The organism is Williamsoniiplasma somnilux (assembly GCF_002804005.1).
In the GTDB taxonomy this organism is placed as follows: Bacteria; Bacillota_I; Bacilli_A; order Mycoplasmatales; family Mycoplasmataceae; genus Williamsoniiplasma; species Williamsoniiplasma somnilux.
In genome coordinates this window covers 807,400-865,070 of the sequence record NZ_CP024965.1, presented here as the reverse complement: position 1 = coordinate 865,070, position 57,671 = coordinate 807,400, and the positions used below count along the sequence as shown (strand labels likewise).

At 28.1% G+C, this 57,671-nt stretch carries 43 protein-coding genes and 1 other annotated feature (2 of these 44 only partly in view); of the genes, 36 read left to right on the top strand and 7 right to left on the bottom strand.

The window, feature by feature from the left end; translation table 4 throughout:
* The 10 genes from ESOMN_RS03770 to ESOMN_RS03725 form a co-directional block, all read left to right on the top strand.
* Positions 1 to 96 carry the 3' end of a nucleoside deaminase gene (locus ESOMN_RS03770; protein WP_024863620.1) on the top strand. Its footprint begins 342 nt before the window's first position, so only the last 96 of its 438 coding nucleotides appear in the window; the start codon falls outside the window, past its left edge; its stop codon occupies positions 94 to 96.
* Between the two features lie 83 nt (positions 97 to 179).
* Positions 180 to 2,138, top strand: a complete 1,959-nt coding sequence (gene dnaX / locus ESOMN_RS03765) for a DNA polymerase III subunit gamma/tau (RefSeq protein ID WP_024863619.1) — start codon at positions 180 to 182, stop codon at positions 2,136 to 2,138.
* Complete coding sequence (recR, locus tag ESOMN_RS03760) at positions 2,131 to 2,733, top strand: recombination mediator RecR (RefSeq protein ID WP_024863618.1); 603 nt, start codon at positions 2,131 to 2,133, stop codon at positions 2,731 to 2,733. The genes dnaX and recR overlap by 8 nt, the downstream gene beginning before the upstream one ends.
* Positions 2,733 to 3,362 (top strand): dTMP kinase, encoded by a 630-nt coding sequence (gene tmk / locus ESOMN_RS03755; RefSeq protein WP_024863617.1) that lies wholly within the window; start codon positions 2,733 to 2,735, stop codon positions 3,360 to 3,362. The genes recR and tmk overlap by 1 nt, the downstream gene beginning before the upstream one ends.
* Positions 3,349 to 4,092 (top strand): hypothetical protein, encoded by a 744-nt coding sequence (locus ESOMN_RS03750; RefSeq protein ID WP_024863616.1) that lies wholly within the window; start codon positions 3,349 to 3,351, stop codon positions 4,090 to 4,092. Before tmk ends, ESOMN_RS03750 begins: the two co-directional genes overlap by 14 nt.
* Positions 4,092 to 4,814, top strand: a complete 723-nt coding sequence (locus tag ESOMN_RS03745) for a tRNA1(Val) (adenine(37)-N6)-methyltransferase (protein WP_024863615.1) — start codon at positions 4,092 to 4,094, stop codon at positions 4,812 to 4,814. Before ESOMN_RS03750 ends, ESOMN_RS03745 begins: the two co-directional genes overlap by 1 nt.
* Before the next feature lie 9 nt (positions 4,815 to 4,823).
* Positions 4,824 to 6,017 (top strand): tRNA lysidine(34) synthetase TilS, encoded by a 1,194-nt coding sequence (tilS, locus tag ESOMN_RS03740; protein WP_024863614.1) that lies wholly within the window; start codon positions 4,824 to 4,826, stop codon positions 6,015 to 6,017.
* A 92-nt stretch (positions 6,018 to 6,109) separates the two neighbouring features.
* The gene (gene ftsH / locus ESOMN_RS03735) at positions 6,110 to 8,323 is read left to right on the top strand and encodes an ATP-dependent zinc metalloprotease FtsH (RefSeq protein ID WP_198511463.1); all 2,214 of its coding nucleotides are present in this window, start codon (positions 6,110 to 6,112) and stop codon (positions 8,321 to 8,323) included.
* Positions 8,324 to 8,386: 63 nt separating this feature from the next.
* Complete coding sequence (locus ESOMN_RS03730; RefSeq protein WP_024863612.1) at positions 8,387 to 9,247, top strand: Hsp33 family molecular chaperone HslO; 861 nt, start codon at positions 8,387 to 8,389, stop codon at positions 9,245 to 9,247.
* Positions 9,248 to 9,304: 57 nt separating this feature from the next.
* Positions 9,305 to 10,429, top strand: coding sequence for an ABC transporter ATP-binding protein (locus ESOMN_RS03725; RefSeq protein WP_084027481.1), 1,125 nt, complete (start codon positions 9,305 to 9,307; stop codon positions 10,427 to 10,429).
* A 31-nt stretch (positions 10,430 to 10,460) separates the two neighbouring features.
* Here the strand turns inward: ESOMN_RS03725 and ESOMN_RS03720 are convergent, their stop codons facing one another.
* Positions 10,461 to 11,423, bottom strand: coding sequence for a GMP reductase (locus ESOMN_RS03720; protein WP_024863610.1), 963 nt, complete (start codon positions 11,421 to 11,423; stop codon positions 10,461 to 10,463).
* 340 nt (positions 11,424 to 11,763) lie between these two features.
* Between ESOMN_RS03720 and ESOMN_RS03715 the strand changes: the two genes are divergently transcribed.
* The 4 genes from ESOMN_RS03715 (at position 11,764) to lysS (ending at position 16,324) form a co-directional block, all read left to right on the top strand.
* Entirely contained in the window at positions 11,764 to 12,606 is an 843-nt protein-coding gene (locus ESOMN_RS03715; RefSeq protein ID WP_100608764.1) for a lipoprotein, read from the top strand.
* A gap of 915 nt (positions 12,607 to 13,521) precedes the next feature.
* On the top strand, positions 13,522 to 13,836 hold the full coding sequence (locus ESOMN_RS03710; protein ID WP_024863608.1) for a DUF1904 family protein: 315 nt from the start codon (positions 13,522 to 13,524) through the stop codon (positions 13,834 to 13,836).
* 5 nt (positions 13,837 to 13,841) lie between these two features.
* Complete coding sequence (dusB, locus tag ESOMN_RS03705) at positions 13,842 to 14,822, top strand: tRNA dihydrouridine synthase DusB (protein WP_024863607.1); 981 nt, start codon at positions 13,842 to 13,844, stop codon at positions 14,820 to 14,822.
* The gene (lysS, locus tag ESOMN_RS03700; RefSeq protein WP_024863606.1) at positions 14,822 to 16,324 is read left to right on the top strand and encodes a lysine--tRNA ligase; all 1,503 of its coding nucleotides are present in this window, start codon (positions 14,822 to 14,824) and stop codon (positions 16,322 to 16,324) included. The genes dusB and lysS overlap by 1 nt, the downstream gene beginning before the upstream one ends.
* Before the next feature lie 61 nt (positions 16,325 to 16,385).
* Here the strand turns inward: lysS and ESOMN_RS03695 are convergent, their stop codons facing one another.
* From ESOMN_RS03695 to ESOMN_RS03680, 3 genes are all read right to left on the bottom strand, one after another.
* Positions 16,386 to 17,276 (bottom strand): GIY-YIG nuclease family protein, encoded by an 891-nt coding sequence (locus tag ESOMN_RS03695; RefSeq protein ID WP_024863605.1) that lies wholly within the window; start codon positions 17,274 to 17,276, stop codon positions 16,386 to 16,388.
* Between the two features lie 667 nt (positions 17,277 to 17,943).
* Positions 17,944 to 19,359 carry a hypothetical protein gene (locus ESOMN_RS03685; RefSeq protein WP_024863603.1) on the bottom strand — a complete coding sequence of 472 codons (1,416 nt, stop codon included), beginning with the start codon at positions 19,357 to 19,359 and terminating at the stop codon, positions 17,944 to 17,946.
* A 21-nt stretch (positions 19,360 to 19,380) separates the two neighbouring features.
* Complete coding sequence (locus ESOMN_RS03680) at positions 19,381 to 21,984, bottom strand: MOLPALP family lipoprotein (RefSeq protein ID WP_024863602.1); 2,604 nt, start codon at positions 21,982 to 21,984, stop codon at positions 19,381 to 19,383.
* Between the two features lie 206 nt (positions 21,985 to 22,190).
* Between ESOMN_RS03680 and ESOMN_RS03675 the strand changes: the two genes are divergently transcribed.
* Entirely contained in the window at positions 22,191 to 27,626 is a 5,436-nt protein-coding gene (locus ESOMN_RS03675; RefSeq protein ID WP_024863601.1) for an ABC transporter permease, read from the top strand.
* Positions 27,627 to 27,806: 180 nt separating this feature from the next.
* Here the strand turns inward: ESOMN_RS03675 and ESOMN_RS03670 are convergent, their stop codons facing one another.
* Positions 27,807 to 30,377, bottom strand: coding sequence for an MOLPALP family lipoprotein (locus tag ESOMN_RS03670; protein ID WP_024863600.1), 2,571 nt, complete (start codon positions 30,375 to 30,377; stop codon positions 27,807 to 27,809).
* 134 nt (positions 30,378 to 30,511) lie between these two features.
* Here ESOMN_RS03670 and ESOMN_RS03665 point away from each other — a divergent pair, with 134 nt between their 5' ends.
* The 7 genes from ESOMN_RS03665 (at position 30,512) to ESOMN_RS03635 (ending at position 41,029) form a co-directional block, all read left to right on the top strand.
* Positions 30,512 to 35,941: an ABC transporter permease gene (locus ESOMN_RS03665; protein WP_024863599.1), complete on the top strand. Its 5,430-nt coding sequence runs from the start codon at positions 30,512 to 30,514 to the stop codon at positions 35,939 to 35,941.
* Between the two features lie 149 nt (positions 35,942 to 36,090).
* Positions 36,091 to 36,984 (top strand): 30S ribosomal protein S6, encoded by an 894-nt coding sequence (rpsF, locus tag ESOMN_RS03660; protein WP_084027480.1) that lies wholly within the window; start codon positions 36,091 to 36,093, stop codon positions 36,982 to 36,984.
* Positions 36,985 to 37,014: 30 nt separating this feature from the next.
* The gene (locus ESOMN_RS03655; RefSeq protein ID WP_024863597.1) at positions 37,015 to 37,479 is read left to right on the top strand and encodes a single-stranded DNA-binding protein; all 465 of its coding nucleotides are present in this window, start codon (positions 37,015 to 37,017) and stop codon (positions 37,477 to 37,479) included.
* A gap of 17 nt (positions 37,480 to 37,496) precedes the next feature.
* On the top strand, positions 37,497 to 37,724 hold the full coding sequence (gene rpsR / locus ESOMN_RS03650; RefSeq protein ID WP_024863596.1) for a 30S ribosomal protein S18: 228 nt from the start codon (positions 37,497 to 37,499) through the stop codon (positions 37,722 to 37,724).
* A gap of 69 nt (positions 37,725 to 37,793) precedes the next feature.
* On the top strand, positions 37,794 to 38,237 hold the full coding sequence (rplI, locus tag ESOMN_RS03645) for a 50S ribosomal protein L9 (protein WP_024863595.1): 444 nt from the start codon (positions 37,794 to 37,796) through the stop codon (positions 38,235 to 38,237).
* Between the two features lie 109 nt (positions 38,238 to 38,346).
* Entirely contained in the window at positions 38,347 to 39,699 is a 1,353-nt protein-coding gene (dnaB, locus tag ESOMN_RS03640; RefSeq protein WP_024863594.1) for a replicative DNA helicase, read from the top strand.
* 64 nt (positions 39,700 to 39,763) lie between these two features.
* Positions 39,764 to 41,029: a hypothetical protein gene (locus ESOMN_RS03635; protein ID WP_024863593.1), complete on the top strand. Its 1,266-nt coding sequence runs from the start codon at positions 39,764 to 39,766 to the stop codon at positions 41,027 to 41,029.
* 29 nt (positions 41,030 to 41,058) lie between these two features.
* On the opposite strand, the gene ESOMN_RS03630 is transcribed toward ESOMN_RS03635, so the two are convergent.
* The gene (locus ESOMN_RS03630) at positions 41,059 to 42,291 is read right to left on the bottom strand and encodes an MATE family efflux transporter (RefSeq protein WP_232673598.1); all 1,233 of its coding nucleotides are present in this window, start codon (positions 42,289 to 42,291) and stop codon (positions 41,059 to 41,061) included.
* A gap of 330 nt (positions 42,292 to 42,621) precedes the next feature.
* On the opposite strand from ESOMN_RS03630, the gene ESOMN_RS03625 reads away from it, so the two are divergent.
* The 14 genes from ESOMN_RS03625 to rplL all read left to right on the top strand — a co-directional run bounded on the left by ESOMN_RS03625 (position 42,622) and on the right by rplL (position 54,558).
* Positions 42,622 to 43,533 (top strand): ECF transporter S component, encoded by a 912-nt coding sequence (locus ESOMN_RS03625; RefSeq protein WP_024863591.1) that lies wholly within the window; start codon positions 42,622 to 42,624, stop codon positions 43,531 to 43,533.
* A 16-nt stretch (positions 43,534 to 43,549) separates the two neighbouring features.
* The gene (locus ESOMN_RS03620) at positions 43,550 to 44,218 is read left to right on the top strand and encodes a uracil-DNA glycosylase (protein ID WP_034942397.1); all 669 of its coding nucleotides are present in this window, start codon (positions 43,550 to 43,552) and stop codon (positions 44,216 to 44,218) included.
* Positions 44,219 to 44,229: 11 nt separating this feature from the next.
* Positions 44,230 to 45,540 carry a cysteine--tRNA ligase gene (cysS, locus tag ESOMN_RS03615; RefSeq protein ID WP_024863589.1) on the top strand — a complete coding sequence of 437 codons (1,311 nt, stop codon included), beginning with the start codon at positions 44,230 to 44,232 and terminating at the stop codon, positions 45,538 to 45,540.
* On the top strand, positions 45,540 to 46,277 hold the full coding sequence (gene rlmB, locus ESOMN_RS03610; RefSeq protein ID WP_024863588.1) for a 23S rRNA (guanosine(2251)-2'-O)-methyltransferase RlmB: 738 nt from the start codon (positions 45,540 to 45,542) through the stop codon (positions 46,275 to 46,277). The genes cysS and rlmB overlap by 1 nt, the downstream gene beginning before the upstream one ends.
* A gap of 133 nt (positions 46,278 to 46,410) precedes the next feature.
* Positions 46,411 to 46,998 (top strand): hypothetical protein, encoded by a 588-nt coding sequence (locus ESOMN_RS03605; protein ID WP_024863587.1) that lies wholly within the window; start codon positions 46,411 to 46,413, stop codon positions 46,996 to 46,998.
* Between the two features lie 48 nt (positions 46,999 to 47,046).
* Positions 47,047 to 47,205 carry a 50S ribosomal protein L33 gene (rpmG, locus tag ESOMN_RS03600; RefSeq protein ID WP_024863586.1) on the top strand — a complete coding sequence of 53 codons (159 nt, stop codon included), beginning with the start codon at positions 47,047 to 47,049 and terminating at the stop codon, positions 47,203 to 47,205.
* Between the two features lie 5 nt (positions 47,206 to 47,210).
* The gene (secE, locus tag ESOMN_RS03595) at positions 47,211 to 47,663 is read left to right on the top strand and encodes a preprotein translocase subunit SecE (RefSeq protein ID WP_051445522.1); all 453 of its coding nucleotides are present in this window, start codon (positions 47,211 to 47,213) and stop codon (positions 47,661 to 47,663) included.
* A 30-nt stretch (positions 47,664 to 47,693) separates the two neighbouring features.
* A complete protein-coding gene (gene nusG, locus ESOMN_RS03590) occupies positions 47,694 to 48,323 on the top strand; it encodes a transcription termination/antitermination protein NusG (RefSeq protein ID WP_024863584.1) in 630 nt (209 codons plus the stop codon).
* 184 nt (positions 48,324 to 48,507) lie between these two features.
* Complete coding sequence (gene rplK, locus ESOMN_RS03585; protein ID WP_024863583.1) at positions 48,508 to 48,936, top strand: 50S ribosomal protein L11; 429 nt, start codon at positions 48,508 to 48,510, stop codon at positions 48,934 to 48,936.
* Positions 48,936 to 49,616 carry a 50S ribosomal protein L1 gene (gene rplA, locus ESOMN_RS03580; RefSeq protein ID WP_024863582.1) on the top strand — a complete coding sequence of 227 codons (681 nt, stop codon included), beginning with the start codon at positions 48,936 to 48,938 and terminating at the stop codon, positions 49,614 to 49,616. Before rplK ends, rplA begins: the two co-directional genes overlap by 1 nt.
* Positions 49,617 to 49,838: 222 nt before the next feature.
* Complete coding sequence (locus tag ESOMN_RS03575; RefSeq protein ID WP_024863581.1) at positions 49,839 to 52,136, top strand: hypothetical protein; 2,298 nt, start codon at positions 49,839 to 49,841, stop codon at positions 52,134 to 52,136.
* A 76-nt stretch (positions 52,137 to 52,212) separates the two neighbouring features.
* Positions 52,213 to 53,424 carry a DNA methyltransferase gene (locus ESOMN_RS03570; protein ID WP_024863580.1) on the top strand — a complete coding sequence of 404 codons (1,212 nt, stop codon included), beginning with the start codon at positions 52,213 to 52,215 and terminating at the stop codon, positions 53,422 to 53,424.
* Between the two features lie 65 nt (positions 53,425 to 53,489).
* Positions 53,490 to 53,626, top strand: a sequence feature (ribosomal protein L10 leader region).
* A gap of 29 nt (positions 53,627 to 53,655) precedes the next feature.
* On the top strand, positions 53,656 to 54,150 hold the full coding sequence (gene rplJ, locus ESOMN_RS03565) for a 50S ribosomal protein L10 (protein WP_024863579.1): 495 nt from the start codon (positions 53,656 to 53,658) through the stop codon (positions 54,148 to 54,150).
* Positions 54,151 to 54,192: 42 nt separating this feature from the next.
* Positions 54,193 to 54,558, top strand: a complete 366-nt coding sequence (gene rplL, locus ESOMN_RS03560; RefSeq protein WP_024863578.1) for a 50S ribosomal protein L7/L12 — start codon at positions 54,193 to 54,195, stop codon at positions 54,556 to 54,558.
* Between the two features lie 46 nt (positions 54,559 to 54,604).
* Here the strand turns inward: rplL and ESOMN_RS03555 are convergent, their stop codons facing one another.
* A protein-coding gene (locus ESOMN_RS03555) for a hypothetical protein (RefSeq protein WP_024863577.1) crosses the window boundary here: on the bottom strand, positions 54,605 to 57,671 show its 3' portion. Its footprint extends 707 nt past the window's final position; the window shows 3,067 of its 3,774 coding nt (coding positions 708-3,774); its start codon lies off the right edge, out of view; the stop codon is at positions 54,605 to 54,607.

Genomic DNA, 57,671 nt, shown 5'->3' with positions numbered 1-57,671 from the left:
AATGATATTTTATTAAGTTTTAAGCAATGCTCAACAAAAATTCAACAAAAAATTTATCAACAAATACTGGATAATTTTTTTCAAAAATTAAGATAAGAGGAACCTTCCTCTTTTCTTTTTTATTGATTATAAAAATGTTGATAAATGGTAAAATTTAAATAATTAAAAAAGGAGTTATTATGTTTAAAAATAAGAGTTCACTATACCGAATTTATCGTCCATCGACTTTTGCTGAAATTGCTGGTCACACTAATATTGTTAATATTTTAAAAACAGAATTAAAAAATAATTCCTTTACACATGCCTTTTTATTTACAGGTCAAAGGGGAACTGGGAAAACCTCAATTGCAAGAATTTTTGCTAAAGCTGTAAATTGTAAAAATCTTAATAATGCAGACCCTTGTGATAATTGCGAAAGTTGTATAACAGCAAACGAAGGAAAATCACCAGACATTTTTGAAATCGATGCAGCTTCAAATAACGGAGTTGATGAAATGAGAAATGTTAAATCAAATGTTTCAACAATGCCAATTTTAGGTAAATACAAAGTTTATATAATTGATGAAGTGCATATGTTAAGCAAAGGCGCTTTTAATGCATTGTTAAAAACTTTGGAAGAACCACCAGCTCACGCTATTTTTATTTTGGCCACAACGGAATATATTAAAATTCCTGCAACAATAATTTCTAGATGCCAAACATTTAATTTTAAAAAAATTGATAAATTAGCTTTAGAAAACAAATTAAATATGATTGCCAAAAAAGAAGGTTTTAGCATAGATAAAGAAACAACAGAAGAAATTTATTTTTTAAGTGATGGTTCTTTAAGGGATGCACTTAACATTTTGGAACAATTAATGATTGTTAATAACGAAGTAATAACTATCGAAAGTTTAAAAAGTATTTTTTATGTTGCAACCAAAAAAGAAAAATTTTCAATTATAAAAAACATTATCAATAATGAAACAGAAAAATTAATTAATTATTTTGAAATAGCCGAAAATCAAGGTATGGATTTTGATGTTTTTGCCTTATCTTTGATTGAAATGATCAAAGAAATTATTGAATACAAACTAACAAAACAAGATAAATATTTAAAATTAGTAACTGTAGACGAAATTAATGAATTAAAATGTAGTGTTGCAGAGATGTTTAATATAGCTGATAATTTAAGTGATGCATATTCAAAATCTCGTGGAACAAATGTTAATTTTCATTATATTTTAATTAGTTTATTAAAATCACTTAAAAGTAATTTTGATGATTCTTATGAAAAAGTTGAAAATCAAAATAATTTAGAAGCAAAATTCAATATTGAAAAAGCTAATAGCGAAAATAAAACAAAAATAATTGACCAAGAAAATATTTCTTCAATAACAGAAGAAGAAATACCTAAAGAGTGTATGGAATGCGAAATAATACCAAGCGAAGTTACTGAAATTGGTATTGTTAATCGTCCCGATTTTTCATCAACAGAAGAAGTAAAAAAAGTGGATCAAGTTGATGAAATTATATTTAAGTCTGAATCCATTAATGAAGAACAAAATTCTCAAATAAATACATGAGGAGAATTATTGGAATTGAGTAATAAAGAAATTTTTAGCGAAGCAAACAACACAACTAAAGCGAAAATAGAAGTTGATGCCGTTGTAACAATGTTGCAAGGTGCAAATCGCGAAGCTCGAGATCATATTGAATCAATAATTTATCAGTGATTTAAATATGATGAAAATGAAAATTTGTTAGATAAAGAATCAGCAAAATCTTTCATTGCATTTAAAGATACAAAAGTTTCTGCAGTTTCTAAAAACGAAATTCTTCTTGTTTGTGAATCAAGTATTGTTGCAAACGCAATTTTAAATAGTTTAATGAAATCTGAATTTAGAAATAAATTATTTAATTATTTAAAACAAGATTATGTGATATATCCGATTGATAAAAGCAAATGAGAGCATGTCAAAAAAGAATTTTCATTTAAAAAATCTAATAACTTATTAACTGGTTATAATCCTGTTGATTCAAATATTTTTTACAAAGAAATTAGTGAAAGCACTGTAAATTTAAACCCTAAAGCAAAAGAACTTTTAGAAAAAGCAACTTCGCTATTTGGGGATATTGAGGTGAAAATAAATGATTAACGATGAGTTTGAAAATTTAATTAATGAAATTAAAAAAATAAAAGGTCTAAATAAAAAAACAGCAGAACGCATGTTAATTGACTTTATCGAAAACAAAGATAAACTAAATTCATTTATCTTTAAATTAGAAGAAATTCAAAAAACTTATGGAGTTTGTGAAATTTGCTTTTATTACACATTTAATGGTCAATGTTTTATTTGTTCTGATCCTATCAGAAATCAAGAAATCATATGTGTTGTTGCAACAATCAACGATGCTATAAATATTGAAAATAATAAAAAATATAAAGGTTTGTATGCAATACTTGGGGGCGAAATTAATTTAGTAAGATCGGTTTCACCAGATAGATTACATATTAACGAAATTTTTAAAAGACTAGACAATAAACCAAACACGGAATTAATTTTAGCTTTAAATTCTACTTTTGAAGGAGAAGTTACAGCAAATTACATTGGAAACATTGCCAAAAAGCAAAACATTAAAGTTTCAAGAATAGCCAAAGGTATTCCCACAGGCGGAATGATAGACTATATGGATGAAAGTACTTTAGAAAGTGCCTTTAATAATAGAAAGAAATACGGAGGGAAACAATAATGTTTATAACTTTAGAAGGTATGGATGGTAGTGGTAAAACAACTGCTATTGCTAAAATTAAAGAAGCATTAGAAACAAGAGGTTTTGAAGTTTTATTTACTCGCGAACCTGGTGGAGAACCTGTGGCTGAGCAAATCCGTAATCTAATTCTGGCTAATAACAGCCAAGGTATTGATGGATGAACTGAGGCTCTGTTGTTTTTGGCTGCTAGAAATGAACATTTAGACAAAGTTATTGTCCCTGCCCTTAATAAAGGAATTGTTGTAATTTCTGATCGTTTTATGGATTCTACAAGTGCTTACCAAGGTAATGCTCGTGAAATTGGTATTGAAAATGTTGATGAGGTACAACGTATTGTTATTGGGAAATATATCCCTGATTTAACAATTTATTTTAGATTAGATCGCGATGAGGCTGAACGTAGAATGAATGTGCGCGAAGAGGAAAAAAATAGACTTGATAAAGAGACCATGGACTTTAAAAATAAGGTGTCTGAAGGCTATGAAATTTTAATTAAAAATAATCCTCACCGTTTCCGCGTTGTCAATGCAAATTTATCAATTGATGAAGTGCAAATGCAAACAGAAAAAATTATTCTTGAGGCATTGAATAATTATGTTAAAAAATAATTTAAGCTTAAATTTAAAAAATTTATTTAAAAGTAACCAACTTTTTACTTCGTTAATTATTGATTCAAAAAATTTACAAGAAGCTCATGATGTGGTTAATGAACTAATTAGATATATCTATTGTGAAAATAAAAATTTTGATGAGGACAATTGCTACAATTGTCAACGAAGTAAAAAGAATAGTATTCTAGATGTAGTTCAAATTGGAAATGGGTCTGAAGCAATCACTAAGGAAATGATTCAACAAATGATTGAAAAAATGACATTGTCTTCTATCGAGAAATCTTTAACCAAAGTTTATATAATTTCGTGTGCAGAAAATTTAAAATCAAGTGCAGCTAATTCTTTGTTAAAATTTTTAGAAGAACCACCTAAAAATACATTTGCTATTTTGCTTTCTAAAAATCGTAGTTCAATTTTACAAACAATTAAATCTCGTTGCAAAATTTTTGTTTTAAATAATGAAGATCAAAATTATGAATTAAATTTATTTGAAAAAATTTTAACCACTAACAATAAGTACAGTTATTTATTGGCTGGAGAAAAAATTAAAAGACTTGATAAAACTGAATTAATTAAAATTCTTGAACAATCTTATTTCAGAACCATAGTTAAAAAATATTCTGCATTTGCTGAACAAACATTAATTTTGATTGATGATCTTAAATTTGGCAATAATGACAAATTGGCAATAGAAAATTATTTTATAAAAATTTCAGAAAGGTTATAATGAAAATTTTAAATGAATTACTAGGTTATAAAAATTTAAATTTATATCAAGACACAAATATGTTTTCCTTTACGTTAGACAGTGTTTTAGTGTCTCGTTTTATAAATTTAAATTCCAAAATTAAAACTATTGTTGATTTTGGAACTAATAACGCAGTAATTCCTTTGATAATGAGTAAATATACCAACGCAAATATTATTGGTGTTGAAATCCAAGATAAAGCAATTGAATTAGCTAATAAAAATATCATGATTAATAATTTAGACAATCAGATTCAAATTATTCATCAAGATATAAAAGATTTTGCTTCAAAAGCAAACCATCAATACGATGCGGTAATTTGTAATCCTCCCTTTTTTAAAACTGAAGGAAACCCTAAATTAAATGAAACATCATTAGAAATTGTTAATGCTAGACATGAAACTTTAATAAATTTAGAAGAAATTATTAAGTCTGGAGCAATGACTATTAAAAACGGTGGTTCTTTTACGATTGTTCATCGAGCGGAACGTAGTGGAGAAATAATTTCTTTATTCACTAAATATAATATTGTTCCTAAAAGGCTACAATTTGTGCATTCTAAAGTTAATAAAAACGGAAAAACGGTCTTGATTGATGGTATTTTAAATGGTAACGAAGGCATGGTTATATTACCCCCTTTAATTTCTCATCACGATGATGAAACATATACAGATGAGATGTTAAAAATGTTTAGAGACTAGGTGAAAAAAATGATTAATATTAATTCTAATAATAATTATTTGATTGGTGTATCAGGTGGTGCTGATAGTATTTTTCTTTTACGAGAAGTCATTAAAAACAAACCAAAAAATTTAGTTGTTTGTCACGTTAATTATAATTTTCGTTCAGACTCAAACATTGATCAATCAATTGTTGAGAAATTTTGCCAAGAAAATAATTTAATACTAGAAATAAAAATAGTTGACACTAATTTTTACCAAAACATGAAAGAAAATTTTGAGGATTGAAGTCGAAATTTACGTTATGAATTTTTTGTTGAAATGTCGAAAAAATATAAAATTAATAATCTTCTAATTGCTCACAATAAAAATGATTTAGTTGAAACATTTTTAATTCAAGAAAAACGCAAAGCATTAGTGAGCTATTTTGGTCTTAAAAAAATTTCAAACTATAAAAATTTAACCGTAATTCGACCTTTGTTAAATTTAACAAAATCTAAAATTTTAGAAACTCTTGATCGAGAAAACGTTGCCTATGCAATAGATTCAACTAACAGTGATTTAAAATATTTACGCAATAAAATTCGCAGCGAATTAAAAGATAATGAACTAGATGGTTATTTACAAATAATTAAAGAAAAAAATATTCTTTTAGCTGAAGAATTACAAAAAGCCTATTTTTATGCAAACAACAATTTAACAGCGGACGAATTAACTTTAAATCAGCAAATTAATGAATATGACATCAAAATGATACAAAGAATTATTTTTGAATATCTTAAGTTAATTAATAAAGAAACGATTTTGCAAAAGAGAGCAAATAATACATCTTTAGAAATCGCCAAGCGTATCAAAAATTCTCATAAAAATTTTTGGTCTGTTAATTTAGGTGATCAAACTTTAATAAAGGATTATCAAAAAATTTATTTGCTTTCTGTAAATAATTTAAGAAAAGAAAGTTTGATAATCAACAGTAAAGATGAACTTCACAACCTTGAAGAATTTATTAATTGATTAGATTTGTTTAATGCAATTAAAAAGGATCAAGAAAATTATCCTTATGTAGTTTCAAACGATTATCAAATTTATCAGAAAAATACTTTTTATAATAATAAGAAAACAAAAGACTATTTTTCTGAAAAAAAGATTCCTTTTAAGAACCGAATTTTAAAAGCCGTTGTTTATCAAAAAAATCATAAAAAAATACTTAATAAAATAGGATAAAACCTTATTAAATTATATAAAAGGTGAATATCTAATACTTTTTATTATGTTAAAATTAAATAAATATATCCAATCGTTTTTAGGAGGATTTAATGAAAAAGAAAAGAAAATCGAGTGTTTGATTATGGATAATTCTCTTACTTGTTTTAATAATCATGGGAGTTGTAATTTCTGTAACTTTAAAAGGTTCAACACAAACAATTAGTTGAGATAGATTTATTCAACTTACTTCGGATCCTGCCGACCTTAATAACTTAGTAGTTCATAATGGTTATAATGGAACTGCAACAATTTCAGGAATTTATTTCAACGGAAGTCATTGAGTTCAATTTGTTGTAAAAACTTCTCAAGATGTTATTTATAATCACCTAGGCGATGTTCCTTTACTAGAAAATGCAACCGTTGTTGCTGACACAGGAAGTCAATGAGGATCAATAATTTCTTCAATTTTACCATTGCTAATTTTAATAGTTATTTATGGTGTGATGTTTTACATGATGTCTAAAGGTGGTGGAGCTGGCGTTGGAGGTGCAAACATCTTCGGTATGGGTAAAAACCGTGCTAAACAAACTAAATCAGATGTTAGATTCGCAAACGTTGCTGGAATAGAAGAAGAAAAATCTGAATTAGTAGAATTAGTAGATTATTTAAAAAATCCTCAAAAATATGCAGCCGCAGGTGCTAGAGCACCAAAAGGGGTTCTTATGGAAGGTCCACCAGGAACTGGTAAAACTTTGTTAGCAAAAGCTGTTGCCGGAGAAGCTGCGGTTTCATTCTTCTCAATTTCAGGATCTGAATTTGAAGAAATGTTTGTTGGAGTTGGAGCTTCACGTGTTCGCGAAATGTTTACCGATGCTAAAAAGAATGCCCCATGTATTATTTTTATTGATGAAATTGATGCAGTAGGACGTAAACGTTCTGGAAATATTGGTGGTTCAACAAATGAACAAACTTTAAACCAATTATTGGTGGAAATGGATGGATTCGGAACTAACTCGGGAGTTATTGTTATGGCAGCAACAAACCGTGCTGATGTACTTGACCCAGCGCTATTAAGACCCGGACGTTTTGACAGAGTAATTCAAGTATCATTACCAGACATTAGAGAACGTGAAGCAATTTTAAAACTACATGCTAAAAATAAAAATATTGATAAATCAGTTGATTGACATCGTGTCGCTGAACGTACTCCAGGATTCTCTGGTGCTCAACTTGAAAACGTTTTAAATGAAGCTGCAATTTTAATGGTTCGTGAAAATAAAACTTCAATTGGGATTGTAGAAATTGATGAAGCTATCGATAGAGTAGTTGGTGGACCAGCCAAAAAATCTCGCGCAATGACATTACAAGATAAGAAAATTGTTTCTTACCATGAATCAGGACATGCATTAGTTGGTTTAAAATTAGAAGCTGCTTCAAAAGTTCAAAAAGTAACAATCATTCCACGTGGTAATGCTGGGGGATATACAATTATGACTCCTAAAGATGAAACTGTCTTTTCTTCTAAAAAAGATCTTTATGCAATGATCGCGGGATATCTTGGAGGTCGTGCTGCTGAAGAAATTATTTTTGGAGTTGAAAATGTTACAACAGGTGCCCATGATGATTTAGATAAAGCAACTAACATTGCTCGAAGAATGGTTGTACAATTTGGGATGTCTGAGTTAGGAATGACTAAATACTTAACAATGGCCGAAGAATCATATGGAAAAATTGAAGGAACTTATTCTGAAGAAACTGCAGCAAAAATTGATAAAGCAATTCAAAGAATTTTAGATGAAGCTTATAAAGAAGCGGTTACAATTATTAAAGCCAATCGTGAAGAATTGGATTTATTGGCTGAATCATTAAAAGTTTTAGAAACAATTACAGCTGAGCAAATTGATTACATTGACAAAGAAGGCAAATTACCTGCTCAAGTTTTAGAAGAAAAAGCGAAGTATGAAAATGAGCAACGCAAAAAAGAAAGCGGAGACATTATTGATATCGATGTTGACGATCTGGACATAGATACTAATAAGACTATTAAAATTACTTTTGAACAAGCTAAAACTTATTTAAATACTTTATTAGATAAATATAGTAAAGAATTAGCAATTCCAAATGCTGATTCAGCATTGTTGTTAACCGAACGTTCAAAAGTTGATGGTTCATTAGTGATTTCTGAATCAAAAACTGAATTACAAAAACATTTAGAAATAATTGTTGAGAATAAAAAAACTCTTGAACCAAATTTCAAAGAGCAAAATTCAAAAAACATGACTAAAAAAGAAATTATTCAATACATGGATTCATTAATTAAATAATCAATTTTATAAGAGTTAAACAACGAAACTTTGTTTCGTTGTTTTTCAATCAAAGGAGAAATTATGGATATCAAAATTAGAGCAACTAGCCAAAAACACAATGTTAAAATTGCGATTGTAGACTTATCAGAATCAATGCTGGAGATCACAAATTTACAAGAAACAAACCCTATAGCAAGTATTGTGTTAGCAAAAACAACTGCGGCCAATGCGTTGTTAGGAGTTGAATTAAAAAACGGTGAAACAATGAGTTCTAACATTGTTACAAGTGACGGATTAGTAAAAAAAATAATTACTGAATATCAAAACAATAAGGTTAGATCGTACATTCAAAATCCTAATTTTGATGCAAATTTATTAGTTGGAGTTTCAAATCCTTTGGTTGCTGCTTTGGGACAAATCGGAACATTAGTTACTTGTGTAAATTTAAACTTAAAAGAACCTTATATTTCTAAAGTTGATTTGATTGATGGAACAATTGATGGCGACTATATGAATTATTTAAGAGTTTCCAATCAAATAAATTCTTTTATTACTACTAAAGTAAAATTAGATTCAAAAATGAAAATTGAAAAAGTTGTCGGAATCTTGGTGCAATTATTTCCTAATCATACAAACGAAGATATAAATTATTTAGAAACGAAAATTGGTAATTCACAATATATTGCTGATATTTTATTAAACTCAACCAACTATGAATCCGTGATTAAAGAAATTGTGGAAGATGCAATTATTTTAGAAAATAAGGAATTAAAATTTGAATGTACTTGTTCAAAAGAAAAAACATTTAATTCCATAAAAATTTTAGGTAATGAAGAATTAAAAAAAATAATTGCAGAACAAAAAAATTTAGAAGTAGTTTGCGAATTTTGTAATAAAAAATATCAAATATTATTTACAGAAATTGAACAATTACTCCACTAAAAAGTGTAAAATAATTTTGACATTGTTTTAAACTAGAGAGATATATGAGGTCCATCTATGGATAAAAAAAGTGATAAACCCAAATCTACTAAAGTGCAAACAAACAAATCAAGAACTTTAGAAAAAACAGAAAAACCTAAAGTTGCTGTAAAGAAAAATTCGTCATCTATTGTGAAAAAAGAAATCGAAACTAAGGTTGATGCAAAAATTGAATTAACAACTGAATCAGTTTCAAATAACAAAACAATTAATAAAGAAAAACTTGATAGTCACATTAATGATAACAACACAGAGACAAATAAAAGAGAATTTATTCAAATTGATCTTGCTCCTTTAGAAAAAAAAGAATCAAGAGTTAAACAATTAAAACAAATTGATAAAAGACAAAAACAATTGACTTCTAAATATTCAAAAGAAATATTGGAAGGAACAATTGTTACAACAACCAACTATAAACCAAAAGTTGATAAACATGTGATTGAGTTAAATGGGGTACGTAAATCATATATTACTGGAGATTTAGAAACACCAGTTTTAAAAGGAATTGATATAATCTTAGATAAAGGTGATTTTATAGTTATTCTTGGACCATCGGGATCGGGGAAAACAACATTTTTAAACATTATTTCTGGATTAGATAAAGCTAGTGAAGGTGATGTTTTCGTTTTAGGATCAAATCTTTCGTTATTAAAAGATTCACACTTAACTAAATTCCGCCGTAACAACGTTGGATTCATTTTTCAACAATACAACTTGTTAACTAACTTAACAGCTAAAGAAAATGCTGAAGTTGGAGAAAACCTTTCAAGAGATAAAACCAAAGGTCTTTCAATTACTGATATCTTTGAAACTATCGGAATGACAGAACAAATGAATAAATACCCTCACCAAATGTCCGGGGGACAACAACAACGTGTTTCTATTGCTCGTGCATTAGCAAAAAATCCTGATATTCTGTTTGCTGATGAACCAACTGGGGCATTGGACGAAGAAATGGGAAGAAAAGTATTAGAAATCTTAGTTAAAGTAAATAAAAAATATAAAACAACTGTTATCGTTGTTACCCACAACCCTAACATTGCTAAAATAGCTAACACAATCATTCATATTAAAAACGGATTAATTGATGAAGTTATCAAAAATACAAAACCAGCTGATCCAAAAACAATTGATTGATCATAATAAAAAAGCAGCCTCGACTGCTTTTTATTATTTAAAAATTAGAATCTTTAAGAATAATATAATCAACTTTTCTGATGTCTAATAATTTGTTTCCTCCAGAGTATGAAATCGAAGATTGTAAATCTTGTTCCATTTCTGTTAATGTCTCAAAAATTGAACCACGAATTTTGATGATATCTTTTTTACCTTCAACATAACGTTTTTCACCTTTATTAAATTCACTAGCACTACCAAAGAATTCTTTATATAATTCTCCATCAATTTCTACTGTTTTTCCTGGTGATTCAGCATGAGCTGCAAATAACGAACCAATCATAACAATTGATGCTCCAAATCTAATTGATTTAGCAACGTCTCCATTAACTCTGATTCCCCCATCAGCAATAATTGGTTTAGTAGCAGCTTTGCTACATCATTTAACAGCCGATAACTGTCAACCACCGGTTCCAAAACCGGTTTTTAATTTGGTGATGCAAACTTTACCAGGACCAATTCCTACTTTAGTAGCATCAGCACCTCAATATTCTAAGTCACGAACGGCTGAAGGTGTTCCCACATTTCCAGCAATAATAAATGTTTTAGTTCCCATGTGTTTACGGATATGTTTAATCATATCTTTAACAGCTAGTGAATGACCATGAGCAATATCAATTGTAATGTAGTCTGGAATTAAGTCATTTTCTTTTAATTGTTTAACAATTTCATAATCAACAACTTGGACACCCAAAGAAATTGATGAAATTAAATTTTTAGCTTTCATTTTTTGCACAAATTTAATAGCATCAACATTAAAACGGTGCATTACATAGAAAAAGCCTTTAATGGCTAATTGTTCGCACAATTCTTCATTAACAACAGTTACCATATTTGATGGTACTACAGGCATTTTAAATGTGTGTTTTCCTAATTTAACTGAAGTGTCACATTCACTTCTTGATTTAACAATACACATTTCTGGTATTAACTGAATATCTTCGTAATCAAATGCTTTCATTTTCTTATCCTCCGTATTTTACTAGACAAATACTATTTAATTATAAATGATTATTGATGTTAACAAATGTTTAATCTTTGAAACTAATTTCAACTTAAATAATAATCAACATTAAAATATTCTAGTTAATATTTATCAAAAATTTTAAAAGGATAAAATTTTATTATTCAGTACTAAAATATAACCTAATTTAAAATAATAAAATCTAAAATTTAAGTATTAAAAATTTTGCTAAAAAATATTAAAAAGTTGCTTTTGGTCTTTTTTAACTTAAAATATAAATTAAGCATAAATATAATTTATGTGATATTTAAAATTTAAAATAATAAGGGGATTTATTATGAAGAAATTATTAAGTGTATTGGCAACATTAGGATTAACAGCAACAGCCGGAGCAACTGTTATTGCTTGTGGAGATAAAAATCCAGAAGCTATCAAAGATTTAAGTGTTGATTTAACAGTTAAAGACTTGGGTGAAATTACAGCCGCTGCTGCAACACCAACTTCAGAAGAAGTTTTAATAGGAATAGTTGTAAAAAATGCAAATGTTCAAAAAGCAGAACTTGTTGTTGGAGATATAACTGCAACTGGTGCTTCTATTACTGTAAAAGAAGGTTCAACTGTTTATAACAAATTAGCAAATCCAATTGCAGTGACTTTCACAGTTAAAATAGGTACAGTTCTTAAAGATTTAAGTACTGATTTAACAGTTACAAACTTAGGTGAAATTACAGCCGCTGCTGCAACACCAACTTCACAAGAAGTTTTAACAGGAATAGTTGCAAAAAATGCAAATGTTCAAACAGCAGAACTTGTTGTTGGAGATATAACTGCAACTGGTGCTTCTATTACTGTAAACGAAGGTTCAACTGTTTATAACAAATTAGCAAATCCAATTGCAGTGACTTTCACAGTTAAAATAGCTACAGTTCTTAAAGATTTAAGTACTGATTTAACAGTTACAAACTTAGGTGAAATTACAGCCGCTGCTGCAACACCAACTTCACAAGAAGTTTTAGATGCAATAGTTGCAAAAAATGCAAATGTTCAAACAGCAGAACTTGCTGTTGGAGATATAACTGCAACAGGTGCTTCTATTACTGTAAACGAAGGTTCAACTGTTTATAACAAATTAGCAAATCCAATTGCAGTGACTTTCACAGTTAAAGCAAGCAACACTTAAATGTTCAAATTGATCAAACAGAAATAAAATATATTGAAGAGAATCGTTTGATAAAGTAATTTTAATAGCATAAATAACTTTTTAAAATCAATTCATTACTCAAATTTCTGTTACATTAACAATAAATTTTTATAGAATAATAACATTTTAATTTATATACTTTTTAAAAGAGGCTTGCCTCTTTTTATTTTATTATTTTTTAAACAAACCTACAAAAAGAAAAAAACATAATTTACACACATTTTAAAATATTACTCAAGAAAACAAATTAAAAAAATATTAAATTAACTGCTATTAGATATTTGTCCATTAAAACCACAATTTCTACAAGCGTTTATTGTAGAGTTAAAATATATAAAACAACTTCAAATTTAAATTTGTTTTATGTTAAAGGATAAAAGTTATTTTGTTCAATTTTATCGACTTTTAAAAATAAAATTCAAAAAAATTAAAACTTATATTGATTTTTAATAACTATGTTAATATTAATCTATTACAAAAAACAAATACTTTAAATGAAAAAATTATTTGAAATGCAATAAGACTTTGTATTATAGGTTATTGCTCGAATTTTTAATATCGAAAAAAAATAAAACCAAAAAAGCAAATTAAGATGAACTATTTTTTAATTATAATAAAAAATGACACTGTTAATTAGACTAGAATTTTTGTGGTATTAATAACATTTGTATATTTTTGATTAAATTTAGTGAGTTAGTAATTACTTTTACAACTAAAGAATACTAAAAAGTATTTAGGGTTAAATATAAATTGTAATCTTGAAAAATTAACAAAAACTAAAAATGATTACATTTTTTTCGCCAAAAAGATATGCTTATTTTTAATTTGTTGAAGTTTTATTTCTTATTTTAAAAAGGTAAAATTAGTTTAGTTAAATTCTGAAAAGGGGTTCATATGCCAATAATAAAATTTAGTGGAGTAACACAACAAAGGGTTGAAGAATATGCCAAAAAAATAGATGAAATTGCTGAACTAATTGTGGCAAAATCAGAAAATATTATGTTTATTTATGAGGGTTCAAAAATTTATCCAATAAAAGATGGTCAAAGTTCAATTTACATATCTGTTGAATGAATGAGCAGAGTTGATAAAGAACAATTATTGACTAATCACTTAGTTAATTTTTTCAAAAACGATAGTGATAAAGTTGGGGTATTTTTTACTGACATGAACAACAAATGATATATGAATGGAAATAAAATAGGTTAATAAAAATGAAAATAGGAAATATAGAGATAAAGGGAAAGGTTGTTCAAGGACCAATGGCGGGAGTTTCTAATGAACCTTTTAGATTAATATCTAAAGAACACGGAGCTGCTTTAGTTTATGCAGAAATGGTTTCGATTGAAGGTATTTTACATGAAAATCAAAAAACACATAAAATGCTAAAAGTTAATGATCAAGAGCACCCAATGGCGATGCAAATTTTCGGAAATGATGTTGAATCTTTCGTTAAGGCAACACAATTTATGGAACAATATTCAAATTGTGACATTATTGATTTAAATTTAGGTTGCCCAGCTCCAAAGATTGCAATTAGATCTGCATCGGGATCGAGTTTATTAAAAACTCCTGGTTTAATTTTTGAAATTGTTAAAGCAGTTGTTGCTAATACAACTAAACCAGTAACGGCTAAAATTCGTTTGGGTTGGGATAAAGAATCAGTTAATGCTGTAGAAGTTGCAAAATTAATTGAGCAAGCTGGTGCTAGTGCGATTGCGGTTCATGGAAGAACAAGAAGTGAATTCTATACCGGCCATGCTGATTGAGACAAAATTAGAGAAGTTAAAGAAGCTGTAAAAATTCCAGTTATTGGTAATGGTGATGTTATTGATGCAAAAACAGCAAAACAAATGTTAGATCAAACTGGGTGTGATGCAGTTATGATTTCTAGAGCTTGCCAAGGTAATCCTTGAATTTTTGAACAAATAAATCATTTTTTAGCAACTGGTGAAAAAAAAGCAAAACCATCTTTTAAAGAATGAAAAGATGTTGTTGTTAAACACGCTAAATTGTTAGCTGACCTAAAAACCGAAGAATGAGGAATGCGTGAATTTCGTAAGCATTTAGCATGATATTTTGATGTTTTACCAACAAAACCATTCGTAAAATCACTAAAAGAACGAGCAAATAATATTGAAACATTAGAAGATGTTTATAATTTAATTAAAGAATATGAAAATGGAGAAGCATAATGAGTGATAATAGAAGACTAAGTGAACAAGAAATTATTAGAAGAGAAAAATACGCTAAATTAGTAGCAGAAGGACAAGACCCTTATAAAATTACTAAGTTTATAAGAAACAGTAATATCAAGGCTTTAGTAACTAAATTTGGTCCTTTTTCAAAAGAAGAATTAGCAGCAATGCCTGTCGAAGCATTTCAAATTGCAGGAAGAATTAAATTATTTAGAGAAGCTGGTAAAAAGGCTGCTTTTGTCAACATTCAAGACCAAGATGCTTCAATTCAACTTTATGTAAGGATGGATGAAATTGGTGAAGAAAACTTTACTAGATTTAGAGACTTAGATCTTGGAGATATCATTGGTGTTAACGGAACAATGATGAAAACTGATCATGGGGAATTATCACTAAGAGTTAAAGAATATACATTATTATCTAAAGCTTTAAGACCATTACCAGACAAACATGCAGGAATTCAAGATATTGAAGAAAAATACCGAAGAAGATATGTTGATTTAATCATGAATCAAGATGTTAAAAAAGTTTTCCAAAGTCGTTCAAAAATTATTCGTACAATCCAAAAACTTTTAGATAATATGGGTTATATGGAAGTCGAAACTCCAATGCTACATGTTTCTAAAGGTGGGGCAGCTGCAAAACCATTTATCTCTCACTATAACGCTTTAGATCGTGATTTCTACTTAAGAATTGCAACTGAATTACATTTAAAACGTTTAATTGTTGGTGGTTTTGAAGGGGTTTATGAAATTGGACGTATCTTCAGAAATGAAGGAATGGACACACGACATAACCCAGAGTTTACTTCGATTGAGTTATATATTGCTTACCAAGATTTTTATTTCATGATGGATTTAACTGAAAGAATCATTAGAGAATGTAACCAAGCAGTTAATCCTTCAAACCAAATTGTTTATGGTGATGTTCACTTGGATTTAGATAAACCATTTAAAAGATTACACATGGTTGACGGAATTAAAGAACAAATAGGAATTGATTTTTGAAAATCAATGAGTTTTGAAGATGCTAAAAAATTAGCGCTTGAAAAACATATTAAAGTTGAAAAACATCACAATAGTGTGGGACATATTATTAACTTATTTTTTGAAGAATTTGTTGAATCTAAAATTGTTGAACCAACTTTCGTTTATGGTCATCCAGTTGAAATTTCACCATTATCTAAACTTAATGGAGATGATCCAAGATTTACTGATCGTTTCGAGTTATTTATTATTGGAAGAGAGTATGCTAATGCCTTTACTGAATTGAATAACCCAATGCAACAATTTGAAAGATTTGAAGCACAAATCAAAGAAGCTGAAGCCGGAAACGATGAAGCTAACGATATGGATATAGATTTTATCGAAGCTTTAGAAACAGGTTTACCACCAACTGTTGGAATCGGAATCGGAATTGATCGCTTAGTAATGTTATTAACTAATTCTGAATCAATTAAAGATGTTTTATTATTCCCACAAATGAAACCTAGAGATTAATATAAAACAAAATCCTCATTTTTAAAGTGAGGGTTTTGTTTGTGTTGATTTTTACTAAAGACTAATCGGTTTTATTCTTTAAATTTTTGGGGTGTGAACCATTACCTTTAGTATTCAATGTATTAAAACCTATCTCCAAAGTTTTTAGTTGACTTATTCAATATTGCTCTCTAGATAATTTAAAGTCTGAATATTCTTTAGAATCTTTTTCGAGTAAAACAACTCATTCTTCTAATAAAATAAATCTTAATGAATAAGGTAATCCTAGTTTTTTAGAAGTTTTTCGATATTCTCTTGATTTAATGTATCGAATATTATTTTTGTGCTTCTCTTCTTCGACTCCGGCAATATGTTCTTTAAATCTTCTGTTTAAATTATTTGATGACCCTACGTATATAGGCTTAACTCTTAATCAATTTTCTTTAATTTTTTGAGGATTTGTGAAATAAGGACCTATTAAATATGCGTAGACTCCTGCTTTTGGTTTTCGTTTTGTATCAAACTCGTTTTCCATTTTAATAAAAATTTCTTTTTTAATATTTTCATAAGGAAATCAATGTTTATACGAAATTGATTTTTCATTTTCAAAATTTCTTTTGTAGTTTATTAAATTTTCTGCCAAATTTTTTTCAGATGTTTCTTGGTTTAAATCTTCAAATTTCTTTTGACTTATTAGAGGTTTAAAATTATCTTTTTGTTCTTGAAGTGATTTTTTATTTTGGTAATGTTTAAATAATAAAAAAAATATCAGGACAAAGAACGAAGTCACCAGTGCAAAAATTGCAACTAAAATAATTAAGTCTAAATTACTTTTGAACATTGCGTAGGTAAAAAACGCAACTTGAAGAATAATTGCCACTACAATAATTTTTCAGAATCTAATTGCAATCAAAATAATAATAACTCACATTGCAATTGTTGTTAAAGTAGCAATTGGCACAAATACTCACATTACAAACCTCTATTTTATAATTGATAAAATTATTTAATTTTTATGAATTATATTTCTCTATATATTATAAGATAAATAAATTTATATTTTTTTCATTGCTATCGTTTAAAAATGTTTTTTTATTAAGTTTTTATAGACAAACATTTATTTCTATAAAAAAATTAAGAAGGGGCTTTAGTTTTATAAATGAAAAATTCTTTAAAAAATATTTTTGGTTTTACCCTAAATATAATATTTTTATCAATTTTAATTTGATCACTAACATGAACTTTGAAAGCAAAAATAGAGTTAAAAGAACATCTTACAATTATGTATTTTCAAAATTTTTATAAATATATAATGAATTTTGATTATAGCTTTTTGATTTTCAATTTATTAAGTTTTTGATTTTCTTCATTAATACTATTAAAACAAATAAGAATTAAAAACAAAAACACTTTTGTAACAATATTTTTAATATTGTTAGGAATTTTATTGATTGGCTTGTGTGTTTTTGAACTAAAAAATTTTCTCAACAATTTTGAAAATATTGTTGGAAACGAATTAAATAATATTAAAGAATTTTATTCTTATCTAGTTAGTTATTTATCTTTAATTTCTGTATTGATTTTGTGAGAGGTTTTGGTAATGTTTATTTTTAAAAAAAACAGAGTTTAAAACTCTGTTTTTAATTTTCTGTAGATTCAGGAAAATCGTTATATATTGTTAATGATTCAGTACCCATTAATGTGCCTGCTTTGCCTTTAAAAATAATGTATTTAGAATCTTTATTCTCGACAATTTCAAATCCTTGTAATTTATCCGTTACTATTTTTTTAACATCTTCTATAGTTTTGAAATCAGGACCAAAACTTTTGGCTGAAACACCGTTATTATTAACAACACTAATGTTTGGTATATCTTTTTTTAAAATTAAAATAGGATTTAATTCCTCTGACCTTGCAGTTAAATCAAAATTTCCAATTAAATTAGTATTGGCATTAATAGTTATTTTAATTTCTTTTTTACGAGACCCTGTCCCGTTATTGTCATTAATTTCTTTTATATTTGAAAAGCTAGGATTATCTAAATTTATATTTCAGAAAGTTTTAAAAGTATCGTCCTTCTTTTTTAATTCTTCAATTATTCTATTTTGCAATTGCTCTGCTGTTGTTCCTACATTGTCGAAAAATGTAGTCCCTAATTCTGGTCGATTCGAAAATAAGTCAACTCCAAGTTTGCCTGTAAATGTTATCGCAAACTTACCACTATAATGTTCATCCTTGCTTGTAACCTCTATTGTTTTTGGGTTAATGTCGTTAAATTTTGTTGAAAATGTAACGTAATTTGCATTAACTTTTTGGTTGACATAACTTGTTATAAGATTTTTCAATTCAGTTTCGTTTTGAATATCGTCTTTAATTTCATTTGTGTCTCCAAAAATATTTTCTAAATTACCCTTTACTCAATACGTTGCCAAACCATCATAAGTGCCGCTTTTATATTTTGGACTATCAACACCTTTGTTGGCAACATGAATTTTAAAAGTTATTTTGTTTGTTCCATTATATTCAAAATCGTCTATAGAAGATATGTATTTATTAGTTAAATCATCAGTATATTTAGTTTTAATAATTTCAATTATATTATTGTCCACATTTCCTTCGGGCGTTGAATTAAAAATTTTAATTTCTCCTAAATCTGTTTTCGGAGTTGCTAATTCATATGGTAAAAAATTATATTCAAGGTCAACTGATCCAACAAATATTGGGTTAAGGTTAGTTGTTGATATTTTTGCAGTTTTTTCTATAGTGTTTATTGTTAATTCAAAGTATTCTGGTTTATTTACAATTTGAGGATTTTGATTTGTTAATTTGCTTCATAATTGACTTTTCACATTACTTTCATTATTAGCTTCTTCTTCGGTTTGTTTAAAGCTTAAATTAAAAGTAAAATTACGATTTTTAATAATTTGATTTATATTCGGTTTTTCACCAATGTGAAAAGAATTATCAAAATCATTGTTGTCTCCGCAAGAAACAACAGCAATACCGCTTGTTAAAGTTAGTCCAGTTAGTAATAAACTTAATAACGTTTTTTTCATTATGTGTTATTTCCTTTCGCTTTATTTTAATGGTTTATCAAAATCATATATTGATTCAAATTCTCAAGGGTTAGTATCGAAGATACTGTTCGTTGCTTTTCTTAATAAGGTTATTGTGTATTTCTTTTTCACACCTTCATAATCTCAAAATAAATTGTATTGAATTCTAATCTCTTTGTTAGCTGGAGCATTGATATCATCTGTATAAACCAATTCATAACTTCAGTTATTAGGGTTTGTATAGACTAAAACATTATCTTCAACTCATTTATCGTTTGAAAGTGAAAATTTATCAGTAACTATAATAAGTAAATTAATAATCTTATTTAACAATATAGCATTATCGGCAACGCTATCTTTTCATTCAGAACCTGCTCAATCTGTTTTAGGTCCAAATAATGCTGATAGACCACTCAATAAACTATTTTCAATCAATATAGCTTTACCGTTATCATCTTTAATTCCTAAAATTAAAGAAACTCCAGTTTGTTTACTGTTTACTGTTTCTGTTTTTCCTACTGTGTCATCTTTGTTTTTAAAGAAAGTAACTGTTCTTACCATTGATTTATAATTGGGATCGTTAATAATTTTTCTTAAAACATCAAAAATGTTTTCTTTTTCAGCGCCATTAATTGAAACACGGTTTTTTAAGGTTTGAATTAAATAAGCAACATTACCTAAATGCAATTGATATTGTATTTCGTCATTATTAAAGAAATTACTTAAATAAATAACAATGTTTGATAAAGAATAGTGTTTTAATGTATAAAACATTCTTCCTAAATCACCTTCAAGAAGACCGTTTAAACCTAATAAGTCTAAAAAGTTACTAATAGGCATATGGGTTAAGTTATATCAATTATCGATTTTATCAAACAATGGTTTAACTTTGTTAATCAAGCCATTTACTGTTTGAGTAATGTTAAAATCATTACTCAATAAAGAACTAATGGTTGCATTTAAGGAGTTCACCATAGATGCATCAATGCCTTGTGACATCACATCAAAAGATTTAACAATTTTGTTTAAAATATTGTTTTGTTTTTGTCCATTTTGTAATATTCCAATAAAGTTATTGTAGTATTGTAAAAATTCTGTTTTTTTAATATTTTCAGAAAATTTCTTTAATAGATTCTTAACGGCTTCCCTGTGTTCTGGGGGAATTTCATTTTCAATGAAACTTCAAGCTAAAGTTGTAACTGCTATTATAAAATTACTTGTTTTCATTCAAAAACTATCAAAATTAGTATTGTTAGAAATTGATTTAGGTATTTGATTAAAAATGGGATTAATATAGCTCATAATTAAATTGGCTGCAATTCCGCCTAAAAATCCTCCGATAGCGTTTTTTATATATTGCTCAGCAAAACCACTTACTCCATCTAGAATTTCATAAATTAAAGAAGTGCTGGGTCCAGTATTCTTGTCTTTGCTTCCAGCCATGCCTTCGTTTTCTTTAGAATCTCCGAACAAAATATATATAATTTTTTGTAGCGCTATTCCATTAGTATCGTCTTGGGTTGGTGAAAGTATTTTTGCCAGCATTTGGAGCAAACTACTAAAGTTAACTACATTTTTTTTAACCAATTCATTTTTTCAAATAAATTTACTTGAAACACTTGCTTTGTATTCGATATTAGTTTTATTAGCAGAAAAAATATGTGTTACATCTTGTGTTTTATAATCAATAGCCCCTCGTTTTACAAAAATATCCATGTAAGCAATTTGCAATTTAACTCAAGTTAAAATTGGCCCTAAAACTTCTTTTCAATCACCAAAATTGATTCCGCCAGTAATTAAATTAGTGATTAATCATTTAATAGTGTCTGAAATTGAAGCATTTTCTTTTTTTTCTCAATTAGGATTTTTTTCATTATTTTTATTTGTCAAAATTTGATTCAAGCTATGAGCTAAATATTTTTGAGAAATTTCAAAAGCTTGATCAAAAGTTGTGTTTTCGTCTTTAAATCTAGCATCATATTCATTAATTCCATCTCAGCTAAAAGAATTTGCAATTTCGTTTAAATTATTTTCATTACCTTTTATAAAGGTAGCAATTTGATCTAAAACTCCTCCATCTTTAGCAAAATCTTTAATGTTAGTTATAAGACCTCCATTTTGATTTAATAAGTTAGCTAAAATTCCACCCATATTAGTTCCTAAACCGCTAGAAAATAATAATGCCGCAATACCCTCAATACTTTTCAGTGTAGTCAAAAATTCATTTGAGGGATTTATTGATTTTTGATTTAATGAAGACAAGTTATTCGCTACAGAAACAGATTCATTTCCACCTTTATTATTTATAGAATAGTCAAAACTGCCAAAAACAGAATTAAATAAAGATTGAATTTGTACATTTTTACCCCCTAAAGAATTAACTTCATCAGGTTTCAATACATCGTTTACTTTTTGCTTTTTTCAATCATCTAATAAAAAATTAGCACTAATACCTTTTTCGGAATTTATAATTGCTGCTTTAGATTGAAAAGAACTTGTGTACATTATTCTTTCTATCATCTCTGCAGCCATGAATTTAGCGTTATCACCAATTGCGCAACCGGCGGTTGCAAGAGCAGAAGTCGACAATGATATAGAAGCTAAGACGGCAAGAATTTTTTTCATTTTGGACCCTTTCGTAATATACTTAAAGAAGATTTATAACAATTGCTTTTATTTTACATCATTTTGTGGATAAAAAACAAAAATAACACTTTTAAGTGTTTAATATTTTTTTGTTTTGTATTAAAATTATGATTAGATTTAGTTGTTTTTAGCACTTTAACATTCTGTATAGTCGAACCAACATCCAATTTCAAGGGGGACGTCAAATGAAATCAAACCAATTATTAATGCTAAAACAAGGTGTTAAGGGCGTATTCAAATTTCGAATTCAATTTTCAATTATTTTGCTTTTGACTTTTATTGCCTCTTTAATTTTGACAGTTTCAATATCCACTAATAGAAGACTTCAACATGAATATAACGATATTGTTAAATCAACACAAAAATTTGACAACACATGAGCCTTAAACACAGGAAAAAATGTAATGGCTTCAGAAGAACGTAGTTTTATACCAATTCTTGATACAATCTCTTCTGTCAATTCCTATGTTGGTGCTAATGATAAATCTGATTACAATGTAGTTTTAAATCAAAATCCTATAAATGGATCTGTTAATAATTACATAACTAGAACAACTAATTCACCTGAATTTATATCTGCTTTTGATAATATGTTTAAAACATTTTTAGATTATCCTTCTCATTTAGATACTCAATCTTACAATAGTGCTTTGTATCAAGAAAAAATTTTATTAACTGAGATTTTAGCAACTCAATTTTTTAGAGATTTAAAAATTTTGCAAGACACACCAAAAAATACGCAACCAAACAAAGATATCGAATATTTGCTAGACACTCCTTTTGGTAATTACACTTTAAGAAATAATGGTTGATTTACAAAATATTCAATTTTTAAAGATTTAAGTGAACAAAAATTATCTTATTCAGCAATTTTAGAAGATATGAAAAATAATCACTCATCAGAAGAAGAAGCGCAATTATTAATGTATGCTTTTTTTGCTATTCAATCTTTATCAGAAAGAATAGGTTATGTAATGTCTGATGGATGGTTTAATAATCAAAATTGAACTAAAGATGACATAGAAAAAGTTTATAAATATGTATTTGGTATTGACTATAAAGATCCATTAAATTTAGAAAAAACTCAAGGTTATTATTTAAATATTCCTACAAATATATCTATTCAAAACATTAATAAAGATAAAGATAATTATGTTCTATTTGGATCTGATGAAATTAAAAATTTAAAAGACCAATTAAAAATTAGTGGTTGAAGAGGAAATACAAATTTAGTTATTACAAATGCAAATTATGACAAAAATGGTAATGTTTATGAAATTTCTTGAAACAATTCAAATTTATTTTCTGGTCTTTATAATGAATTAAAAACTTTTGCATCAACATCTTTTAAATTTTCTAATGATTTTGGGCAAAATATGGAAAAGTACTTTTCAATTTTTCAAAGTAGAAGTGAATGAATGGATTCTGTTAATCCTAACGGTGGGTTTTTTGATGCTAATATCCAAGATAAAAACGGCTTAAAATATTCTCAAAAAAGAGCTTCTGCTTTTTTAACTCATGAAAGATTGGTTGCCAAAGCCGTTGGTTATGATTCTTATGTTAGAAGGGAAATTTTATATAATGATGCATCTACACAAAAAAAATATCGTGCTATTGCGTTACAAGATGATCAATTAACTAAATTCAAAATTTTAAAAGGTGTTATGCCTTCAAGCAATGGAGAAATTGCTATTTCTTCACAATTTGCCAAAAAAAATAATGTTAAAATTGGTGACTATTTAAAAATTGGTAATGCTTTGTTTTATATTACCGCTTTTGCTGTAGATACATATTCGTTTTATCCTTCAGCAGATCCATTAATTCCATTGCCAAAAGGTGAAACTGACGGTTTAATTTATGCTTCTCCAGAAACATTACAATTACTAACTCAAAATTCTAACGAAGAAAGTTCTATTTACGGAGATATCACTCAAACATTTAACTTTATAAATATTTCTAAAATTAATCCAAGTGATCAAAGTTCTTTAAATGTACAAAGAAATAAATATATTATTTTTAGTAACGCTTCTAAAAATAATGCCCAAAGAAATGCATTATTGTTGAAAGATCCGGTCGAATTACAAAAAGATGTTCAAGCTAAAGGATTTTTTAATTTGCAAGATTTTAACCAATCGACTTATCATTTTAGCTGAACGTTATATCCCTTAGTGTTTAAAGTTTATTCTTCAATTACTTATTTTGCGGCAGCTTTAATTGGAATTATTGAACTTGCCTCTTTAATAGTTTGTGTTAGAAAAACCATTCAAGCCAACTCCAAACAAATTGGAATTTTGAAAGCGTTAGGTGTTGAATCCAAACAAATTTCTTTATCGTATATTTCTTATTCGTTCTTTATTGGTTTCATAGCTGTACCTTTAGGATGATTAGTGGGAACAGCTTTGCAAATACCGATGGTAAATATTTTCTTAAATTATTTTTCTTTCACTCAAAATGAAATTTTCTTTGATTGAATGGCACCGTTAATTGCTTTTGTTTGTTTTGGTCTTTTTTCAGCATTGGTCGGCTTCTTGACTGCATATTGACAAACAAATAAACCTGTTTTGGCAATAACTTTAAGTAAAACTCGTTGAGCTAAATCTGCAACAATTGAATTTGTTAAAAGAACTGTGTTTAAAAAATCTAATTTTCAAACGAGATTGACACTTCAATTAGCTTCTTCGGGTAAACAGGTGATTATGCTTCTTGTTATTTGTGTGTTTATTTCATCACTATTAATTTCAGCAGGCTTAGCTCTTCCGGCTGTTGCAATTAATGCTAAACAAACGTATTTTAACAACACTAATTTCAGAAACTCTGTAACATATAAAAGCCCCATTGGTAATTCACCATTTTCAAAAGATGGAGTTGCATTTTGACAAGGTCAAAATATTTTAGACAAAGATTATGTTGATAATGATCCAATACCTTTAGATATTTCTGGTAAAGTCGGTTATTACAATAATCCTAACAATTACACTTCATCTGTTAACAATGCCAGTATTTTTCCTTCGTTGCAATATACAAAAATGGAAAATAACCAATCAGAAATTAATACAATTTTTGAAAATGTTGCTAAATCACGAACAGGCATTACCAACGCATTTTTATCCGCTGCAGGAAATGCTTTAGCGCTTGCTCAGGGAGTTGGTTTTTCGATTGGTGCGATTGAACAATTTTATGCATATGCATTGAATGTTGATAAATTGATCGACCAAAATGGAGAAGTAATATTAGATTCAAGTTCAACAGATGCTGATAGAATTTCCGCTGCTGCAAGATTTAGCTCCGGAATCACAACTGCTTTGCCTCAAGTTTTAGAAACCTTAATTTCTAATTGAGAAAATAATGTTGGTGTAGATGGAACATGAAAAGATCAATTGATTGGCATGTTGGTGTCTTATGCACCTTCGTTTATTAAATCTTATTTAAATAGTCAGTCAAGAAATGAGCAGTTTGCTTTAGGGTTCGCAACTTCGACATATGTTCCAAAAGAAGAAACTTTTGCAACAGTCATTAATGCTAAATCAGACAATCATAACAATATTAAGATAACTGGTTTAGATGCTTCGCAAAATGCTATCAAAATGAGTGATTCTTTAAAATCTAAAGTGTTCCTAAATTCTCAAGAAGGTAGAAATGTTAAAGTGCAAGTTGAACAAATTTTAAACAATAATTATACAAAAAATGAAGACATAATTTTTAATGGATTAAAAATTTGAGACAACACAACAAAAACATTGACATTGCCATCAGCAAACAATGAGCAGGCAAATGCATACTATAGCATGAAAGAAGGAGATTATCAAAAAAATGTCGAAGCATTTGGAGCGCAAGCTTTTGAATTATTTTCTCCTGTACAAGGAGGGAATATTAAATTACCAAATAATGCTTGAGCTTATAATGATACTGATTACATTGAATCAGCGAAGGACTGAAGTGGATTATCAGAAGATATGCACCAAGGTGATAGGACATTATTAAATCAATATGGTTATGAAAAAACTAACAATGGCAATTTTTATTTAGACCCTCAAACCATTCAAACAAGTAAAATTACTTATAATTTGCAATACCAAATTGCTGACAATTCACCAGCTCCTATTACCGGTACTGATTATGCTGAAGATTCGTCAGGAAAATTTAATTCAGATAAATGAAGCGGAATTAATAATAAAGCATATATGTTTGGTGATTTTAAATATGACAAAGACGGAGTTATTGTTAGTTCATTTATTCGTCCATACTATCAATATAAAAATGTTGAATTATTCATTCCAATAAGTTTTGCTTTATCTCAAGAAGAAGCTGCAAAAACTAAATTAGGTCCTGTTGACGATACAAGAATAGATGGTTCGATAAATAACAAGACTAAAAATTACAAAGAACCAATTGCTAAATATTTGACAGATACCTTAGGAAATAAAAGCGAAAATGTTCAATGATACTTGAGTCAGACATCAAGAGTTGTCGCTAACGAAAATGTTCCTAAATTTGTAAAAGATTCTTGAGGATCACAAAAAAACGAATATAGAACAGAGGATAAATACATTGTTGTTAATGCTTATGATTCAAGATTTAGTAGTTATAGAAATAGTGTTGGACCAGCAATTTCTGATGGAACCCAAAACGGAGGAGAACTTAATGCTTTAACTGAAGGGTATTGAACATGAATCTTAAATGCTGTTAATGGTCAAACTTTGAAAGTAAACAGTGCAAGTCCTATTTCTAGAGGATTAGCTAAAACAATTAATTTAAAAAATGTAGGAACTATTAAGACATACGATTCATCTTTAATTGTTTTAGACTCCGATTTAGCAAATATGCTAAACGGTTGATCAACTGCTAGAACAAGTTCTTATGATTACAACGGTTTTGATGTTAATACCAAAAGAAAAGATCCCGATTCAAGATTTTATAAATATGATCTTGTTGATTTTACAAAATTAAAATCAACAAAAAATTGACAAAAAACGGCATTTGTTAAATCTGCAGACTCACAAGATTATAATCCGCATGCTTTCTATAATGTTGTTCTTTCAAATTTTGATGAACCATTAGCTGTGACTTCTTCAGCTTCAATGATAAATTTGTCTGGTAAACAAGGAGTAACTGATATAGCTGGTCACGGCTTTAATGGTGGAGTTGAAGGATATGGAATTGAAGATTTCAATTTCTTATCAGAAAAAATCTCATTGCTAAATCAAATTACTTCTGTAGCGATTTGAATTGCAATTTTAATAGTAACTGCTGTAGTTGTGGCTGCCGCTTTACTAATAATGTTACTTGGCGATATTTATATCGCTCAATACAAACGTTTTATTATTATGTTACGTTCATTTGGTTATAGCAATAGATCGATCATGACATATGTTTTAGGAACTGTTACTATTTTGAGTTTAACAGCCTGGATCATTGCTACTACACTAACTTGGGGAGGCATTGCCTTAATAATTAGTTTCATTACTAAATCAGGATTCGCAATTCCGTTTGGTGTTTTATGATGAGCCCCTGTTGGATGTATAGTGATTATGTTGATTGCTTACTTAGGTTCATTATTGGTATCTTCAAAATCGGCAAGAAAAGAAGATGTTGCCACAATGATGTCAGCAACCAGTGAATAAGTAAATATAAAATAAAATAATCATTTAATATCTCAAAACTCCGTTTTGAGATATTTTTTAATTTAAAATTTTATTGTTTGTAGTTAACTATTTTTTATATTTTATTAAAATTTTCAAAATTAAAAACCCTAATACTCAATGATTGCTGTTGAGACTTAGGGGCAAAAGATATGATTTAAATTATTTTTTTGACAAATCATAAATTGAAGCGATTCTTCAAGGAGTTGATGTGTAGATATCTTGACTAGCATCTCTGATAATTTCGATTTCATATTTTTTAGTTTGATTATCAATATTTCAATATAAATTATATTTAATTGATACTTTTTGTGTGGCTGCAACATTTAAATTGTCAGCATGAACTAATTCATAATTTCAATTAGATGAATTAGTATAAATATTAACATTATCTTCAATTCATTTATTATTAGAAGCTTCTAATCTCCCTGTTAAGTTAATGAATAAATCAAGAATTCTATTAAGTGTGACAAAGTTTGCTGCCACACTTTCTTGAGAAATAAAATCACTGTTTGTTCAATCTTCTGCAGGACCAAATACTGATGAGATTCCACTTAAAGTACTATGTTTGATTAATGTATTTGATTTTTTGCCAATCTTAAGTCCTAAAATAGCGGCAGCAGCTGTTTGATTTCCTTCTACAATAATTTCTTCATCATCACTAAACTTAACTTTTTTGATTGTTGTCTTGTATTTCGGATTACCAATAAAATTTTTTAAAATTTGAAAAATGTTTAGTTGTTCGCTTCCATTGATGGTTACTTTGTTTTTTAAACATTCTACTAAATAAGCAATATTACCTAAATGTAATTGATAAGCAATTTTATCTTTATTGAAAAATTTATCTAAATATTCAAAAATATTTTTTAAAGAGTAATTTTTTATTGTGTATAAAAGTCTACCGAACTCACCGTTGAAAAAATTAGCTAAACCGAATAAATCTAGAATATCTTTAATCGGCATGCTTGCAAAGTTATTTCAGTTTTCAATTTTATCAAAAGTTGGTTCAATTTTATCAACAAATCCGTTCATTGTTTGACCAATATCAAAGTTTCCACCCAATAAAGACTCTAACAAAGCATTAAGACCAGCGACAGCTTCAGAATTTAAATCGTTTGTAGCAACTTCAAAAGATTTCACAATTTTGTTAAAAAGATTGTTTTCTTGTTCACCGTTTTGTAAAGATCCTAAATAATTATTGTAATAAATAAGAAATTCTGGCTTCTTTAGTCCTTTAGAAAAATCTTGCAACAATTTTTTAATCATATCTTTGTTAATTCCTTCAGGAATTTTGTTCGATATTATTCCTCAAAGCAGATTTCCTGTGACAACATCAATTAATCCTGCTAATCCTGATCAAAAATCATCAAAAGAAGTGTTATTAGAAAAAGATTTTGTGATTGGATTTAATAATTGTTTTATCCCTGTACCCAAAACCAAATTAATTAAAAATCCCGGAATTCCCGCAACATCAGCCAAGTATTGAATGATAAATTCGTAAACACCCTTAAGAGCTTCATATCCTAATTGAGTACTGTTGTCGATACTTTCATTTTCTTTAATATCACCAATTAAAATATAAACAATTTTTTGTAGGCCAATTCCATTAACATCACCGGCTTCGGGTGTTAATATTTTTGCTAACATTTTAAATAATCCACTAACGTTGATAGCATTATCTCGCACTAAAGAATTTTCTCAAATTTTGTTCTTGTGCATTTTGGCTTTATATTGTGTATTTGTTTCACTTGCAGAAAAAATGTGATTAACATCATTCGATTTATAATCAAATGCTCCATTTTGAGCATAACTATCAAGATAAGTGATAATCAATCGAACTCAAGTTAAAAGTGGTCCTAAAATTTCCTTAAAATCTCCGATTTGTAGATCTCCAGCAACTAATTTATTCAATGTTCAAGTTACAGTGTCTGCAATTGAAGTCTTATCTTTGTTATTTGAGTTAGGATTTTTTTCGCCCTTTTTATTTGTTAAAATTTGATTCAAACTATGAGCTAAATATTTTTGGGAAATTTCAAAAGCATCTTCAAATGTTGTATCTTCATTTTTAAATGTTGTATCAAATTCGTTTATTCCGTCTCAAGTTAATCCACCAATTATTCCATCTAAAAGGTCAGCATTGTTTTCAAAAAAATTGTTAATAACATCTAAAAAACCACCATTATCAGCAATTACTTTTATTTGATCAATAATTCCTCCGTTTTGGTTTAAAAGACCAGCAACAATTCCTCCTAGATCAGTCCCGATTCCAGTTCCTACAAAAACTTTTGCAAGTTGTCCCACTGTTTTTAAAATTTGTAAAGTTGAACTTGAAGGATTTAAAGAATCTTGTTTTAATGAATTTAAATTATTTTGAACACTTCCAATAACTGTTTCATTTCCTCCAACATTATTAATAGAATAGTTAAAATTTCCAAACAAGGAATTAAATAAAGATTGAACCCTAACATCATTTCCACTTAGATCGCTAACTTGATGATTAGAAAAATCAGTTCCTATCGAATTAGATTTTCAAGTATTTAAAAGGTAATTAGCACTAATTCCTTTTTCAGAGTTTATAATCGCAGCTTTAGCTTGGTATGAACTTGTATACATAACACGTTCTACCATATTAGCAATTAAAGCCTTTTTACTATCCCCAATTGAACACCCAACTGTAGCAATTGAAGATGCCCCAAGAGAAACTGAAGCTAGCAGTGCGAGCATTTTTTTCATGTAAGCGACCTCCGTTATGTATAATTTAATATAACAATAGTTATTTTACACCATTAAAATAATAAAAATCAATAATTTTTGGTAAATAAACTTGTAAAAATTATTTGTTTTTTATAATCAAGGAGATTAAACACATGAAATCTAACAGGATCTTAATGTTAAAACAGGGCATTAAAGGTGTATTTAAATTTAAAATACAATTTTCAATAATTTTAATTTTAACATTTCTTGCTTCTTTAATTTTAACTGTGTCAATCTCAACAAATAGACGTTTACAACATGAATATAATGATGTTGTTAAAGTTACACAAAAATTTGACAACACTTGAAGTCTTAATACTGGTAAAAATATTTCAGCTTCAGATGAGCGTAAATTTATTCCGATTTTAGACACCATTTCGCCATTGAATTCATATATTAAAGCTAATGGTAAAAGCGATTACAATGTCGTTTTAAATCAAAGTGCAGCTAATGGCTCAGTTAATAACTATATAACTAGAACAACCAATACTGAGCCTTTTAAAGAAGCTTACACAAATTTATTTAAAAATTTTAATTCTCAAGAATTTAATTTAAAAGCAGATCGTGAATCATACAATAAAAGCTTTTTTCAAGAAAAGTTAGCAATGACAAATCTTTTAGCTACTCAATTCTATAAAGATTTAATAAAATTACAAAATAATTCTCAAGATAGCGATATTGCGTATTTGTTAGACACACCTTTTGGTAATTACACTTTATTAAACAAAGACTGATTTGCAAAATACATTGATATTGCAAATTTGGAATCAAAAAATTTAGACTACAAAACAATTTATGAAAATATTTTAAAAAATTATGCAAATGACGAGAATGCTCAACTAGTTATGTATTCATTTTTTGCAATTCAATCTTTATCTGAAAGAATTGCTTATGTAACATTTGACGGTTGATACAATAATCAACAAAACCAACAAATTGATGTTGCATGATTTTACAATTATGTATTTGGAATTAAATACGATAACTTAAATGAAAGTAAGGGTTATTATTCTATTTTTCCTGATAAAGTTTCTTTAGAAGAAATTAACACTAAAAAAGATGATTATGTTTTACTTGGTTCAACAAACATTAAAACTTTAGCAGACCAATTAAGTAAAGAAGGTTGAAGAGGAAATACTAATCTAGTTTTAACTAATGCTACTTATAACGACTCAACAATTAGTGCTATTTCTTGAGACCCAAGAAATTTCTTTTCAGGTGCATATAATGAATTAGCGACTTTTGCTACAACAAACTATATGTGATCAACTGAATTTAGTGGAAATATGGAAAAATACTTTTCAATTTTTCAAGAAAAAAATGATTGAATGGATCCAAATGCAAGTTTAAGTGATTTTTTCTTTGCAGACATTGAAGCAAAAGATGGGTTGCAACATACTCAGAAAAGAGCAGCGGCATTTTTAGCTCACGAAACACTTGCTACTAAAGCTGCGGGTTATGAAACTTATGTTAGAAGAGAAATTTTATATAATGATGCTACAACTCAAAAAAAATATCGTGCAATCGCTTTACAGTCAGACCAACTAACTAAATTTAAAATTTTAAAAGGTGTTATGCCATCAGGTCTTGGAGATATTGCTATTTCTCAGCAATTTGCTAAAAAAAATAAAGTCAAAATCGGAGATAACATCAAAATTGGTAATGGGTTATTTTACATAACAGCATTTGCAGTTGATACTTATTCGTTTTATCCTTCAGCAGACCCATTAGTTCCGTTACCAAAAGGAGAAACTGATGGTTTAATTTATGCATCACCTCAAACTTTAAAATTATTAACTCAACCATCAATTCAAGAAGCAACTATTTCAGGGGATGTTACTCAAACATATAATTTTATAAATATTTCTAATATTGATCCAAATGATCAAGCTTCTTTAAATGAACAAAGAAATAGATATATTATTTTTAATAACGCTTCTAAATCAAATTCAGAAGCAAATGCATTGCTACTTAAAGATCAACAAGAAATTAAAAAAGCTGTGCTAGCTAAAGGATTCTTTGATCTTAAAGATTTTAAAGCTTCAACATATCATTTCAATTGAACATTATACCCACTAGTATTTAAAATTTATTCTTGAATTACTTACTTAACTTCAGGATTGATAGGTATTATTGAACTTGCTTCATTATTTGTTTGTGTTAGAAAAACTATTCAAGCCAACTCAAAACAAATTGGAATTTTAAAAGCCTTAGGAGTTGAGCCTAAACAGATTTCCTTTTCATATATTTCTTATGCATTCTTTATTGGTTTTCTAGCTGTTCCTTTAGGTTGACTTGCAGGTACTTTATTACAAATTCCAATGGCAAATATTTTTGCTAATTACTTCTCGTTTTCAAGAGATAATTTATTCTTTGATTGAATGGCGCCGTTAATTGCATTTGTTGGTTTTGGCTTTGTTTCAGCAATTTTAGGATTCTTTACCGCATACGTGCAAACCAACAAACCTGTGTTGGAAATTACTTTAAACAAAACTCGTTGAGTTACTTCACCAACAATTGATTTTGTTAAACGTACAATTTTTAAAAAAGCACCTTTTCATACAAGACTTTCATTGCAATTAGCTTCATCAGGCAGACATGTTATCACCTTATTGGTTGTTTGTGTCTTTGCATCATCATTATTAATTTCTACAGGATTTGCGATTCCGGCCGTTGCTATAAATGCTAAACAAACTTATTTCAAAAATACCAAATTTAGAAACTCAGCAGTAATGCATAATCCGACAGGGAACTCTCCATTTTCAAAAGATGGAGTAACCTTTTGAAACGGTCACGAAGAATTAGACAAAGACTATGTTATTAATGATCCGATTAAATTGGATGGAATTAGTAATTCTGGATATTACAATAATCCTAATAATTATGTTGCTTCTCTTAACAACTCTGGTATCTTTCCTTCGTTGCAATATACCAAAACAAATAATGGAATAGAAGATATTAATACAATTTTTGAAAATGTTGCTAGAGGAAGAACTAAAATAACTAACGCCTTTTTATCTGCTTCTGGTAATTCATTAGCAATGGCACAAGGTGTAGGATTTTCAATTGGTGTTATTGAACAATTTTATGCATTAGTCTTAAACACCAAAAATTTAAAAGATTACCATGGAAACATCCTAATTGATGAAAACACAAGTGATGCTCAAAGAATTGCTAAAGCAGCAGCACTAAGTGGTGCCGTTACTCAAGCTCTACCTCAAGTATTAGATGCTTTGATTGATAATTGGCAAAACAATACTTCAGCAGATGCAACTTGAAAAGATAAATTAATGGGAATGATGACAGCCTTTGCACCATCATTTATCAAAGCTTATCTAACGAACAAATCACGTGATGAACAATTTGCATTAGGCTTCGGAACTTCTAACTACGTTCCTAAAAAAGAAACTTTCGCAACAACTTTTAAAGCTCAAACTGATAATCACAAAGAAGTAACCTTCACAGGTTTAGATGCTTCACAAGATGCTTATAAAATTAATGAATCTTTAAAAAATAAAATTTTCTTTGATTCACAAAAAGGTAGAATTGTAAAAGCGCAAATTGAACAAATTTTAAATAATACTTACAAAGAAAATCATGATATTCTTTTTAATGGTTTTAAAGTTTGAGATAACACTACAAAAACCTTAACAATACCAGTTGCTAACAATAAACAAGCTAATGCTTATTACGGTATGGAAGATGGAGACATCCATTCAAATATTAATGTAAACTCTCAAGCGCTAGAATTATATTCTCCAATTCAAGGTAATAATGTTAAATTACCAATGTACGCCTTTGCATATAACGACACTGACTACATTGAATCAGCAAAATCTTGAAGTAGTTCAGAGAACATGCACCAAGGCGAAAGAACTTTATTGAATCCTTATGGTTATGCTGAAAAAACAGAAAATGGGAATTATTACCTAGATGCCCACACAATTCAAAATAGTAAAATGACTTACAATTTACAATTTGAACCAAAAGATCCAACAACAATTACGCAAACTGACTATTCTTCAGACACATCACCTGAATTAGCCGGAAAATTCAATGTTGATAAATGAACTGGTTTACAAGACAAGGCTTATATGTTTGGTGATTTTAAATATGATGAAAATGGTAACATTATTAATTCATTTATTCGTCCATATTACCAATACAAAAATGTAGAATTATTTATTCCAGCCTCATTCGCCTTATCGCCAAATGATGTTTCAAATCTTGAATTAGGGCCTGTTGATGATACTTTAGAAAATGGTTCTAATAATAAAAAATATCAAGCTCCAGTTGCTAAATTTTTAACCGATACTTTAGGTAATCAAAGTGAACAATTGGGATTGAAATGATTTTTAAAACAAAACGCTCGTGTTGTTAGTGATAGCAATGTTCCTGATTTTGTTAAAGAATCATGAACCGGTCAAAAAGATTCTTATAAAAACGATAAATATATTGTTGTTAATGCTTATGACTCAAGATTCAGTACTTACTTGCAAGGCGATCAAGGAGATAACTCAGTACCACCAATTTCTGATGGAAAACAATCAGGGAGTGAACTAAGCGCTTTAACAAATGGTTATTTGCCTTGAATGTTGAATGCGGTTGCTGGCCAAACAATCAAGACTAGTGGATCAAGTCCTGTCTCAAAAGGACTTGCTAAAACAATTAATTTAAAATCTGTAGGGACAATTAAAACTTATGATTCTTCACTAGTGGTTTTAGACTCAGATATTGCAAATATTCTAAATGGTTGACCAACAGTTCGCACAACATCTTATGATTATCGCGCCTTTAATGAACAATCAAGAGATAAAGATCCTGAATCTCGTTTTTACAAATATGATCTTGTTGATTTCACTAAATTAAAATCAAGTTCTGATTGACAATCAACTTCTTTTGTAAAATCTCAAGATTCACAAGGATATAATCCGCATGCTTTCTATAATACAATTTTGTCAAATTTTAACGAACCAATAGCAGTAACTTCTGCAGCTTCAATGATTGATGACATGGGTAAATTTGGGATTACAGCAATCAAAGGATATCCAGATTCATCAGGAATTCATACATATGGAGTTTCTGGTTTTAATTTCCTATCTGAGAAAGTCGCATTATTAAACCAAATTACTTCAGTTGCGATTTGAATTGCAATTCTGGTAGTTACAGCTGTGGTTATTGCATCAGCATTGCTGATTATGTTGTTAGGAGATATCTATATCGCTCAATACAAGCGTTTCATTATTATGTTGCGTTCATTCGGATATAGTAATAGGTCAATTATGTCCTATGTTCTAGGAACAGTTACAGGAATGAGTATAATTGCTTGGGGAATAGCTACGGGATTAACTTGGGGAGGAATTTATTTAGCGATTAGTTTAATCGCTAAAGCAGGACTTGCAATTCCGTTCGGAGTACTATGATGAGCTCCAGTTGCATGTATTGCAATTATGCTAGTATCTTATTTAGGCTCGCTATTCGTCTCTTCAAAATCAGCAAGAAAAGAAGCAGTTGCTTCAATGATGTCAGCAACAAGCGAATAAGAATAAAAAAGGCAGTTTTGCCTTTTTTATATATATGGATAAAGTATTCTAAAAAACCTTTAAATAAGTTATAATTTGTTATGCGAGTTAATTTACACGGATTAATTCCTTGGCAGCGATGCCCAAAGACCATAAGGAGAAACTAAAAAATGATTAGAAAATACGAAGTGATGTATATTTTAGATCAAGACGTTAAAAACGCTAAAGAAATCCAAGAAAAATTACATGGAATTTTAGCTACTGGTGGAAAAATTATCGAAAGCAAAGATTGAGGTTTAATGAACTTCGCTTACGAAATTAACCACAAGAAAAAAGGATACTATACAGTTGTTATTGTTGAAACAACAACTGAAGCAATCAACGAATTTAAACGTATTACAGGAATTGACAAAAGCGTTATTCGTTCATTAGTTTTAAATACTGAAAATGTTCAAAACTATGAACAATCAACTGAACTTTCAAAAACTGATATGACTAAATTTGAAGAAGAACGTCGTGAAAGAAAAAATAACTTTAAAAAACCATTTGTAAAAAACGCAAATTTTAACAACACAACATCTTCAACAAATGAAGAAGGAAGAAAACCATTTGTGAAAAAAAATGATGCAGCAGCACCAAAAACTGTAGCACTAGCAGCAAAAGTTGAAACTGTTAATGCAGATGAATCTAAAGCTTACTTAGAAGCAGTAAAAGCTAAATATGCGGCTAAACTTGAAGAAGAAGCAGCACACGAAGCAAAAGAAAAAGCAAAACATGAAGCAGCATTAGCAGCTGCTAAAGATGAAGCAGAAAAAGAAGCTATTAAAAAAGCAAAAGCAGAAAAAGAAGCAGCTAAAGCACAAATGTCAACTGAAGAAAGAGCAAAATTAGATGGATCTGATTCAATCGAAGAAGCTCGTTCAGAATTACAAAAACACGCTAACGCATTACGTTCATTAGTACCAGCTGAAGAGAAAAAAATTCACGCAGCTAACTTACGTGATATGACTAAAAAAGAATTAATTAAATACATGAAAAAAGTTCATGATGTTTTAGAAAAATAATTAGCATCAAAAAATATATGGAGGTAGAGCATGAATCAAGTTTCGCTAATAGGTAGAATAACAAGAGATTTAGAATTAAGAGATTCGTCAAATGGTTCAAAATTTGTTGGATTCACACTTGCAGTTTCTGAATATAGAAACGGTAACGAATTTACAAACTTTATTCCTTGTGTTGCGTGAGAAAAAAACGCAGAAAACATGGTTAAGTTTGTCAAGAAAGGTGCTCAAGTTGGAGTAACAGGAAGAATTTCAGTAAGATCAAACAATGTTAATGGTAAATATGAAACCATTGTTAACGTTAATGCTGACCGTGTAGAGTTCCTAGATTCCAAAACAAGTGGTTCAAATCAAACTGAATCATTTACTCGAGACAACTCAAATTATGATATGGATCAAATTAATGCATTTGAACCACAACATAAAGAAATGCCTCAACCTGCATCAAAACAAGAAGAAGAAATTATCATTAGTGATGATTCAATTCTATGAGATTAAAATAGGAGGCAAAAAACATGATTAAAAAATTTGTTAGAAAAAGAAAAAAAGTTAACTTTTTTGCAAAAAACAACATTAAATATATCGATTATAAAGATGTCGAAATGTTAAAAAAATTCATTTCAGGTAATGGACAAATCTTACCAAGAAGAGTTACAGGTACATCTCCAAAAGACCAAAGAAGTTTAGCATTAGCTATTAAGCGTTCTCGTCAAATGGGATTATTACCATTCGTAGTTGAATAAAAAATTAAGCAGAACTTTCGAGTTCTGTTTTTTTGTGAGAAAATATAGTTGTAAAGGAGTGCTTAGATTATGAAAGTTATATTTTTAGAAGACGTTAAGGGTCAAGGCAAAAAAGATGAAATTAAAGAAGTATCTGATGGCTATGCAAGAAATTTCTTGTTACCAAAAGGATTGGTTAAACCCGCAACTGTTAATAGTGTCAAAACACTAAAAAATAAAATTCAAACTAATCAAGAAGAAACAGCACTATTGAAAGGGGAAACTCATTTGCTAAAAGCAGCAATTGAAAATATTACTTTAGGTTTTAAATTGCAAGTTTCTGAAGGAAAAGCTTTTGGAACAATTACTGATGCAGCAATTGTTGAAAAAATGAAAGCTGAACATAAAATAGAGTTAGATAAACGCAAAATTAAGGCACATAAAGCCCTTAATTCGCTGGGAGTCTTTTACTTAGATGTAAAATTAGATTTTGGTGTGGAGTCGCGCTTGCGGGTGAATATTCAAGCAGCGTAATTAGTTAATTTAAATAAAAAGCACTTTTAAAAGTGCTTTTTATTTTTAAGAGATAAAACAATTAAAAAGTTTATGAGTTAAAATATACAAAGTATTAGGAGCAAAAATTATGGATTTACAAAACTTAGAATTAGATCATCAAAATTTAATAACAACTGAGAAAATGGTATTGGCAATTGCTATCCATTCACCTAAAGCTTTACCAGACATTTTAATGCGCTTAACTAGCAATGATTTTTTAATAGCCCCACATAAAATTATTTTTGCGGCTATTTCACAATTGCAAAGTGAATCTAAACCAATTACTTCAATTACTATTGCAGATGAGTTAACAAACAACAAACAATTAACCCAAGCAGGAAACATTGAATATATTGCTGAAATTTCAGGAGCTTTTTATACTGATGTTGCTATTGATGAATATATTGATATTGTCTACAAAGCTAGCATGGGAAGAAAATTTGATCAAACTTTAATTGATATCCAAAGTTCACGTAAAAAAGATGCTAATTTAAGTAACGTTTTAACTTTAGCTCAACAAGAGATTTTAAACATTGATTTAGAAACTAAAAAAAGTGACGTTCAATCAATTGGGGGTTCAATGACTGCCTTAATTGAAAAAATTCATGATTTAGAACAAAGAGAAGATTCACTAACTGGAGTTACTACTGGTTATAGTAAATTAGATAAAATTACAGCCGGATTACAAGCGGGTGACTTCATTATTTTAGCCGCTCGTCCTTCAATGGGTAAAACCGCGTTTGCTTTGAATATTGCGCAAAATGCTGCGATTAATAATCGTCAAAAAAATTCTGTAGCAATTTTTTCAATTGAAATGCCAAGAGAACAATTAACACAACGTATGTTGTCAACTTTAACTGTTATTGATTCTAATAAATTAAGAACTGGAAAAGGGTTAACTGCTGAGGAATGAAATGCTATTCATAAAGCTAATGACCGTTTACAAGCTACCAAAATTTTTATCGATGATACTCCGGGGATTACTGTTCAACAAATTCAATCAAAACTTTACAAATTAAAAAGAGATGAAGGTATTACTCTTTGTGTTATTGATTATTTACAATTAATATCTAGTCCAGGAAATGGTGCTGATCGCCAAAATGAAATTTCAACTATTTCTCGACAATTAAAACGCATTGCTCGTGATACTGGAATTCCGATTATCTGTTTATCACAACTTTCAAGATCGGTAGAAAAACGTGAAGATAAAAAACCAATAATGTCAGATTTACGTGATTCTGGAGCAATTGAACAAGATGCAGATATTATTATGTTTTTATATCGTGATGAATATTACAAAAATAGTACAACTGATGACCGTGATTTAAATCCGATTCAAGAAACAAATTTAATAATTGCAAAACATCGTAATGGTTCAACTGGAATCATTAATTTACAGTTTAATTTAAAGTATGGAAAATTTTTAGATAGTATCAAATAGGCATTTTTTTATGTATAATTTGTTTTATATGTGCAGAAATAAATATATTTTTTAGGAGGCAACAATGAAGAAAATTTTAACTTCAGCAATGGCGATTGCAATCACCGGAACTTCAGCAATGGTTGTTGTTTCTTGTACTACACCCAAAAGACAAATTCCTTATACTTTAAATGGTAATTTAGCTATTAAAGATTACAGTAATGATGAAAATAAAATTGCAATTAATGGTGGTGAAAACTCAGCTTACAAAGGTAGGGTTCCGTTTACATTTTTAATTAATAAATTGACTAATGTGATTTCTCAAACTTCATACATGTACCCAACTATTAGTAGTTATGAAAAAGCACAAAAATCTTTTGTTGGCGCCGATCAAGGAGAAGATAAATTAACAATTGATGGTCTTTGAACTGGAGACTCAGAAGGCGAAGTTGATTTTTACAATAAATACAAAAATAAAGAAACTAAAATTGCAACTCTTGAAGGTTTGTACAGATATGCTAAAGCAACAAAAGACACAAGTATTATGAATCCTGATGATGTAGATGTAAAAGAATTTTACAATGGATATTTAGGATTAGACGGAAGTGCATATGATTCTTCATTTGTTGATATTCAAATTGATTCGTCAGCAGAAACCAAACAATCATATGAAACCCCAACTATTTTAGGAATTACTGCTAAAAAAGAAGAGGATAAAGAAACTAGTGAATTAATCTTTGATAAAGATACTGCAATCAAAAATTTTACCGAAATTAACACAAATGTTGAAGATGACTTGTCAAAAAACAAAATTGGTAATCAAAATGCCAACCCTTTTAATATTTTAACTTTAGGAACTGAAGCTCCCGCATTAGTTCAAACAATTGAAAAAGTTGAAACAAAAGATAATTACCTAGACGCTAATCGAATTACTGATAAATGAGATTTTCAATACAAAGAGACAACTAAAGATGAAAAAACAACCACATCATTTATTAGTACTCTTTCAAAATTAGTGCCAGTAGCACCTTTAAATTTAACATATACATATGACACTAATGTTAGAAATGCTAATTCAACTAAATTTACCATTGATATGACAGTTGATGGTTTAACAGCCGTTTATTCTCCGGTATTATTAAATGCGAATCGTAAAGATGAAAACGGAAAACCTGTTGGTGATTATAAAGCCTTTGCTGTTTGAGTTTTGAATGGTTACCAATTTAATACCAAATATGATACAGCAAATATTTCTGATGCTAACAAAAGCAGAGCTACTTATGGTTATTTCTCAAACATTAATATTTCAAATTTATCAATTAAAAAAGTAATATCAGAAACAAATAATTAAAAAAAATTCAACTCTATGTTGAATTTTTTTTATAACTTTTTAGCATATTTAGTTCATTTACGACCACGTCAACGAATTACATAAATTGTTGCTCTACCAATTGGATCTAGTAAAATTCCTAATCAAATATAAATCAAACCTAAACCAGTAGCTCCAGTAAAGGTGTATTCAATAATTAATGGAATCATAACCATTCCGATTGTCATTGTAAAGATTGACACAATCAATGGCGTTCATAAATCACCAACAGCTCATAACGCTCTTAAAAGAGTTAGGTTAACGGTGTCGAAGAGAGTTTTAATGTTGGCAATAGCAAATATTATAATTCCAAACTTAATAACAATTTGTGTATCAGCATTAAATACCCAAACTAAAAGTGGATAAACAGCACTAAAAGTTAGTGTTGATAAAATTAATTGGGCATAAACAGAGATTTTTCAACAATTCATTCCTTGATGATAAGCATCATCAACTGAGCCTCTACCAATTTCTCGGGCAACTAAGATTGAAGTTACAGTTGAAATTGCTTGTAAGAAAGTTCCTGAAAATTGGTTAATAGTATTAATGTATACATTTAGATTAATATATTTGTCAATATCCTCACCGTTCGGAGTTCCTAATCCAGCAACTGCTGAACGGGACATAAAATTACATACATTTCATAAACCCATTTCCAAAGTAATTGGTAAACCAATTCTGATTGTTTCAATAGCAAATTTTCTATCAAAACGTTTTTTATTTCTATAATCAATATAATGCATATTAATTATAATCATGTAAATCATTTGAAAGAGTACAGACAAAGGTATTCCTAATGCTGCTCACAAAGGATTAGCACCTTTAATTCCGAACAAAATTAATGAAACAACTCCTAAATCGATAAAATTAGAAAGAATTGCCCCAATTGCTACGTGACGTTGTTTCTTCAAAACTTGTAATCCAGCAATATAAACTTGAGCAATACTCATAAATAATAATTGAATTGTGAGAATGCGAATATAGTCACTTACAAAATCCATTTCCTTAATATTAGTTCCAGTAATTAAGTTATCACTAGTTCCTTGCATTTGAGCTAGTTGGGGAGCAAAGATATTCACAAGAAGCACTACAAAACCAGTAATTAAAAAATTCACAACAATTCCGGTTGTAATAATAGTTGCTAATTCTTCTTTACGATTTTGACCAATTAAATTACCACCAACTACCAAAGTTCCTGATGCTACTAAACTTGGAATGAATTGCAAACTCATAAAAACAATCATGGCTTTATTGTTTGCGGCCGCAAAATGACTGCCATCATAATTGGCAAATAAAATAATATTAATTTAGGAAATAAACATTGCTAAAAATAACTGAAAAAAGATGTGGCCAGTCATTGATAATATCTCTTTAGAATTGTTTGGTTTCAAATTCATTAAAATTTTACTCATATCTAAACCTTTAAAAATATTTTACTTTAATTCATTAATAATCTTGACACTAATTTTCATAAAACATGCTATTCATTTTTTCATAAAATAAAACATTTAACAAACATACTAAGTTATAATATATATTAAGTTTTATTAGGTTTATGAAGGGCGGAAAATTCAATGTTTGATAACTTTGGACAATTACTTTTATCGGGTAATAATTTGGCTTATGCTTCGATTTCCCTTCTTGGGATTTGTTTGTTTGGTTTTGTAATTTTTGAATCAACAAAATATTGACATAACAAGCGAAGAAACATCCCTTATAATGGTTTGAAATTTACAACTAAAAACATTGGCTATATAGCAATGATGATCGCCGTATCTGTTTCTGTAACTGTTGTTATTTCAATTACTTTACCAGTAACGGTTTTTCCCCCAATTCGTGTCGCCTTTACTGGGATTATGATTAAAATAACTGGGTTATTTTTTGGTCCAATTGTTGGAATTATTGTTGGTTTAAGCACAGAAATGTTATGCTTAATGTTTGTGCCTTCGTATATTCATATTGCTTATTTTTTTGTTTCAATAGGATTCGGCTTTTGAGCAGGTATATCTTCTTATACCACTAAATTGAAAAATAAGAATAGATGAATTACTTTTGGATTAATTAATGCTTATACAATTGGTTTTACAATTATGATGTATTTCATTACTTCTAGTCTTGGAGAAGCATCAGCCATTTTCGGAATCCAAATAGCAGCAGATATTTTACCGTTGGTTTTTGTAATTTTTATGGCCGTAACTTTAGTTATTATTTGAGTTTTAACTTTTACATTAGAAATTTTGAAAAAGACTAAATGATTAGAATATGTTTTGCCAGTTATTTTGTTATGTATAATCACTGAAACTTTATGTACTTTACTAATAGCATCGTGAGGAGACTCTGGATTTTTAGGTTTACCTGCCAATAGTAATGGATACATGTCAATGGTAGTTACTAGATTATTAATGGTTCCCGTTAAAATTATTTTTAATACAACAGTTTTAACAACAGTAACTGTTGTTTTAAGACCATTAGTTAAACAAAATTAATTAAAAGAGTTTACACATGGAAATACAAAACCCTCAATGAAAAGAATTTTTTCAACAAGAAAGAACTAAGTCGTATTGAACAGACTTAGAATTTTTTGTTGAAAAAGAGTATCAACAAAAAGAAATTTTTCCTAGTCGTCAAAATCTTTTTTCGATTTTTGAAAATATTGATCCTAAAAAAATTAAAGTAGTTATTATTGGTCAAGATCCTTATCACGGTTTTAATCAAGCAAACGGCATAGCTTTTAGTGCGACTAATAATGTTAAAACGCCAAGGAGTTTATTAAATATTTTTAAGGAATTGAAATCAGATTTAGGCATTGATCATTTTAATAATAATGATTTATCAGGATGAGTAAGCCAAGGAGTTTTTTTGTGTAATACTATTTTAACTGTCGAAAGTTCAAAACCGCTATCGCATGCTAATTGTGGTTGAGAATTATTTACCAAAAATTGCTTTGAATATTTAAATCAAGTTAATTCTCAAATTGTTTATTTGTTGTTGGGAAATAAAGCAAAACAAGTTTATGAAAGTTTGTCTATTAAATCAAAAGCAAAAACCATAATTGTTGGTCATCCATCACCTTTTAGTTTTGAAAAGTTTTTCAAAGATACAAAACCTTTTTCTAAATTAAACAAACAACTTGTAAAATTAAATATAGAACCAATTGATTGATCAAAATAGAAGAGGTAGTTATGAAACTTTATAATTCACTAACAAGAACTGCTGAGCTTTTAGAAAAGTCAGTACTTAATATTTATAGCTGTGGGCCTACTGTTTATAATTACATTCATATTGGTAATGCTCGACCATCTATTTTGATGGATGTGTTAATACGTTTTTTAGAAACGCAAAATATTGAAATTAACTTTTTGCAAAATATCACAGACATTGACGATAAAATAATCAATAAAGCTATTGAGCAAAATCAGTCTGAAGAAATTGTTTCTAAACAATTTACAGAAGCTTATTTGAATGACCTAAAATCTTTAAATGTTAAATTACCAAATAAAATTACGCCTATTAGTGAAAAAATGCCTGAAATGATCGCTTTTATACAAGCTTTAATTGATCAAGGAGACGCTTATGTTTCTGGGGGCAATGTTTATTTTAATATTAATAAGCAAAAAGCTAATTACGGTCAATTGTCAGGAAGAAAAATTGAAGAATTAATTTCAGGAGAAAGAGTTGAAATTGACTTGAATAAAAAAAATCCTCTTGATTTCACACTTTGAAAAAATACTGACATTGGTAAAAAATGAAATTCTCCATTTGGTGAAGGAAGACCAGGTTGACACACTGAATGTGCTGTTTTAATTGAAGATTATTTTAAAGGCAAAACCATTGATATTCATGCTGGAGGAATTGATTTAAAATTTCCCCATCACGAAAACGAACGTATTCAATATATTGCTAAAAATAAAATTGAACTAGCTAATCTTTGAATGCACAATGGACATTTAACTATGAGTGGTGAAAAAATGTCTAAATCACTTGGTAATGTTATTTTAGTTAAAGAATTTGTTTCTCAATATAACCCTAATCTGCTGCGTTGAATTTTTTTAACAACAAACTACAAACAACCATTAAATATTAGTGATGATTTAATTGAGCAAGCACTTAAATTTTTTGAAAAATTAAACAATTTAAGAAAAAAGGTAATTAAAGAAATTGCATTAAACAATTTTAATCTTAAAAAGATTAATTCAAAAGATAGTTTATATGTTCAAGATTTCTTCAAATTTATGAATGATGATTTAAATACTCCAAAGGTGTTGTCGTTAATAGAAGCACTAATAAAAAATATCAATAATAAAGTTGATGCAAATGATGTTGTAGATTTGTTATTTATTCTTAATACATTAGGTTTTGGTAATGTCTTTAATTTAGATATTTCAAAAGAAGAAATTGCACAAATAAAAAAATGAAAAGATTTGTTAGATGCTAATGATTTTGTTGAGGCAGATAAACTTCGAGACAAATTAAAAACGAAGGGATTAATTTAATGGAACAAAGAAATTTAATTTATGGTAAACATGCAGTTGAGGAATTTATCAAAAAACATCCCAACATGATTAAAAAAATTTGAGTTAAAAATTTTGAACTTTTAGATAAATACAAAGTAATTAATGAATTAGCAATAGAAGTAATAAAAAGTACTGATGAAAAAATGGAAAAACTATTTCTTGATTATGTAAATCATCAAGGTATTGTAGCAGAAGTTAAAGAATTTAATTACACGCCATTTAAAGATTTGATTGAAAATTTACAAACAAAAAACTCGGCTTTAATTTTAATGTTGGATCAAATTCATGACCCTCATAACTTTGGGGCAATTATTAGAAGTGCTAGCTTACTTGGCGTTGATGGTATTGTTATTTTAGACCGTAAACAGGTACTGGTTAATGCAACGGTTGTTAAAACATCAGTTGGGACTGTTTATGATTTAATTATTTCTAAAGTTTCAAATCTGTCTAATGCAATTAAAGAATTGCAAGAAGCTGGTTTTTGAGTTTACTCTTCAAATTTAAACAAGGATGCCGTAGATATGAGAAAAGTTGATTTTGCAAACAAAACTGTGTTAATTGTTGGCAATGAGCAAAAAGGTGTTTCTGAATTAATTACTAAAAATAGTGATATGAACGTTTATATTCCCTCAACTCAAAATATTGATTCTTTTAATGTTTCTGTTGCTTCAGCGTTATTATTATTTGAAGTTGCAAATAAAATTAAAAAATTTTAAATTAATGATAATCTTTTTTCTTTACGAAAAAAGATTATTTTTTTAAACATTAAAATTAATCATTTTTTATTTTTTAATATTGACAAAAAAGTTCGTAGAGTTGTAAACCATAACTGGAGGGGCTTATTTTTTAATGTTTAATAACTTAATTACAGAAAATACTAATCGAATAATTTGAAATAGTGATTTTATTAATTTTGAAAGCGCTAAACGATACCAATTATTTAAAGCATTAGAATCAGCAATAAATTTTGCAATAAATAAAGCCTTTATAAAGTTTCCGTTTATTCCTTTAGAAAGGAAAGATTTTGATACAATAGCTTGATTTGGTTTTGAAGAAGCGTTCCGGAAATATGATCCTAATAAAACTAAAAAGACATTCACTTTTTTTGTTATGGATAATGTTTACTGAAAATGTTTAGATTATGCTTGCGCGCACATTAACAATAAACACAAAATTCTTAACAAATCTTTAAATAACGAATGAATGTTAAATAACAGTTTTAGTATAGAAGATTGTGAAATTTCTATTGCGACAAAAATTGCTTTAGAAGATTATTTTACTGATCCATCTATTCACCCTTGTGCTGAAACTATTTTTTACAAACATGTTGAAAAGATACCCTTGACCAAAATTGCTTTAAGTTGTAATTTAACACGTAATTTAACAAGCAAAATTCTCACTAAAACATTATTTGATTTAAGTATCTTACTTGCTTAATAAGTGTAATTTTTGGTAATATATATACATTGAAGGAGAATAAATTCTATGGGAACAAATAACAGAAAAGTAATTTTAGTTTGTGAAGAATGTTTGAATAGAAATTATTCTCTAACAAAATCAACTCTAACTCAAAAAGAAAGACTCGAGATTAAAAAATTCTGCCCAACTTGCAATAGCCACAAATTACATAAAGAAACAAGATAGTAATTATGAAAAATAAGAACGATAGTAAAGCTAAGGCTAATAAGGCTAAATTAGAAAAAATCGAAGCTAGGCAAAAAGCAAAAGAGGCAAAAGCGGCGTATAAACTTCAAAAATCTTCTTTGAAAAAAAACAAGAACCAAAATATTGTTAATTCCTATGATGATGAAGGTATTATTAATAAAGTTCAAATTGATTCTAAAGAGATAAAAAGAAAAACTAAAAAAAGTATCAGAGTAAAAAAAATTAAGGAAGCCAAAGACAAAATTGATTGAAAATTATCTTTTAAAGAATTTCCAGTAAAAATGGTTAAGGAAGTTAATAAAATTAAATGATCAAGCAGAATTAACTTATCAAAAAAATATATAACTGTTTTAATTTTTATGGCAGTGTTTGCACTTGTATTTTATTTTGTTGATTGAGGACTACAAGAACTATTCGCTTTAATAAAAGTAGTTTAGAATGTTTTTAGAGTGTAAGAGGAGTAAAGAATGTCACACAAAAATTTAGAAGAAGAAATAATTTCAGCAAAAGGGCAATGATTTGCAATTAACTGTCAAACAGGTCACGAAGAAAAAGTGATGGCAGATTTAATCCAAAAAATTAAAACATCGAATTTAGAATCAGAAGTTTACGATGTGAGAATTTCAAAATTTTCAACTTTAACACCAAAAGGTAAGGAGACAGAAAAAAATAAATTTCCGGGCTATATTTTTATTAATATGATCATGAGCGAAAGAGCTTGATTTATAGTAAGAAACACACCTGGTGTTACGGGATTTATTGGTTCTTCAGGAAGAGGGGCTAAACCCTTTCCACTAACAATTGATGAAGTAATTAGAATGTTAACTCCAGAACCAGTTGTTGCTAAAATTGAAGAAGAAGCACCTATTATTAAAAGAGAAAAAGGAGTTGCAGTAGCCAAAAAAGAATTAAAAACCGCACCATTTGCTGAGGGTGATATTGTTTTAATTAAAGAAGGACCATATGCAAACGAAGAAGGTCCAGTTATTTCAATGGACTATTCTAAAGGTGTGGCAATTATTTCAATCGAAATGTTTGGAAGATACACACCTGCTGAAGTGGCTTTCGAAAATATTGCATCACTTAAAGAAAAATAGTTTTTAATAAAACAAAACTTAATATTTTTTTAAAATAAACACTTTAAAAAGGTGTTTATTTTCATTTTTTCACATGGTATTATTATTAAGTCAGATTTTTTATGTGGAAGTTTAGTTTTTAAGACTATTCGTTAGGACCACAGCGAATTATTTGAACACACTAAGAAATAGGAGAGTGTTTACCGTGGCAAAAAGAATCACACGTATTGCAAAATTAGAATTCATGGCAATGCAAGCAAAACCTGGTGCAGAATTAGCTTCATTAGGAATTAACATGCCTGAATTTACCAAACAATTCAACGAAGCAACTAAAGAAAGAGCAGGAGACGTTGTTCCTGTTATTATTACTGCTTATGATGATAAATCATTTGATTTTGAATTGAAAACAACCCCAGCAGCTGTTTTATTAAAAAGAGCTGCAAAAATTGAAAAAGGTGCTCGTAACTCAGGAAAAGAAATTGTTGCAACTATTTCAGTTGATGAAATTAGAAAAATTGCTGAATATAAATTAGTAGATTTAAATGCTAACGATATTGAATCGGCGATGAAAATTATTGCAGGAACTGCCAAAAATATGGGAATCAAAGTCGATGGGATGGGAGAAATTAAATAATGGCTAAAGTAACTAAAAAATACAAAGAAGCTTCAGCCAAAGTTGAAAAACATAAAGTTTATGAAGTTAAAGAAGCTTTAAAATTAGCTAAAGAAACTTCAACAACTAAATTCGATTCAACTGTTGAAATTGCCTTTAATTTAAATATTGACCCAAGAAAAGCAGATCAACAAATTCGTGGAGCTATCGTTTTACCTTCAGGAACAGGAAAAACTCAAAAAGTTTTAGTTTTAACTAATACTAAAGTTAAAGAAGCTCAAGATGCAAAAGCTGATTTTGTTGGTGGAGAAGAATTAATTACTAAAATTCAAAAAGAAAACTGATTTGATTTTGATGTAATTATTGCAACTCCTGAAATGATGGCAAAATTAGGAACAATTGGAAAAGTTTTAGGACCAAAAGGTTTAATGCCTAACCCTAAAACCGGAACTGTTACTCTTGATGTAGCAAAAGCAATTGATGATGTTAAAAAAGGGAAAATTGAATTCCGTGCTGATAAAGAAGGAAATGTTCATGCTATTCTTGGTAAAGCATCATTTACTGTTGAAGCTCTTGAAGCTAATTTTAATGCAATTGCAAATGAAATTAAAAAAGCTAGACCTCAAACTGTTAAAGGTGATTACGTAATTAATGTAACCATTTCAACAACGATGGGTCCCGGAATTAAAGTTTCCTTGTAAAAGCTTAAAAAATCAAAGTCAAACTTTGATTTTTTTATTTTAATATAAATAATTATCTAAATATTGAGGCAAACAAATTTATAAAAATAATAAGAATAATTATTCTGCAATTATTTTATGATCAAAAATTCAAAATTTAACCAATGTAATTTTAAATAAATTAAAAGTATTATTTTATAGATTTTTTATTTTATGATATTAGATGTAAGGAAGTGATTTTTAATGAAAAAAACAAAAAGTGAGTTAATTAAAATATCAAATTTAAGACTTTGGGATAAAAATCCTAGATATGATGAAACAAGTAAAATAAGTTTAAATGATTTAGGCTTAAATGATTTAAAAGTTGATGAAAAAACAAATTATATTAAAAATGATATTTATGAAGAAAATTATTATACTTATTTAACAAAACTTTTAAATAATTTTGATTCAATAAAGATAACATTTGACCTAATAGAATCACTAGCTGATAAAGGTTTTAATTCTGCTTTGGATGATATTTTTGTTATAAAGCCTAAAAATTTGTATAGTAACATAGATAGTTCTAATCAAAATTTAAATATTAATGATATATTTTATGTCATAGAAGGAAATAGAAGATTGATGTGTATTGATCTTCTACAAAATAATCACAATAGCAGAAACTTGATCAAGAAAATATTGGAAGAAAAGAAAAATAGCAACAAAGACAATAAAAACAAGCATTCAATTCATCTCTTAAAAAATATTATTTTGCAATGTGAAGAATATGATTTAGACCAAAAGATAAACTCTTTTATTGAATGTAAAATTATGGATTATGAGTATTATTCATCAGAAGAAGGAAATAAGGAATTGAACCAAATTCTTAACGCAAGACATTTTGGTAATAGAAAGGGAAAATTAAATTGACCAAGAGGCTTGATTCTTAGAAAGATTTTTCAATTAATACAATATGAAGTAGAAAAAAACCCACGCATAGAAAACAAAGAATTATATAAAATACTAGAAGATTATGTGGGTAAAAAAATTTCATCATCTGATATAAATGCAGCATTATACGTAAACATGTGTATTGAACTTTGAAATAGTAACAATGATGATAAAATAGCTTGAAACAATACTGAAACAGGAGATGTTAATGAATCAAATAATTTTGTGCTTTTTGATGAAAACGGGGTTAATGTGTCTTCTGAATCAACTGTAGGCATATTTGTTTCGTCATTAGAAATTTCTAAAAACAACATTAAGTTGTTTGATGAGAATTTTAATAAAGTTACATTATCAAAACTTATAAAATTTAAATACAATATACAAAAAATTAATAATAAGAATAATGAATATATTGATGCTTTCTTTTTAAAAGATGGTGTAGAAATAAAAATTGAAAAACATATTTTGGAAAAAATACTATTAGAAATTGTTGGAGCTGTAAAAAAAGGGGATATTAATACACGCTCTTTTGCTAATGAAAATATAACAAATGCAGGAATCAACATTAGAAAGTTATTACTTCCAAACGAAATAATACCAACCTATAAAGCACTAAATTTAAATATTAATCAAATTATGGGCATATCGCCTTCTAACGTCGACAAAAATTTGTCTGCTTTGAATGAAATATCTTCTAATTTAAGAATTATATCTAAAAGATATGAAGAAAGTTTGGATTTTTTCGATAAGAGCATACGTAGGCATCAGGATAATGTATTTTTGCTAGTTTTAACATATATTTGAAAAACTGAATATGGAAGATTAATTAAATTTAAGGACACCACAAAAATTCGAGATATACCTACATTAATTTTTTCTGGATTATATAGAACAACATACGAATTTATTTTAGAAATGTTAGGGTTTTACCTTTCAATAGAATATTTAAAAAATGTATCAACAAACTCAAGTACAACAGACTCTAAAGATGCTTTGTTTAATTCAATTTGTAAAGAATCTTTCGATATCATACATATGAATTTAATTTCAAATAAATTATCTTATAAAGGTGAAAAAATATCTGATTTCTCAATCTTTTATGAAAAACAAACAGAAAATAATAAAAAATTAATTATAAATGATTATTTTGAATATTTATATTGAATTCTTGGCTTGCATGATTTTCAAAAAGAAATTAGCGACGAAATTGTTTTTTCTTTTTTTGATAAAATTTTAGTTCAAGATTTTATGAATTCTTCTTTTTATAATTATGATTCTAATCCTAAAAATTGGATTAATATTGAAAAAATAAAAGACGAAAATTTTATTGAAACATTAAAAAAAGAGTGTATTAAAAATAATTTTTTTAACAAAATAAACGATGTTAAAAAAATACCATTCATTTTCAAACTTATTGAAAATATGAATAAAGATTTAATTTCTGAACTTAACCAAAAACAATTGGTATGAAATATGGTTAATAGAATTATACATAAACCTCTTTCTTCAATTTTTACTTATAATAACAACTCCGATTTAGATCAGCTTAATATTTTTCTTTTGACTCTAATAGAAATAGAAAAAATTATTAGCGAAATATTAGATTAACATTTTTTATTGAATTTTTAACTTTTATGATCATAAAAAGCTATAATTTTATTGTATGTAAACATGAGGTAATAATATGGATTCAAATATAGTTATAAAAGAATCTTATAATTTGAATTTTAAATTAATAAAATCATTAGATTTAACTTCTGAGGTCAAAGAAAATTGAAAAAATAAAAGTCGTATGTGAGGAGATAAAACACACCGAATTTCTTCATATGTAGCTATGTTTTCTCCTGCTTTGGCGAATTATTTTATAAAAGAATATAGCGAAGAAAACGATATAATATTGGACACTTTTTCTGGCCGCGGTACAACATTGCTTCAGGCAAGATTAGATAATAGAAAAGCCTATGCAATTGATTTAAACCCTTTTGCTTATGTTTTATCAAAATCAAAATCGAGATCGTTTAAAATTCAAGATATTTTATCTAGAATAAACGAATTGGAAGAAGAATATAATAAAAGTTTTAATAATTATAAATGAAATAAGGATTTGGAAATTTATTATAGTCGACATAATTTAAAACAAATTTCTTTCATTAAAGAAAAATTGGGTTTAAAGTGGCATTCATTAAGCGAAATTGACAATTATATATTGGCAATAACACTTGGAATAATGCATGGACCAATGAGAAAAAACGGTGAAACCTTATACTTATCTTTGCATATGAGCAATCACACTTCTATGTCTAAAAACTATGTAAAAAAATATGCAAAAGAAAAAAAACTAAAAAAACCAAAGGATAATGTTTTTGAAAAAATAAAAAATCGTGCAAAATTTATTATTTTAAAATCTAAATATTCAGATAATGTCGGTATAGTTAAATACGGTAATGCATTGGAGATATATAATTATTTTCCTAATTTGAAACCAAAATTAGTTTTCACATCACCCCCGTATTTAAATATAATTAATTACACTAATCAAAATTGACTTAAAATGTGACTACTTGGATTTGATACCAAAGAAAAAAACAAATCAATAGGCTTAAACGATGATTGTAAACTGTATGAATATAAAAATTTTATGAAATCGTATTTATTGAATATTTCTAAAATATCTTCAATAAATACGACAATAATATTGGTAATAGGAGATGTTCGTAATAGCTCCTTTAAAGATATTTGAAGCGAAATTAAAGAAGGTGTACCAGAACTAGTTATTAAAGAAATATACATTGATCCAATTAAACAAACAAACAAAGCAACGAATTCAATGGGTTCTAAAGCTGGTAAAGCAACAAGAATTGATAGAATTTATGTATTTAAAAAAGTAAATTTATAGAAATAATTTTAATTTCATCATTTCTTCCTTTAAAGTTTTAGACAATTAATTTAAAATATGATATTATATTGATGCTATTAGTACCAAAGACAGTAACTGGGGCAACCCTTAATTCGTTACCGAGGGAAAATGTTTTTATTATTAAAAGTAAAAACTTTTTCGTTTACCTCGGCTTTAAAATCCGAGGTTTTTATTTGGAAACATAACAAAATTTTTAAAGGAGGAATAGAAATGGTATTACAAAGACCTGCTCATGCGATCAAAGCTGAAATAGTTTTAGCAATTGCTGGAAAATTAAAATCACCAGGTGTGGCTGTTGCAGAATACAAAAACTTAACAGTAGCACAAATGACCAAATTTAGACAAGCAGCTTTAAAACAAAATATTGAAGTTAAAGTTTATAAAGATTCACTAGTTCGTCGTGCTGCTGAAGCTTCTGGTTTAGAAGGGTTATCTGAATTTTTAACTCAACAAAACGTATTTATTTTTTCAGAAGATTCAATCGCAGCAGCTAAATTGGTAGCTGAATTTGCAAAAACTAATGAAGATATGAAATTAAAAGCCGGAATTATTGAAGGCGCAATTATGGATACTGCTGCAATTAACGAAATTGCTTCACTTCCATCAAAAGATGAACTATACGGTATGTTTGCATCTTCACTTATTTACCCATTACGTCAATTCATGAACGTAGTTAAAGAAATTGCAAAAACAAAAGAAGCATAATCAAAACAATCGTTAAACAAAAAAGAAAAGAGGACATATATTATGGCAATTACAAAAGACGATATTATCAAGGCATTAGAAGAAATGAAATTAACTGAATTAAACGATTTAGTAAAACAAATCGAAGATCACTTCGGAGTTGTTGCAGCAGCAGCTGTAGCAGCACCAGCAGCAGCTGCAACAGCAGCAGCACCAACTGAAGCAGCAGTTGTTATTACTTCTGTTGGAGGAAACAAAGTTGGAGTTATTAAAGCAGTTAAAGATTTAACTGGTTTAGGATTAATGGATGCTAAAAAATTAGTTGATGGAGCAACACCAATCACAGTTAAAGAAGGCGTAAAAATGGATGAAGCTGAAAAAATGAAAGAAGCTTTAGTAGCAGCTGGAGCGGCTGTTGAATTAAAATAATAATTCAAAGCAAAAACCCACACAAAGGTGCGGGTTTTTATTTGTTCTATTTTTGGAATAGTAATAATGAAGCAGAACCAACATAATCATTAATTCCAATAACATCCCATTCAACAAAACGATCATATGTTAATGCTCGATGAAGAATAAAGTTGACATTGTAAACTAATTCTGGATACAGCTGATGAATTTTATTAGCAATTAACAACTCGTTTTTTAAATCAGCACGAAAGTTAATTTTAGTTATGTTTTTTACTACATCAGTTATTTTTTTAGGTTTTTGTGTTTCAACCACAACAAAACCCGAAAATCTACCTGTACCAGAAATAATAAATGTGTGATCACTTGTTGGTTTAATAACAAACGAAGTTTCTTTAGCTTGAGGATTTTGTTTTAATATAGCATTGATAATACTTTCATTGCTAGTGTTTGGCAAAATTCCTAAATCTGTGTCTCTAATATAGGCAAGCATATTTAATTTTTTTGTTGAAAAATAAACATTAATGGCACCTGTAAATGCACCTGTGCCTTTAATCAAAGCAGAGTTGCTAGTGATATCTAAAACCTCAAAAGTACTAAAACGAGCTTCAAGATTTTTTACAATTATTTCGTTTTTGATTGCATCTGGTGAGTTATTATCAATTTCTCCTAAGTCGTTGATGTTTATGTAATCTGAAAGATTTTTTAATGTAACTCAATTGTGGAAGAAACTTATTTCACCTCTATATTTTTGATTGCTGTTGTTATCATTGTTGTACAATCCTGTGAAAGTTACTTTTTGTTTTCCAGAAGTAGTCACAAAAATGTTACTTGCATTGCTAACTTCAACTTTAATTTGGCCGTTACCGTAGATGTTGTTAACTAAATTAGAAATTTCTTGAGCACTCACCTCTTTAGTTTTATCTAATGAGGTCATTAATGAAGACAATGTTTTGTAAACACCTTTTGTACTATCAGAAATATCAATTGTTTTATCAAAAAAATATTGATGTTTTAAAATTACAGTGCCGCTGTAATTTTTTTTACCATCAGCTTTAAAAACAAAAATTTGTTCGTTTAGATTTAAAGCATCATTATTTGTTGTTCCTGAAATTTCTTCAACTACAATTCCTTGATTTTTTAAAGCATCATTTTTATCAATCTCATTGTTCAAATCATTTATATTTCACTTTTGATTTTTATTTAAATCTAAAATTGTTATTAATTTATCTTTAATATCATTAAGCGGTCTATTCGTTTTTCAATTATGAATTAACGAAAAACTACCAGTATATTTTTTTGATGGATTATTTGCACTATGTAAACCCGTGAAAGTAATCTTTTGTTTTTCTAATGAGTCAGAATGATCATCCTCTATAGTTACTTGAATTTCACCTAAACCGTAGATGTTGTTAACTAAATCAGAAATTTCTTGAACACTCACCTCTTTAGTTTTATCAAATGAATTTATTAATGAAAATAATGCTTTATAAACCTCTTTATTTTTGTCAGCAATATTAATTGTTCTATCAACAATATATTGATGTTTTAAAACTAAAGCACCTCTATATTTTCCTTTTCCGTCAGCATTAAAAACAAAAATTTGTTCATTTAGATTTAAAGAATCATTATTTGTTGCTCCTGCAATCTCTTCAACTACAATTCCTTGATTTTTTAAAGCATCATTTTTAGCAATCTCATTGTTCAAATCATTTATATTTCACTTTTGATTTTTGTTTAAATCTAAAACTGCTACTAATTTATCTTTAACATCATTAAGCAGTCTATTCGTTTTTCAATTATGGATCAACGAAAAACTACCAGTATATTTTTTTGAATAGTTTACTTGATTATGTAAACCTGTGAAAGTAATCTTTTGTTTTTCTAATGAGTCAGAGTGATCATTCTCTATAGTTACTTGAATTTCATCTAAACCGTAAATATTGTCTATTATCTGTTGTATATGTTCTTGCTTAACCGATTTTGAATCATCCTGATTTTCAAGGATTAATGCAATATTTTTTTCAATGTTATTGTTGCTATCGTTAAGTGAAATTTGATTATTTTCATGATATTCATGTTGTAAAATTAGTGAACCACTATATATGCTTTGTTCATCGGTGGTAAAAACCAAGATTTGCTTAAAAGTATTTCAAGATTCTTCTTTAACGTATATTTCTTCTATTTTTATATTTGCGCCTTCAATGGCTTCGTTAATATTATTTTCTAAATCAGCAATATTTCAAATCCTATTTTGTTGATTTTTTAATTCTTTTTCAATATCAATTTTTATTTCATCAATAGATTTTTTAGAACTATTTTTTTTATTTCAAATATGTTGAAAAGATTTTGAACCCTTAAATTTTTTGTTCAAATCATTCATATTATGTAAACCAGTAAAAACAATTTTTTGTTTACCTGCTTTAACATTTAAATTATTAATATCATCATTAGATACTTCAACTTTAATCTGTTGTTTTCCATAAATCTTGTCTATCATATTTGCTAAATAATTTTGATCTACAGATTTTGTTTTATCTAGTGATCCAACAATGATATCTAAAGATTTAGAAATTTGAGAATTTTCATCAGCAAGATCGCTAGTTGTGTCGATTTCATATATATGTTTTAAAATGACAGAGCCTTCATACTTTTTATTCCCTTTAGAACTAAACATAAAAATTTGCTCACCATTTGACATCGAACGCAAACTTGATGAATTTGTAAGTTCTTTTATTTCAATGTTTTCATCCTTAAATTCCGGATCTTTCATCAATTTATTATTTAATTCTTTAAGACCAACTTTATGTTTTAAATCTGCATTTAAAATCGCATTTAATTTGTCACTAACACTTTCAAGTTTTAAAGGTTTGTTTCACTTGCGAGAAATAGTAAATTTTCCAGAATATTTTTTTGAAATGCTTTTATCATCGTGCAAACCTTTAAATTCAATTGTTTGAATGCCACTTGTTAATTGTCTTGTTGAATTAACTTCATCAACAAAATTTACTTCTATTTCATCAACTCCATAAATTTTGTCGACAATACTTTTTAAGCTATCTTTTTCTATTATCTTTTTACTACTATATGTACCAAGAACTAAAGACAGATTTTTTCTAACAGGACTATTAATG